We start from the raw sequence: 55,298 nt of genomic DNA on the forward strand, positions 1-55,298 counted from the left end.
GATGCAGCAATGAATGCAGCTTATAAAATGCTCGATATGTCAGTAACCAAACAGGCAACGGTTTTATCTTATATGGATGTATTTCTTTATCTCGGAATCGTATTCCTGATATGTATTCCGTTTATCTTACTCGTAAAAGAAAGAAAGAGCAAAGAAAAAATAGATTTGAGTGAAGCCATGCACTAAATTTTAATATAAAACCTTCGAAATTCTCGAAGGTTTTTTTTGTTATTTCTGTCATAAAATAATAGAAGACAATACCTTTCAGTTTTTATTTTGTTAAATAAAAAATAATATCACTTATTGGAGAGTTTATTTATTTTTTCTAGCTTTACAATACCAAATGAAAAAATATGAATAGATTCCCTCATCTTTCCAAAGCCTTTTCAAACAGGTTTTACCAGAATATTGAACAAAATTCTTATGTGAGATTCGGTCATTAAGATCAATTTACATGACTGTCTTTTAGTTTGTTTTTCTAAAGGTAATTTTTCAATTTATGAACGCTTTAGAGCATTGTCTTTAGCTTCATTACTAAACTAAATCATGATTTCAACACACTAATAACTTATTACATATGAATCAAATTCAACTGCCGGAAACCTACGTGGCATTATCAGATTTCAGGAAAAATGATGTCTATCTTCCAGAAATGAATCAGACTCAGATTATTGCAGATTTCTTTCCCGGAACTTTTACAGAGCTTACCCAGCGCCTCTCTGACATTACAGGAGCTTTCTATGGAGGAATGCTCAAACAGATCGGAAAACTTTACGGAGCAGAAGCTATTGAACAGCTTTCCAGTACTTTTATGTACGATCTTGGATCAAGAATGGCATTGAGGAACCTTGAAGCAAAACCTAGTCTCCAGCCAGGTATTCCGGCTGTGGCAAAAATATTGATAGGAGCAGTTTTTACATCCAGTCCCGAATATAACTTTGACTTTAAAGAATTAAATGACTATAAATGCGAATTGCTGATTAAAGGAGTAGACCGTTACCACAAAATTACCCAGAGCCTACAGATTGCAGGTCTGCTGAAATGGCCAGTCATCAAACCTTTCATACAAGGCGTTTGCGACACTATGGGGCTGGATGTTTTACTTGAAATAAAAGTACTCAAACTTGATCCGGACAGCTCTTGCAGTTATCATGTCATTGTCTCAGAAAAGTAACATCAAATATGAATAAAAGCGGACTTTAGTCCGCTTTTCTGTGAATAAATACCCAATGGCTTTAGCCAAAACCTCGAATCTCAATCTCCTATTCAATCTTCTCTATCCACTCAATGCCACTTACATCAATCAGTTTTAGCGAGTAAATTTCATTTTTCATAAGTATATCATCAATATCCAACGTCACATCAGCTTTTGCTCCTAAAGGAATTACTAAACTGTGTTTTCCAGGTTTTATTTTAGCAACATAATGATTTTGTATACTTTCTTTTGGAATTCCAGCGAGTTCTTGATGATCAAATTCCTTTAAAATCTTTCCGTCTTTGTCCAAAATATGGATGCCTATAAGAAAAGAACCGTATACATCAGCACCTTCCGTCCGGTACACTTGAAATTTTAATTTTGAATTATAATGAGAAATATTTGAAATTTCCAGTTTGGGTTTTACTGATTTATTATGGAGTGTTCCCCATACTCCTCCATGGAAGTATTGATTGGTAAAAAGGGTTAGCCCAAATAGGATTAATGAGCCTGTAAGTACAAAAGTTTTCGGCTTTGATATAGGAAAATTTCCTGAACCCAGCCATTGAAACCATCTTTTCTGAGTGAAATTTCTGTTATGTTTTATGAAATAATAATCCATTGAATAAGGACCGCTTCCTGTAAGAAACAGTACAAATCCACCTGCGACTCCTAAGACCCCAATCTGCCATTCATCAAGGCAGGTTGTTCCCAGCCAGCCGGAACCTAGTAAAATTCCGAGAGCAAGACTGAAAATTCCTATGCTCATCAAACGGGTAAATAATCCAAGAATAATGAATAACCCGACAACCGCTTCAATAATGGTAAAGATCATCATAGATTGATGTAAAGCATCAGGATGGGTAACCAGATATTCAATAATAGGTTTTATTCCTAGGGCATTGGGTAAAAAATGATTGAATTTCTCTCCGATATATCCATTTTCTTCCGGAATAAATTTGTTTTCGAGGATAAGTCTTCGCCAGAAGGCTGAAAAATAAGTCCATCCGATAACCATGCTGAGGGATAAAGTATATAATCCGGCCATGTCCGATGACTGGCTGTTTAGAGTATGTTTCATTGAAATTAATATTGTATTGTAAAAAACTGATTTTTAATAAGGCTTAAAATTGTTTATACCAGATTAAGCTTCAGTCTTTTAAATAGAATATATTTCGGAGGGCTGTTTCCCGTAGAGTGTCCTGAATATTTATTGAAAGAAATATTTTCTTCAACAGGGTTTCCAGTACCTGAATAAAAGCCAGGAAAAGAATCTCTATATCGGTTCTGAACTTTATTTTTTGATACCGAAATTCCTGAAGAAGCTGATGCCGCATCACAACTGAATGAAAGAGATGAGGTCGTTTTTACCTTGTTCAGACCGCTGATGTACTGAATATCAAAAATATCAAGAATATTTCTTTTTACAGAGCACGGAGACAATGAAAACACCAATATAAGCATCGTGATGATGGCTTTATAGGTTTTCATATGAGCTCTTGAATTAGGCATAATTACAAAACTACACTTTATTTCAATGAAAGCTTAATGAATTGTAAAAAATCGTTCTGCTGATCAACAAATAAATAGTGAGAACAGTTGGCAAGAATATTTGCCTTTTTGATGTTGTAAGTTGTGTAAATACTTTTTAAATTCTCAAAACTTTCTTTGAATGTCATGGTGGCATTTCCATCTTTTGAACGTCCTTCACCACGCCTGTCATAAACAATCACATAAAATCCTTTATCGGCAAGCTTTTGAGCCGTAGTTCCTTCAAATAGGGTAGCGTTTCCACTTGGTCCGCCATGAATGAAAATAACAGGAGAGTTTTTCGGATTTCCATAGGCTTTAGAATACAAATTCTGTGCTTTAAAGAATATTGAACCTATAATGAAGAGAATAGAAAACATAAATTTCATGATCCAGTTTTTGAGTTCTCTAAACTACTGAATATTCTCTGATCGTAAGAAGATAAAATGAAGGGAATTATGATTACATTTAAAAATTAAAAATCACTACTGACGGACAGTTGTCACAGCTCCGGTTTATTTTTATACCTTGAAAGTTTTAACTAAAACAGAAAATATAGTGTAATGAGTTATTGTTTAGCAATAGAAGGAATGCAGCCTGAAAGCAGAAAAGCACTGCACAAAAATTACCATGACAATTATTATGGATTTCCTATTCATGATGATAATGAATTGTTTGGAAGACTTATCCTGGAAATTAATCAGGCAGGACTGAGCTGGGAAACAGTTTTGAAAAAAGAGGACAGCTTCAGAAAAGCGTATGATGATTTTGACATTCAGAAAATAGCAACTTATACGGAAGAAGACCGTGAGAAATTGCTTAGTGATCCGGGAATTATCAGGAATAAATTAAAAGTGAATGCGGCGATAGAAAATGCGAAAACCATTATTGAACTGCAGAAAGAATTCGGATCATTTGAAAAATGGCTGGAACATCATCATCCAATGACTTTGCAGGAATGGATGAAGCTATTCAAAAAGACATTCAAATTCACGGGTGGAGAAATTGTCAACGAATTTCTAATGAGTACCGGATATTTAAAAGGAGCTCATCATGAAACCTGTCCGATACACTCAAAAGTACTGGATCAAAAACCTTTGTGGAAGGAGAAAATAGCTAAATAAACTGAGATTTCGACGGAATGACAAATAAAAGTGTTGACATTAAGCACACACTGTGTCATTCCGTAGGAATCTTTATTATTTACTTCATACTTCTCACAGAAACATCAGGTTTCTCACCTTGCGGAACAATGAAAATAGCATTATCACTGATTGTATCCCCTGGATCAAAATAATAACTTCCGGTTACAGGAATCGTACTGGTGATGAATTTTCCAGACTTATCATAAGCAGAGTAGGTAACATTAATCATTTGTGCCTTCATTTTTAATTCTATCTTCTTAGATGTCAGTCTGGCTCCTGTTGCATTAATACAGTCCAGCTCTACAAGGCCTATATTGCTTACAATTTGAGGAAAAGCAGATAATCTGATGTTGTATGTTTTATCAGAATTATTTTTTATGGATGCAGAAACTTTATATCGGTCATAGGATTTTCCGCCGGATTCTACACTTTCTTTATTGAGGATATTGAAGGTAACAGCCATTCCGTTTACATCGATAGTCTGGCCATCAGAAATTTTTTGGGCATGTATACTTATTCCTAAAAAGACAAATACAGGGAACAATAATAAAGAGGTTAGGTTTTTCATAGTATTGGTTTGTGTATTTAAAGATAATTATTTTTACACAAAATAATACAATGTAGAATTTTTTAAATTTTAAATCTTCTCTATATTGTTATTTTTCATCAGTTCTTTATGCTCATTTCCCCATTTTTCAAACTCCAGAATGATGGGTTTCAGTTTATAACCTATTTCCGTAAGTTCGTATTCTACCCGCGGTGGTACTTCTGCGTATACCGTTCTGGTAATTATTTTATCTTCTTCCAGTCTGCGAAGTTGAAGGGTAAGCATACGTTCGGTAATGTTCTGGAGCTTCTTTCTAAGTTCTCCAAATCGCATTTTTCCATTAATAAGGTAACAGCAGATCGCTAATGCCCATTGTCCTCCGATAGTATTGGAAGCATAGATTTCCGGACATTCATCAGCAAGCGCTTTTTTATTAGCAAAATTGGTTGAGGTTTCCTTTATTTTAGTCATTACTTACATTTTTTATAGTACCGTACAATAGGTTGCTAATGTACGAAATGTAAGTTACGTGTTGTAATTTTGTATTAGAAATTTAAACATAATGAAGACTTTAGTAATTGTTACACACCCGGATATTGAAAAATCCGCCATTAATAAAAAATGGATTGCCGAATTAAAAAAATCCCCCGAAAAATATACTGTTCATCAACTGTACGAGGCTTATCCGGATGGAAAAATCAATGTAGCTCAGGAGCAGAAGCTGATGGAATCTTATGATAAAATCGTATTTCAGTTTCCTTTTTACTGGTTCAGCAGTCCGCCACTTTTGAAACAATGGCTGGATGAGGTGATTTTGTATGGCTGGGCATATGGAAGTACCAGTGGATTTAAGCTTGCTGGAAAGAAAATGTCACTGGCCGTTACGGCAGGCATAGATGAAGAAGCCTATACTGCATCCGGAGTATATAAATACACGATGAACGAACTTTTCAGACCTTACGAACTGACTTTTGATTATATAAAAGCAGATTACAAGGAACCTTTCGTCTACTATGGAATTGAAAGAGATCCTTCTGATGAATGGATCAACAGAAGTGTTCCCATGTATCTTGAGTTTCTGGATAATTTATAATCATATGAAAAGTAAGTTGAACTTTCATTTTTGTGAGTTCAGCTTACTTTTTCTCAATTTACCAACTGTTCCTACTATGGTTAAAAATATTCCCATTATTAAAAAAGGAAGCCATAAAGCAAAAGAAATTTCACCTAGTTTAATAACAATTTTAGGATAATCTCCTCTTGCTGTAAATAGTCCTACAGATATAAAAAACATTATAATAGAGAGGAAAATTATTGATAACCCAATAAAAAAAATATATTTGTAAGCAGACTTCATCTATTCTTTATTTAAAACCCAATTAATTCTTTTCTCTGCTTCATCTTTTGAAATTCCATTATAAAAATCATGTACAAATGGATGTTCATAGCTTTCATGGGGATAAACGAAAGGCCGTCCGATAGAATTATTTACCACCACCGTTGTAGGAACACTTTCCTCAAACTCATAATCTGGAAGGTAAGTAGCAAGCCATCCGAAATATTCCGCTTCGAATTCTTTATTGTCATAATTTTCAACGTATTCATTGAAGTTTTTTTCACTCAATGATACCCAGATTCCATAATCCAGATCTCTGCAATCATCTGTGACTTCCTGTACAAGAACAGTACGGATAAATCTATGGGTATCTTCTTCCTCTTTTACAACGCAAAGGTCCGAACTGAGTTCAGCATTCTTTAATTCTTCTTCAGATAAGCAGGAATAAAAATAAGGATATGAATAGGCTATTGCAGGCCAGTCTTCTTTCTCTTCTCCACAGCACTGGCAGATGTATTTCATACTATTGTTTTATTTATAATGTCGACCAATTTAAAAGATAAAATCCTTACCCCACGGTAGGCGTATCTTCTTCCTTCAATATTTTTTTCTCCTTCATGGTGAGCAGCATTCTTTCATATTTGTACTTTTCCCAGTTGAATGTGTTGAGAAAATCAAGTGCAGCCTGAAAACCTCTGTTGAAAAGTTCTTCTTTTTCTTCATTTTTCATAAAGAAATTCAGCCAGCTGCTGTTACCACAGTTCACAGTCTGTATACTATACAGTTTATAGAAAGTATGTTTGGTGAGAAATGTTTTATCATTAAAACCTTTCAAAGTACTGATGATATTTCCGGCATAGCTGAAAGGAGTTTTGAGGATTTCTTCACTGGTTTTTCCTCTTTCAGAAAGGATTGCCGAATCACTCGTCAGCTGTACCCCAAAAAGGGGCATTCTCGGATAAAAAACTTCATCTGCGTGGAACAAATCAATAGGGAAGTTGGAAATACTCCCTCCATCAATGAAAACTCCTGCAGGATTAATATCTTCCGGCTTCGTATTCATCCAGTATCTCCAGGCATATTTTACAGAAGTATCATCTTTATTGATTTGTTTCTGAAAAGGTTCGAAGAAGAAAGGAACCGCCATAGATGCTCTTACAAACTCGGCGGGGCTGATGTGTTTCAGCTCTTCCTCAGACCAATAAAGATTAGCCATTGTAGGAAGTTCTACCTTAATCTTAGCATTGATATCAGTCGTTATGACTACATATTCAGATTTAAGAAGGTAAAACGGATTGTTTTTATAATAATCGTTATTGACAGCACTTTCATAGAAAATTCTATAGCGGGTCTGGTCAATATGTTCCTGGTTTTTAATTTTAATCTTTTCGATGCTTTGCAAAGCCATCATATAATATTCCTGTCCGTTTCCATACCGATAGTTGAGGTTGAGGTCCTTTTCCTTTTGAATGAATTTTTCATTGAGATTAGCAACTGTGCTTATTCCAAAACGTTCTAGTGCATTTTGCATGGTTTTCTGAAAAACGTTCCCGGGATTCAGTCCGCTGTTTTCTTTTCTAAAATTATTGTACAGCTTTTGAATACAGAAAAAGAGAATGACAGCTGGAACCAGAGGAATTAAAAACATCAACTTGGCATTCAGTATCGTAGATGAGGGTGTGGCAAAAGGAATGCTGATCAGGATAATAAACAGAATTGCAGCAATAACAGCATTGATTTTAAAGAAATCTTTATTGTTAAGCATCGCATGAAGCGTAGTTTTTACATATGTCTTTCCATCTATAAAGTCTGCAAAATCCCAGCTGAAAAGAATATTCTTGATAAGTTCACTTTTAGCTTCTTCTTTAGTTTTACACGCCGCAATAAGCATGGTATTAATCGCACCGGCACTTGTCCCGGCAACTTTCAGAAAACGGATTCCAAATATTTCAAGCCCATAAAGATAGCCTACCAATGCACTTCCCCAAACGCCGCCACCTTCCTGTACAAATTCTACATATTGATTTCCATTGTGGTCCAGAAGATCAGAGAACTCTTTGGCAGATATATTCTCGTGAAAGGCAACCAGCTTATCTTTGGATGCCTGTGAAAGAGAAGAATCTTCCAGAATTGTGTTGAGGTTCTCAGTGGTCATGGTATTGTATTTTGATGATGTATTGTCATTGCGAACCGCGGTGAAGCAATCTATGATCTAAATTAATCAACCGGTTTATATTGTATCGAAGATAAAATCTCAGATCATTTTGTATTCTTATGTGCCTTTGCGTTCAGGAAAGAATTACCACTGTCTGCGTCTCACATAAATAAATGTGCTGATCACAACGGTAGCCATTGCTCCCAACGTTATAAAATATCCATACTTGTGATGAAGCTCCGGCATATTATCGAAATTCATCCCGTAAACTCCTGCAATAAAAGTAATTGGTAAGAAATAAACCGAGTAGATCGCTAAAACTTTCATTACCTGATTTGCCTTCTGATCCGAAAGAGCCAGAAACATAGAAATAAGATTGGTGATCTGAATATTTAAATGATCAAAATCGGCAACAACATCCTTATGCTTATCTTTTAAATCCACAATTTCTGAATCCTGAAGATTGAGTAATTTAAACTTATCAATAGCATCTGTAGAAATGACAAGCACTCTTGAATTCAATCCCGATTTTCGCTTCAGCTTGTAAAGACGTCGGATTTGGCTGGTATGATTGGTGTTTTTAAGGAAAATTTCATTTTCAATATTGTCCATTGTTTCAAATAGACTCAAAGATTCGTCATCAAAACTTTTCATGATCAATATCGCAATTTTCAGCATGATCTGTTGTGGCGTAAGATCTTCCTGAATCAATGAAATCTGCTTCTTAGTCTCAGAAATACTTCTTGTTTTCATCCTGTGGATGGTGATAATTGTATTTTCTACCAGAAAAATCCCGATTTTGGTACTAATATCACTAATGGTATTGAGATTTTTTCTCTCCAGTTCCGTACTTTCACGAAGAAGAAAGAATTTTATGCTTCCATCTTCTTCATACTTTGGAAGGTGATTGGGATCCATGGTATCTTCCAGAAGGAGATTGTTGATTTCATATCTTTCATGAAGAAATTTCAGGTCTTCTGCAGTAGGAGCCTCTACATCTACCCATTCACACTGGGAGGTTCTGTATATCGTATCAATTGGCATAAAGTAAAAATACTAATATTTTGAAAAAGTATGTGTTAAATAAGTTTTATCTTTGCCAAAATTAAAAAACTATATGATTAAAAGTACCATAAAAGGGGTAGGATTTTATGTTCCAGATAACGTTGTTACAAATGATGATTTATCAAAACTAATGACTACCAATGACGAATGGATTACGGAAAGAACGGGGATCAAGGAAAGAAGGCATAGAAAGGATAGAAACGATTCTCAGGAAACTACTGCTTATTTAGGCTTTAAAGCTGCAGAAAAAGCGATTCAGAATGCTGGTCTTACATCAAAAGATATCGATTATATTGTTTTCGCAACTTTATCACCGGATTATTATTTTCCTGGTTGTGGTGTACTTCTTCAGGATATGCTGGGCTGCGATACAATCGGAGCATTAGATGTGAGAAATCAATGTTCAGGATTTGTATATTCTATGAGCGTGGCTAATGCGTTTATTAAATCAGGAACCTATAAAAATATTCTTGTCGTAGGAGCGGAAATTCATTCTTTTGGACTGGATTTTTCCGATGAAGGAAGAGGAGTTTCTGTTATTTTCGGTGATGGAGCAGGAGCGGTTGTGCTTTCTGCATCAGAAGATGAAAATGCAGGAGATATTTTAGCGATGAATATGCATTCTGAAGGAAAATATGCAGATGAGCTTTGTACTCAGTTTCCGGGTTCAAAATTCGGATGGAGTGACAGAATGAGAAAAGAACCTGAAAATGTGACCAACAAGGAAGTATACCCAATCATGAACGGAAACTTCGTATTCAAACATGCGGTAACAAGATTCCCGGAAACGATGATGGAAGCATTGAATACAGCAGGAAAAACAATTGAAGATCTTGATATGTTTATTCCACATCAGGCAAATCTTAGAATTGCTCAGTTCGTACAGGAAAAATTCGGGTTACCAAACGAAAAAGTCTTCAATAATATTCAGAAATACGGAAATACAACAGCTGCTTCTATTCCCATTGCTTTAAGCGAAGCAATAGAACAGGGAAAAATCAAAAGAGGAGACCTTGTGCTTCTTTCTGCTTTTGGAAGTGGATTTACATGGGGAAGTGTATTGTTTGAGTATTAATAAGACAATATAATAAGTGAAAAAGCTGAATGATGATCATTTTTGATCTTATAATCTTTTAAACAAACAATGAACCGCAGAACTAAAGTTCTGCGGTTTTTTTATTCATCATCCGAACCTCAAAAGTCAAATAATTTGGTTTTTATAATTGACTACGTTGAATCTTCGATTTCTGACGAAGGAAGATCTCATTGATAACCAAATATATTAGATTCTTAACTCCGTTCGCAGATCTCTATCTTTCTTTAGAAGAAATTAAAAAATTTATAAACACAAAACATTAAAAATAATTTATTATTCGGGATTTTTTTAATTCTCTCGTTTTTTTATCAGGGCTCTGTAATTGATGTGCCATGAATTACCTATTTGCGGGTTTTGTGCATTATATGTTACATATTTTTCAGTAATATACTTGATATAGAAAAAACTCTATACTTTATTGTTTTTTTTTAATATAAATTTGCAGTACACAAATGATGAGAAAAAATATATTAATTCCAGAGACTTTCCTGTAGCTTATTTTATGTACAAGTATGGATTAAGTTAGGTGCTATTGGAAATGATATGACTTTATATTCTTTATTCTTCGGTTTTGAAGGGATAATTTGTTAATTATAGAATTTGTAAAATAATTAACTTTTTTTTGATTGAAAATATTGATTTTAAAGTAAATTTTTTTAGTGTAATTTTATTATGTTAAAAATTCTAAAAACAAAGAAATGAAAAACTATTTATTAATTGGTGCTTTTTTAGCTCCTGTTTTTTTATTTGCCCAAGTAGGGGTAGCGACATCAACTCCTCAAAAAACATTACATGTCAACGGTTCATTACAGGTAGTAAATGAAGTGAATGTGGGCGGGAATGCTACAACAGCAGGTTCAGCTGGAACATCCGGGCAGATTCTGACTTCTCAAGGAGCAGGAGCTGCACCAGTTTGGCAGACATTGAATACAGTAAGTGGAAGTGTAAACAGTGCTGTTTACGTACAGGGAACTACTGAAGCTACCGCTAACGCATGCTCACCACAGCCCTGTACCCCAGTACCAGTAGATGTACCAGGAGTTACCTATACGATAACTGTTCCGGCTGGAAGAACACAAACTCTTTTATTTACTATTTTAGGATATGCATTAGATATTACGACTGGAACAACTTCTCAAGGTGTTTTTACCCTCCTGCAAAACGGAGCTAAAATTTCTTCAGCATATGTATCTAAAGCAGGTATATTTCCCAATGGTGGTGCTCAAGGGGGAGGATCTACATCTGTTACGGTTAATATTCCTGCACTTAATAATAATTATAGCTTTCCTATAACAATTCCTACTCACACATTAGGAGGATTAGTAAATATGCCTGTTCCTGTGACATTTTTAAAATCTGTCACCCTTACTGCCGGAACATATACTTTTAAGGTTCAGTATGTTTCATGGGTTGGGACAGCTAAAGTTAATGTAGTTCCTTCCACCTTTGGTGGATATAATGGTGATACAGAGGCAATGCTTACCAAAATGCAGATTTTGGTATATAATAACTAAGTATTTTTAAACATTATAAAAAATCCGCAGAACTGAAGTTCTGCGGATTTTTGTTTTTATTAAAGCATCTATTAAAGACTTTTCAACAATTTTTCTGTATCAGAAGAATCTTGTCCTGTACTTTTTGCAAGTTCAATAGACTTTTCAGCCCACATTTTTGCATTTTTCTTATCACCTATTTTATTGTAAAGATTAGCTAAAGTATCTGTATTGGCAAAATTCTGATCTTTCTTTACAGATTCCTGTGCCCATGAAATAGCTTTTTCCAGGGAAGTCTTACTGTTTACATTTTCAAAGAAGTTCCATGCAAGAGAATTCAACTCTTCAGAACCTGCTGCAGAATAATCTTTGTAAAGATCAAGAATTAATTTCTCATACTCAGGAATATCTTTATTCTTTAAAGCTCTGTTGGCTTTCATTCTTTTTAAGATCTTATCAGCCTCTTCTTTGCTCAAAAATTTCTGAGTTTCAGCCATGAAATAACTGTCATCCCATTTTTTTGTATCAGGATTATAAGCTTTTTTAGAAACCGTGTTCAGCTTTATATTCTTATCGAATTTTTCATACTTATCTTCAGGGAAGAATTTAACGATATCTGCTTTTTTATCCTGGAAAATCTTATACAAAGGGCTATCCGTAGTTTGCACCCCAGAAAGAAGCATCTGAATATCCTCCTGGTCTAAACTTGATTTCTGCTGAAAATAACGGTCCATTACTTTACCGGCAAACTCAGCATCATTATACATAGTAAGCCCGGCAAGATTCTTTAAAAACTCAGGATCTTTTTCTCCTTTTTCGAACTGTTGTTTCAAAGAAGTAAGTCTTTTGTTGGGATCTTCAGCATCTTTTGCAAACTGGATAAAGTCTTTTTCTTCAACATATCCTAATGTTCTGTGTACGGCTTCACCATTTCCATCAATAAAAAGGTAAGTAGGGAATGCTTTTACATTATATTTTTTTGCAAGCTCAATTCCTTCTCCTTTTTCCATATCAATTTTAGCATTGATAAAGTGAGAATTGTAGTAGTCTCCTACAGACTGTAGCGGGAAAATATTTTTCACCATCAGTTTGCAAGGTCCACACCATGAAGCATATGCATCAATAAAGACCAGTTTTTTTTCTTTTTTTGCTTTCGCAAGGATAGACGCAAAGTTGCTGTCTTCAAATTTAATTCCCTGTGCCCATGTAAGGACTCCTATAAAGATTGAGGAAAGTATGGCTATTTTTTTCATAAAAACTTTTTATTCCCTGCAAATGTAATAAATATGATGACACTTAAGTCGTTCATATTGAAAATAATTATAGGGTAACTTTAGTTTTAAAACAGAGATAGGTTGGTATGAAAGATAATCATCTATTGTTTTGGTGTAATTATTAAAATTAATGTAAATGGCTATTTTTGGTTAAATAGTTAAATTTCAATATAATATTTTAATAAAAAATAAAATATCACTAGTTTTGTAAAAAACAAAAAGACACTCAGCGAAAATAATGATGAATTATTATAAAATAAAAATAATAATTTGTTTTTCTATGCCTAATAATCTATTGAAATTTTTGTTTTTGCTGCTAACAGCAGTCTCTATATCCGCACAGGAAAAAAGTAATTTTGATCTTATCTGTGAAAAGACATCCTCCGTTACTGCTTATAAAGACTTACCCAAAGCGATCAAAACAGCAGATTCCCTTTATATGAAGGCGCAAAGACCCTCAGAAAAAATAAAATGCCTTGTTCTTTCTTCGGAGCTTTATCATCATGCCGGTGAACTTAAAAAAGCAATTTGTTATAGCGAAAATGCCCATTCAGTTATTGATCAGAGTAATGACCCGGAGTGGATGGCTGTGGTGACGAGATTGCTTGCCAGGCAATATAGACAGGTAGGGTTGTACGAAAGATCCAAAAAATACATTGTGAAAGGGCTGGAAGCTTCCGGCAGGATTTCCGATTTTCAAAAAAGTAATGAGGCGGCTGGGCTGTTGAATCAGGAAATGGCTTTCTATGAAATGGAGCTGGGCAATTACTCTAATGCAATCCGATATATTGAATCTTCACTCAGATATTTTGAAAAAATAAACACTAAAAGTGAGGATAGAACTGCTGCTGCGTCCTATCAGTTATTGGGAGATATTTATTTTAAGCTTAATGATTATACCGTTTCTGAAAATTATTACAAAAAAGCAGAAGAATTATTGAAACAAGGAAGCTGTACGCTGGGATTGGTCTACAATGGTTTGGGAGGAATCCGTCTGAAACAGAAAAACTGGCAGGATGCCGAATTATACCTTAAGAAAGCAGAAAAAATAGCTGATACTTCCAGAAGCCTTAAGCTTAAAAAAGCAGTATATTCCAATATTAATGATTACTATGAAGGAATAGGGGATAATTATAAAGCCTCTTTATATGCCGTGAAATATGTACGTACTTATGACAGCATTGCATCTCGTAATCAAAGTTTTTCCGGAAAAGGTTTAGAAAGTTTGAGAGGTAAGACTATTAAGAAAGAAGGCCAGATGAACCGGGTGAAAAATGCCACTATTATAGTGCTGCTTACCTTGTTGGTTGGCTTACTTGTATTCTTTAGAACAAAGCAGAAAAAACAACGTTCAAAGTTTAGAAATATAATAAGAGCTCAGTTAAATTTGATCAGTAAGAGAAGTCATTATCCTTTAAAAGAATTTGAAGGCACTGAATTCTCTAATATATCTGTGGAAGAAATTGATGAGAAGGATTCTGAGGCAGACCGCAGGCGAAATGATTCTCTGATGACAGCGGAAACAGAATCCAAATTGCTGGAACTTCTTGAAGATTTTGAAAAAGGTAACCTTTATAACAATAAAGGAATGTCTCTGTCTTTTCTTGCAGGTGAGCTGAATACCAATACGAAATATCTGTCATATGTAATCAATCAGCATAAAAGTGCTGACTTTAAAACATATGTTAATCGTTTGAGAATCAATTATATTGTTGATAAGCTCATTAATAATGAGAAGTATAGACAGTATAAGATAAGTATCCTTGCTGATGAGTGCGGCTTCTCTTCGCACAGTAAATTTGCTGCAGTTTTCAAGGCTGTTACAGATTATTCCCCATCAGCGTATATTAAATATATTGATGCTGAAAACCAAGCAGATAAAAATGTTCATTTTACGGAAAATGATTAAAAAGAGTTGGGTTTTGAGATTCTGTCTTGCTATTTTCACGAAAATGAACAACCTATTATTTTAGAGGAAGCCTTTGCTATCCTATATTTGCGCCAGTTTTAGGGAAATGAACACCATCGTGCTACAGCTTATCTTTTTTATTTCTGAAGAATTATCCTTTCTTCTGAACTAAAGTCTAAAGTAAGAGTATTCAATTCCTAAGCTGAAAAACCAAGCCATGAAAATTAATATATGGAACACATGCTATATTTCATCTTTGAGATAAGCAGTGTTCTCCCTTTCATCTTTAAAGGATATTCTGTTCAGAATATAAACCATATCCCATAATCGGGGTTGATTGCCCGGTTTTTTTTCAGTCAAGTTTTTTTAAGTGCAAATCCACAGTAGTCTGTGGATTTGTGATTTTATTTAACTTTTGTAGTGTCTGTTTTTACTTTTGAAGTATCAGAGGTTGCGGGAGAAGGTATTGAGTTGGCTACAGCAGAATCTCCCATTCTGTTTCTTAATGAATCTTTGTCATGGGCATCTTTATATTCTTCTCTTTTTTCTTTGTTTTGAGCACAACTTCCAAGAAAAAGAAGTCCAAGAATAGCTCCTATCCAGAATTTTTTCATAATAATCAATTTTAATGTTTGGATTTAATCAAATATAAGAATTTAATTAAAAGATAAAAGATAAAAGATAAAAGATAAAAGATAAAAGATAAAAGATAAAAGATAAAAGATAAAAGATAAAAGATAAAAGATAAAAGATATTGTCTTAAATATCTGGATTCAATAATTCAATAGGGGTGGGCTTTAGCCCGCCTAACGATAAATAACCCATCCAATGGCTTCAGCCAAAACCTAGAAATAATACATTCTTTTTGGTCCCTAACTGAATTGTATTTTCCAGATTATTTAAGCACCCTTTTTCATCTTAATACTGTCAGAATTCGTTATTTTGTAGTCATTATATCAAAAGTTTTAGATAATGCTCCTTTCGATGTATTTGTGCAGTAAAGGATTAGAAATTAGAAATTGGAAGCAAAATTTCACCCTAACTCTCACACTCTCTTACCCTCAAACTCTCCTCCTCGAATCCCGGAACCTCAAAACCCATTCTACAAAAAAAGCCCCGAAACCGAAATTCCGAGGCTGTTAAATCATTTATCAATGATCATTTATCGTTTATTATCCCAAATAAGGATATTTGTAGTTCTTTGGAGAAACAAATGTTTCTTTTACGCTTCTTACAGACGTCCATCTTAGAAGATTCATTTTAGAACCTGCTTTATCGTTGGTTCCTGAAGCTCTACCACCACCAAAAGGCTGTTGACCTACTACGGCACCTGTTGGTTTATCATTGATATAAAAGTTACCAGATGCATTTTCTAAAGCTTTGTAAGCTTCATTGATTGCGTAACGGTCTTGTGAGAATACAGAACCTGTTAATGAATAAGGAGAAGAAGAATCTACTAATTTAAGAGTCTCTTTCCAATCTTGGTCTTCATACACAAATACAGAAAGAATTGGGCCGAAGATCTCTTCTACCATACTTTCGTATTGAGGATTTGTAGTTTCAATTACTGTTGGGTGTACAAACCATCCTTTAGAATCATCCACTTTTCCTCCGATTGCTACAGTAGCTTCACCGGATGCATTTGCTCTGTCGATATATCCTTTACATTTTTCGAAAGAATTTTTGTCGATTACAGCGTTTACGAAGTTAGAAGTATCTTCAGGAGAACCCACTTTGATGGTACTCATCTGAGCTTCCATTACTTTTTTCACATCAGCCCAAAGAGATTTAGGTACATAAGCTCTTGAAGCAGCAGAACATTTCTGTCCCTGGTATTCGAAAGCACCTCTTACCAATGCAGTAGCTACAGCTTCTACGTTAGCAGAAGGGTGAGCGATTACAAAGTCTTTACCACCTGTTTCTCCAACAATTCTTGGATATGTTCTGTAGTTATGGATATTGTCACCAATCATTTTCCACATTCCCTGGAATACTTTTGTAGACCCTGTAAAGTGAAGACCTGCGAAATCACGGTGAGCCAATACTTTTTCAGCAGTTTCTTTTCCATCTGTAAAGATCATGTTGATAACCCCTGCAGGAAGACCTGCTTCTGTCAATACATCCATGATTACTTTTGCAGAATAAACCTGCTTGTCAGACGGTTTCCAAACCACTACGTTTCCTAGCATTGCCATACAAGTTGGAAGGTTACCGGAAATAGCTGTAAAGTTGAATGGAGTTACTGCAAAACAGAATCCTTCTAATGGTCTGTACTCAACACGGTTCCAGATTCCGTTGTCAGAAACTGGCTGCTCAGAATACATTTCTGTCATAAACTCTACATTGAATCTTAAGAAGTCGATGAACTCACAAGCTGCATCAATTTCAGCCTGGTGTACATTTTTAGACTGCCCGATCATGGTTGCAGCGTTGATTACATCTCTGTAAGGACCCGCCAAAAGATCAGCTGCCTTTAAGAAAATTGCTGCACGCTGTTCCCAGCCTAGTTCATTCCATTCTTGTTTAGCTGCCAATGCCGCATTGATAGCGTCATCCACATGCTGCATACCACCCTGGTAATAGAATCCGAAATCATGAGCATGATCCTGTGGAGACTGAAGCTGTACTTTTGTATCCGTTTTTACTTCTTTTCCGTTGATGATCATTGGGATTTCTACCTTTTCAGCCCACATTTTCTTATAAGTGTCGATAAGGCTTTTAACTTCCGGAGATCCCGGTTCGTATGAATTTACCGGCTCGTTTACCGCTAATGGTACTTGCGAAATTGCTTTTGACATATTACGTTTTATTATTTTATTAAATTTAAATAAGATGCGTATACAAATTTACAATAATTATAAAGAAAGAAAAAATACCGCCGTTTTTGTCAGATCAACTATAAAATAGACCAACTAATGATATATAAGCTTTTTTGACTTTAAACTTTATGAAATCTTAATATAATTGCCGTTTTTTTAATTTTGAGAAAAAAACACTCCAATTTGCTATAATTATAGGAATTGGGACAATAAAATATTTATCATACTTTAAAAATAACTATTAACCGCTGTAAATAAGGGATTTGTAGTGTAATGTTAAAATTGTATAAATTCACGTTTGTTGCGATTTTGAACATTTTAAATAATTTTTTTGATAGCGGGAGGGGTAAGATTGTTCTACTTTTACACCATTATTAATAGGTATGAAAAAAAGAGTCCTATTTTTCTCTTTTGTGATATTTTTCTCAGCATTGTGTGCAGGTCTTTTTGCACATAAAGGGAAAACTCAACCATACTCTGATATCCTTTCAAAAATTCATCTTCTTCAGCAGAAATCCGATCAGCAGACTCAGCCTGAAATGTACAGCTTTTCAGATGTACAGGACGTACAGGATTCCAATGACTGGGAGAAAGTGAAATTTGATTACTCAATTCTTGCACAGCAGTGGTTACACTATTTCTTTGCAGGCTACACTTACAATACACAGGTTGCGGCCATTCAAAACCGTACTTATATTACAGCACCAAGATACATTCTGTATCATTGCCTGCAGATAGCTGGCTGCTAATCTCTTTTTGACATTTTTAATCATTCATCATGGTTTGTATTCACGTTAATACAGATCCGTAAGAATCATTCCCATTTTACATTTTTGAACATGTCTATTTGCCTTTATGGAGAGGTGAACGGATGATGTTTGTCCAATTTTAAATAAAAATATTATGCACTTAACACCGAGAGAAACGGAAAAGCTTATGCTATTTCTGGCAGGCGAACTCGCTCTTAAAAGAAAGGCAAGAGGCCTGAAATTAAACTATCCTGAATCAATAGCACTCATCAGTCATTTCTTGCTTGAAGGAGCAAGAGACGGGAAAAAAGTAGCCGAACTGATGCAGGAAGGTGCTAATCTTCTTACTAAAGAGGATGTGATGCCTGGCGTGGCAGATATGATCCACGATGTTCAAATAGAAGCAACTTTCCCGGATGGGACGAAGTTGGTAACCGTACACAATCCAATCCGTTAATACCTACTGATCATGATACCAGGAGAAATTTTTGTAAAAGAAGGTACAATTATCTGCAATGAAGGCAGAGAAACTGTAAAAATAAAAGTAACAAATACCGGAGACCGCCCTATTCAGGTAGGTTCACACTTCCATTTTTTTGAAGTTAATAAAGCGATGAGCTTTGACCGCGAGAAAGCTTTCGGAAAGAGACTGAATATTGTAGCAAGTACTGCAGTACGTTTCGAACCGGGAGAAGAAAAAGAAGTGGAGCTGGTAGAAATAGGAGGAACTAAAAAAGCAATGGGCTTCAACAATCTTGTTGACGGACAGGTAGATTCTGAAGAACAGAAAAAAGTAAGCCTTGCAAAAGTTGAAGAGTTAAACTTTAAAAATCACTAAGATGAGCTTAAACGTAGACAGAAAACAATATGCCAATATATTAGGTCCAACAGCTGGAGACAAAATCAGACTGGGAGATACTGAAATTATTATCGAAATTGAAAAAGATTTCACTCACTACGGAGACGAAGCCGTTTTCGGAGGAGGAAAAACCGTACGTGACGGAATGGGACAAAATGTGACAGCAAAAAGAGACGAAGGTGTTCTGGATCTTTGTATCACAGGAGCCGTAATCATTGATCACTGGGGAATTGTAAAAGGAGATATCGGAATCAAAGACGGGAAAATCGTAGGAATCGGAAAAGCAGGAAATCCTGATACGATGGATGGTGTGTCTCCTAATATGATCATCGGAGCATCAACAGAAGTTCATGGTGGAAAAGGATACATTGTAACAGCCGGAGGTATTGATACCCATATTCACTATATATGCCCTCAACAAATCGAAACATCGCTTTACAGCGGAATTACAACAATGATTGGTGGAGGTACAGGCCCGAATGACGGAACCAATGCCACAACGGTTACTCCGGGGAGATTCAACATGCAGAAAATGCTTGAAGCAGCAGAAGAATATCCTATGAACCTTGGTTTCTTCGGAAAAGGAAACTGCTCGGCAGAAGAACCTATCGAAGAACAGGTGGAAGCAGGCGCTTTGGGAGTAAAAATCCATGAAGACTGGGGAGCAACTCCTGCAACGATTGATGCTGCGCTGAAAGTAGCCGATAAATATGATGTTCAGGTGGCCATCCACACCGATACTCTTAATGAAGGAGGATTTCTGGAAGATACCATGAGAGCGATCAACGGAAGAGTAATCCACACTTTCCACACAGAAGGAGCAGGTGGAGGTCACGCACCGGACATCATTAAAGCTGCAATGTATCCAAACGTATTGCCGGCTTCTACAAATCCTACGCGTCCTTACACAGTCAATACAATTGATGAGCATTTAGATATGCTGATGGTATGTCACCATTTGAGTAAAAATATTCCTGAAGATGTAGCGTTTGCAGATTCTCGTATCCGTCCTGAAACCATTGCAGCAGAAGATATCCTTCATGATATGGGAGTTTTCAGCATCATGAGTTCAGACTCTCAGGCGATGGGAAGACCAGGTGAAGTGATCACCAGAACATGGCAGACTGCAAGCAAAATGAAGGAGCAGAGAGGTGATCTTACTGAAGATAAAGATACCGGAAATGATAACTATCGTGCGAAAAGATATGTGGCTAAATATACCATCAACCCAGCTATTGCACACGGTATTTCAGAATATGTAGGATCTATTGAAGAAGGAAAACTGGCAGATTTAGTGATCTGGAAACCTGCATTATTCGGAGTAAAACCGGAAATGATTGTAAAAGGAGGATTTGTAATTGCTGCAAAAATGGGAGATCCTAATGCATCTATTCCAACGCCTCAGCCGGTTATTTACAGAAATATGTTTGGTGCACACGGAAAAGCTAAGTTTGGTACTTGTGCGAACTTTGTTTCTCAGGTTTCTATCGACAACGGAACAATTGCTTCTTACAAACTGGAAAAAATGATTCTTCCGGTAAAAAACTGTAGAAATATTGGTAAAAAAGACCTTATCCATAATGATAAGACTCCTTTAATTGAAGTGAATCCTGAAAACTATAAAGTAACGGTAGATGGTGAATACATCACTTGTGAACCGGCAGAAACACTTCCTTTAACACAGCTGTATTACTTGTTCTAATCTTGAGTTTTTTAAGGCTCGGTGTACTCCGGGCCTTTTACAGAAAAATGAATATATAATTAATTTGAACAGGCTAACAATGAAATATTTAAATAAAACAGTTTTTTCTCTTGCCGTAGCCGGAATGTCTGTGCTTTCGGGGAACTTAAGCGCTCAGTTTCTGGGTGGACATAGGCTTAAAAGTGATGAAGATGGTCCTAAAGGTCAGTTTATGGTGTATGGCTCATTAGATTATTCTAAAATTACAACTCCATCAAGCAGCAACAGTACAGTTTCCAGCGCACCGCTTGGAGTAGGGTACTTTATCAATAATAATGACCTTGTCGGAGTCAATTATGCTTATTCGCAGAATACGGTTGATCATAATGTAGTCTATAAACAGAATGAAGCAGGGATCTGGTATAGTCCGTCGGTAATGCTTGGAAAATACTTCGTATTGATCGGCCAGGTGGATGCTCACTATGTTTGGGGGCAACAGCTTTCAACGGCAGCAGACGCAATGCAGAACTTTAACGGATTCCGTCTTCGTGCCTATCCTTTGATCGGTATATTATTAGGTGGTGGATGGGCTCTGAAATTCAAATTTGCAGAACTTTCCATGCTTCAGACCAAAACGAAAGAAGAAGGCTGGACAAAAAGTTACGTGGCAGGGCTAAGCGGTTCAACATTCGGAGTGGGTATTTCCAAAAACTTAGACTTCAGAAAAAAATCCAAAAATGATAATTAATCAAATCATAGGCAATCTCTCAGAAAATCCTACAGGGAAAACCATAGATTATCTTGATCTGGAATGGTTCGAAACCACTAAAAGAATTCAGCGTAAAAAAACCAGACACGGAATTGATATAGCGATCAAGTTTCTAAGAGAAGGGCAGCGTTTGCGTGAAGGAGATATTCTTTTTGAGGATGCAGAAAAAATAATTGCGGTAAATGTTCTTGAAACAGAAGCTATCGTGATGTCACCCGCTTCACTGTTGGAAATGGGTACCGTATGTTATGAGATCGGAAACAAACATATTCCGCTTTTCATTCAGAATGATAAAGTTTTGCTCCCTTTCGAAATGCCGATGTTCAGATGGCTGGAAGCAAGCGGTTTCAAACCGGAAAAACAATCTGTGAAACTTCTGAATCTTCTTAAATCTAATGTAGAGCCTCACGGACACGGAAGTCTGGGATCAACAATCTTTACAAAAATCTTAAAAATGGCGGCCCCAAAAGATGAATAATATGAACATAAACTTCCTGTCAGGGCTGCTTCATCTTGCAGATCCTACACTTCCCATCGGGGGATATACCCATTCCAACGGACTTGAAACGTATGTTCAGGAAAGAATTGTACATAATCTGGCAACTGCAAAAGAGTTTGTGCAGAATATGCTTCAGTACAACCTTAAATTCAATGACGGAGCTTTTGTAAAACTGGCTTATAAAGCAGCAGAAAAAGGAGATTTAGAGGCATTGATACTTCTTGATAATGAATGTAATGCGATAAAATGCCCGAAAGAGATCCGTCAGGCCAGCCAGAAATTGGGACTCAGACTGATTAAAATTTTCAAGAGAAGAGACCATTTTCCTTTTATGGAGGCTTTTGAAAAAGCAGTTCAGAATAAAGAAGCCAATTCTCACTATTGTATTGTCTTTGGAGTATATGCTTATTTAATGAAAATTCCTCTGTACGAAGCACTTTTAGGATTCTATTATACATCGGTTGCCGGAATGATCACCAATGCTGTAAAATTGGTTCCTCTTGGACAGCTGGATGGACAAGATATTCTATTCTCGCTATATCCCGTAATGGAAAAAACAGTCTGGGAAACAATGGAGCTGGATAGGGATATGGTGGGACTTTGTAATACTGCTTTTGATATCAGATGTATGCAGCATGAGAGGCTTTATTCAAGACTTTATATGTCGTAAAAAATAAAAATAAAAGACAAAAAGGGAGGAAAGGCAAAAGATAAAAGAAGATTGGGAAAGCTAAGAAAATGAAGAAACGCAAGACTCAATGAATATGCTTCTTAGCCGAATGAAATGCCTTTGCATCCCTTACAATATTCTCAATTAAAAAAAATATATACGTGAAACAAGGTGCTCTTTGCTTAGTAAAACGCCCTTGCGATCGAAAAATACTCACAATCAAAAAAACTTAGCGCCCATAGCGTTAAAAAAATAAAATAAAATTTAAAGAAAATGGAAAATAGAAAATACATAAAAGTAGGAGTAGCAGGACCTGTAGGTTCAGGAAAAACGGCATTACTGGAACGTTTAAGCAGAAAATTATTCGGAACCTATGATCTTGGCGTAATTACTAATGATATTTATACTAAAGAAGACGCTGAATTTATGGCTAAAAACAGTCTTCTTCCCCACGACAGAATTATCGGAGTAGAAACAGGAGGATGTCCTCACACAGCAATCCGTGAAGATGCAAGTATGAACCTTGAAGCAGTGGATGAGCTGGCAGCACGTTTCCCTGAAATTGAATTGGTTCTTATCGAAAGTGGAGGGGATAATCTTTCCGCGACATTCAGTCCCGATCTTGCAGACGTTACCATTTTCATTATCGATGTGGCAGAAGGAGAAAAAATTCCTAGAAAAGGAGGTCCTGGTATTACAAGATCAGACTTACTGATCATCAATAAAATTGACCTTGCTCCTTACGTTGGAGCCAGCCTTGAAGTGATGGAAAATGATGCCAGAAGAATGAGAAAAGGAAACCCTTTTGTATTCACAAACCTTAAAACAGATGAAGGACTGGATAAAGTAATAGGTTGGATTAAAAAATATGCTCTTTTAGAGGAAGTTGAAGAACCGAACTTAGTAAGATAAATGGATAGTCGTTTAAAAATTATTGCAGGATTCAAAGGAGGAGAATCCTATGTGAAAGACCTTTATGTCTCGCTTCCTTTCAGGGTAGTTTCTGTAGGACAACGGAAAAGTGACAAAAAGCTCTATCAGATGGTGATGAGCTCCTCTCCGGGAATTCTGGATGGAGACCATTACCATTTGGATGTTGCTCTTGAAAAAGGAGCGGCTCTTCAGTTGCAGTCACAATCTTATCAGAGACTTTTCAATATGAAGGATAAGGCACTTCAGGAGCTCAATGTCTCTATGGAAGATGAAACTTCTTTCGCCTATGTTCCTCATCCCATAGTTCCCCACGAAGATTCCAACTTTAAGAGTAAAGCAAATATTCATATCGGGAAAAACAGCCAGATCACCATCAGTGAGATCATTACCTGTGGGCGAAAACATTATGGAGAAGTCTTTAAGCTAAAACGTTTTCAGAACGTAATGGAAATTTATCATAGCAACAAACTTGTAGTGAAGGATAATGTTTTGATTCAGCCTGACATGATCCCGATCAGCAGTATCGGAAACCTGGAACAATATACCCATCAGGGAACCCTGATTTTCTACAGTACAAAGGAAAATGTAGATAAAAATGGATTGATAGAAGAAATTGTTGAGGCTGCAACTAAACATCATGAAGAAATGGAAGTAGGAGTTTCTGCCATGGAAGACAATGGTTTCGTAGTAAGAGCTTTGGGGCATGGAGGAGAAATGATGTATAACTTCTTCCTGCATATTCAGGAAATCCTTTGGTCTTTAGAATAAAAATTAAAACGATTCTTTATTTAAGCTACACAGAGAAAATATTCAATAGAGGCGGGCTTTAGCCCACAATACTAAAAGATAGGTTTCAATTGGCTTTAGCCAAAACTTAATAGAGAACAACAATAGATAAATAGAAAATGGATAGTACAGTTTGGGCGCTTCTTTTGAGTGCCGTTTCAATAAGTTTCATACATACAGCATCAGGGCCGGATCATTATCTGCCATTTATTGTGATTTCAAAATCTAAGAAATGGAGTGGAATGAAAACAGCCATCTTAACCGTTGTTTGTGGTTTCGGACACGTATTCAGTTCTCTGATTTTAGGTTTTATCGGAGTTTTCCTTGGATGGCAGTTGAATAAAATCTCTTGGTTTCAGGATATCAGAGGAAATTTTTCAGGATGGGCACTGCTGATCTTTGGAGGAGTTTACCTTGTATATGGTCTTATTCAGGCGATCAGAAACAAACCGCATAAGCATTTTGATGTAATGGGTGATGATGTCTATGTTTATGAACATAATCACAGCGAAGTGGTAATGCCTCAAAAAAGAATAAAAGTAACTCCGCTTGTACTTTTCATGATTTTCGTAATGGGACCAAGTGAACCTCTGATTCCTTTATTATTCTATTCAGGAGTGAAACATTCCATGTCTGAAATCGCTGTATTGGTAACTTCATTCACCATAACAACCGTTTTAACAATGCTTGGGATGGTTCTTTTAGGACGTTACGGGTATTCAACATTATTCAATACTGAAAAACTGGAAAGATATATGGGAGTGGTAAGCGGAGCGGTAGTAACCGTTTGCGGAGTTGGAATGGTCTTTCTTGGATGGTAAACGAATTCCGGGGTGCGGGATTCGAGTGATAGAGTGGGAGAGTTTGAGGGTAAGAGAGTTGGAAGGTTGAAGAAAGAACTGAAGCTGAAAAATGCTGAATTTTCAATCTCGTATCTTTTTATCTTATTCTAATCCTCGTACCTCGCATTTCGAAATTTGCATCTCGAAACCTGAAACTCGCATCCAGCATCTAGCAACGAAAAACAAACAACAACCATCTAAAATCACCCTACACTATTAATAAATTAAAAAAACTATGGAAGAATTTTTCAAAAAACTCCCTTTTTTAGACAATGTTTTAAAAGGAATCGGGCAGATCATGCTTCAGGAAAACAGATGGACAGGCCTTTTGTTTCTTATAGGAATCTTTATGGGAAGCTGGCAGTGCGGAGTCGCAGTATTGCTTTCAACAGCAGCCGGAACTTTCACCGCAATGAAGCTTAATTATGACAAATCTGAAATCAATGCCGGACTTTATGGTTTCAGTGCAGCTCTTGTAGGAGTAGCATTGGCATTTTTGTTTCAGACAACTTTATTAATCTGGGTTCTTATCATATTAGGTGGAGCATTGGCAGCTGTTATTCAGCATTTCTTTATCCAGAAGAAAATTCCGGTGTTTACTTTTCCTTTTATCATTATTACATGGGTACTGGTTTTTACACTGCATCATTTTACCCATATTCCGCCTTCCGAAATGCTGAGCAGTGAAGTGGTTCCTTCAGAATACGATGACTTTCTCACCTGTACCAATGGTTTTGGAGAAGTGATATTTCAGGGAGGAATTCTTTCCGGGGTTATATTCTTCCTTGCCGTTTTCATCAGTTCTCCGGTAGCAGCTTTATACGGGTTGGCAGCATCTATCCTGGGGGCAGGATTATCACAATTGAATGGAGAACCTATCAAAGAAATCCACATGGGATTATTTGGGTTTAATGCCGTGCTTTCAGCCATTGTTTTTTCTGGAGTCAAAAAAACAGATGGATTGTGGGTACTGATCGCAGTTCTTATCACCATTGCTATTGATGATCTTTTAATAGACAATCACTGTCTGGATATTGTAGGCGGAGTATTTACATTCCCATTTGTAGTCGGAACGTGGATTACGCTTTTAATTCAGAAGGCATTTCTTAAAGCGAAAAGCTAAGAGGTTAGAGAGTCTGAGGGTGGGAGAGTTTGAGAGTGCAAGACTGTTTAAAGTTCTTTCTCAATAATTGATCATTCACTTGTGAGGCAAAATTCACTATTGACATCTCTCTAACTTCTAACCTCTAAAATACATATTAAATCAAAAACAATTCAATCAAAAAATGAAAATAACGAAAATAGCAGCCGTATTTCTGGTCATGGCTTTCAGTGGAAAAATGATGGCGCAGGAAACAGAAAAACAGTTGTTAATCAAAGATGCAGATGACAAATTTCCCATTGCAGATGCCTTGGTAAAATATGACCACGGAAACAGCCATACCCATACAGGAACAGATGGTACATTTGCAATTCCTGTAAAATCCCTTCCTGATACCCTTGTGATCAGCCGTCAGGGATACGATGAGGTAAAATGGGTGGTGACCAATGATGAAGATAAAAGTAAAGTTATTTTTTTACAGCATAAGCCTTTTCAGATTTCTGAAGTAGCCATCAATCACAGCTCGTTTTTATCAGCCATTACAAAGGTTGATCTGAATAAATTTCCGGTAAACTCAGCTCAGGATTTGTTGAGAAAAGTTCCGGGATTGTTTATTGCACAACATGCCGGAGGAGGAAAGGCAGAACAGCTTTTTCTAAGAGGATTTGATGCTGATCACGGTACCGATGTAAGCGTCAATGTAGACGGAATGCCTGTAAATATCGTTTCTCACGCTCATGGTCAGGGATATTCTGATCTGCACTTTGTGATTCCAGAAACCGTCAATAATATCGATTTTGGAAAAGGAGCCTATTACATGGATCGTGGAGACTTTAATACTGCAGGATATGTAGATTTTCAGACGTACAATGGTTTGAAAAACAGTATGATTAAACTGGAAGGAGGCTCGTTCAATTCCAAAAGAGTATTGGGAATGTTCAATATTCTGCATGATGATCTTGGACGAAAGAATGCATATATAGCAGCAGAATACAACTATACAGATGGACCTTTCGATGTAAAACAGAATTTCAACAGAGTCAATATCTTCGGGAAATACAATCAATGGCTGACTGATAAAGATTATTTCAACATCCAGTTTTCTACATTTAATTCTTCATGGAATGCTTCCGGGCAGATTCCGGAACGTGCCGTAGACGAAGGAATCATTGGAAGATGGGGAAGTATAGACCCTACAGAAGGCGGAAAAACCTCCAGAACAAACCTTCAGATGAATTTCAAGCATATTATTTCTCCTTCCGAGCAGATTGATGCCATGGCTTTCTATTCAAAGTATAATTTCAACCTGTATTCTGATTTTACCTTTAATTTAAAAGATAAGGATCATGGTGATGAAATTCAGCAGACAGACGGAAGAAATATTTATGGAGCCGAAATAAAATATACAAAGTCTTTCTCCTTTGCCAACAGTTCCTTAAACTGGACTTCAGGAATCGGATTAAGGAATGATGACATCAATACTTTGCAGCTTAATCATGTGTATCACAGAGATCTTCTGTTGGACAGATTATCTGATGTGACGGGAACGGAAACCAATCTTCATGCCTATTCAGGTCTGATATGGAAAATAGGAAAGTGGACCATCAATCCGGCTTTGAGAGTGGATCATTTTATCTTTAACATGCATAATCTGCTGGATGTGGAACAACTGCCATCCGGACAGTCAAAAGAAGCAACAAGACTAAGTCCAAAATTGAATTTCTCCTATGCTCAGAATGACAATGTGATGTGGTTCCTGAAAACAGGGATGGGCTTCCATTCCAATGACCTGAGAGTAGTAGTTCCCAATAAAAACGAAAATACCCTTCCATATTCTATAGGAGCAGATTTCGGGGTAAGACTGCACCCGTTCAAATCCTTGATTATTACTCCGGCATTATGGTATATGGATCTTCAGCAGGAATTTGTATATGTAGGAGATGATGCAGTGGTAGAACCTTCTGGAAAATCTAGACGTTTTGGAGCTGATCTTGGCGTTCGTTTCCAGCCATTGGAAAACTTTTATCTGAATGCAGATATTAATTATTCCCACGCAAGATTTACCGAAGAAGAAAAAGGACAGGATTATGTTCCTCTTGCTCCGGTAGTAACCAGCACAGGATCTGTAAACTGGGATTTCCTGAATGGTTTTTCTTTGGGACTTCAGTACCGATATCTGGGAGCAAGACCTGCTGTAGAAGATAACAGCATCAGAACGAAAGCCTATTTTGTGAATGATCTTATGCTTTCTTATAACCGTCAGAAATGGGGAGCAAATGTTCAGCTGAACAATCTTTTCAATGTAAAATGGAATGAAGCCCAGTTTGCAACAGAAACTCAATTAAAAGGAGAAGCAGAACCTATTACAGATCTTACATATACACCGGGAAGTCCTTTTGGAGTGAGAGTGGGAGTATATTATAAGTTCTAAGTAAGAGGGTAAGAGAGTGAGAGCATTTGGGAGTATAAGGGTTGGAGTATAAAGTGCAGGATTCGGGTTTCGTGGCTATTCTTTCACTCTTTTGCCTTCTTTGCTTTAAAAATATTTTGTATAACTTTAAATAATCATAACAAGGATATGGAAGTACTATCCAATTTTCAATATAAAAAGCTTTTTCTTCCGAATATTACGGATAAGATACTGGCTAATAATGCTGATATACAGCTGTATCGGATAGAAAACTATCTTAAAGGTATTCTGATGCCTGTGATTCCGTACCGTACAACGTTCAATTTTATTATTTTCGTTACCAACGGCCATATCAGACAGTATCTTGAAAATAAAGAATACCGTGCTGAAAAAGGAGGCGTGATCTTTATAAAACAAGGCACAATCACTGCAACCGTTGAGTTATCAGATGATATTGAAGGTTTCTTCCTTGCTTATGAAAATAACATTCTGTCCGAACAGGAACTGCCAAAACATAAAAGCAGTATCTTTTTCATGACTCCATTCCTGAATCTTGACAGCCTGACCTACGGAACAATTACACAGCTTCTCCCGATTATGGAACAGGAGTTGTGGTTGAATAATTTGAATATCAATGATGTAGTAGTGACGATGCTTCATCTTATTTTAATCAAAATGCTGAGCACAGATTCTGATACCCATCACAAATCTGCGACACGTCCTATGGAGCTGTCTCTTCAGTTTCGGGATCTTTTGTTCAAATATCATGTAGGGGAAAAGAGAGTGGCTTTTTATGCTGATAAATTGTCCGTAACAGAAAGCTATCTGAATAAATGTGTAAAAGGGGTTACTCAGAAATCACCCAAACAATGGATTAACGAAATTGATATTAATTACAGCAAAGCATTACTTCATTCCAGTAAAGATATTGCAGAGATTGCTTACGAGCTGAATTTTCATACCGCATCGCATTTTACCCAGCTTTTCAAAAAGATTGCAGGAATTACCCCAAAGGAGTACAGAACCCAGTTTTTGAATAACAGCAGAATCTCAATATGATAAGGCAGGAAGCGGGATATCAGATGTTGGAAGTATTTTAGTACCTAATCAAAATAAGTTGGGAATTCAAAAAGTTGTTTTAGGAATTTCAGAACTTCCATCTCCCAGCTTCCATTCTTCATTACATCCTTTCATTTTCCAGCATTTTCAGCACCAGCTTTTCTTCTTTTGTAAGATCAGCTTTTCCGTCATTTTCTTCTATGACTTCCAGCTCATCAAGGTATTTTTTGATGGTATTGTTTTCGTAGAGATTGATGACTAAAGGATGAACATAATACTTTCTGCATACAGCGGAGGTATTTCCAAGATTCTCCGCAACGATGTCAAGAGCCTCTTTTATTTTCTTTTTACTCTGGGTGTCATTTTCGGCATACCCGATTTCTTTAAAAGCAATGAGGGCACCCACAGTTCCGGACCATGTTCTGAAATCCTTTGCCGTAAAATCCTCGCCGCTTATTTCTTTAATATAATCATTCACCATCCCGGAATCTATAGAATGCCGGTTTCCCTCATCATCTAAATACTGGAAAAGTTCTTTCCCCGGGATGTCCTTACATTTCTGAACCAGTCTTGACAGTCTTTGACTTCTAAGATCAACATGATGCATAACCCCCTTTTTACCCTTAAAAGAGAACGTTATTTTTTGTCCTTTTACTTTTACATGTTTATCTTTCAAAGTCGTTAGGCCGAAAGAACCATACAGTTTTTCGTAAATAGAATTACCAATACGGATGTTGGTTCTTTGCATAAGACTTACAATTAAAGCCAGAATTTTCCGCTTTTCGAAATTTCTTAACGCAAGATCCTGTTCTATATGCAGCCGCATTTCCGGTAACGCAGACCCGAACTGAAGCATTCTGTAAAATTTTGTATGATTTCTTAAAGCAGTCCAGAGCGGATGGTAGCGGTATTGTTTTCTTTGTTTCACATCAAAGCCCGTTGCCTGAAGATGGCCGTTGTCAAGAGCACAGATCCATACATTTTCCCAGGCGGGAGGAATGACCAGTTTGTTGATTCTTGTAATTTCTTCCTTGTCCTTTACTTTTTTCCCATTATTATAATAAGAATATTTCTTTCCTGTTTTTTTACGGATAATTCCGTTGGTTTCTGCATCGGTGGTATATACGAGATGTACCGCCTTTGCAGAAGCTTCCGGATCCTTCATTATTTTAACAATTTTTGAAGGCTTAAGGTGAGAAATAATCTCCAGGTCTGTATTCTTCTCCATAAAGCATGGTTAAGAGTTTTTACCCTTCGAAAAAATCAGTAAAAGAATTCCTACGATCACACAGACTACGATAATTCCCCACCACATCCCTGCTTTAAAAATTGTTTCTACCGCTTCACAACTTGTTAGTGTCAATAAACTGAATATTGCAATACTGTAAAAGGTCCACTTTTTCATAGGTATGTATTTTGTTGGTGTTAGATTCTGAGACGGTCAGCTCTCCATTTTTTGATAGACCTTTTAATTTCGTCCCCTGAGATGTTTTCATGAAGTGCTCTGTATAAAAGCTCTTTGAATTCATCATCATAGGTAAATCTCAACGCAGCAATCTGATCGAATTTCAATTTTTCAGCAGTTTCATCTGATCTTTTATTGAAAATCTCAAAATAACGCTGTTTAAATTCCAGAACCACCATACGGTTTTGAAGTCCCAGTGCATAATGCTGCCGCGTCATAAATGCCAGATAAAAAAGCAAAAAAATCACGACAGAAAATAGGATCCAGACCAGCTGATTTTCGGGGGCGTCCCAAATTTTATAAATTCCTAAAATCTCCAATATAATGAGCAATGGAAGATAAATAAAATGATGTGGCGGATAAAATTTCCTGTGGTTATTATAGTTTTGCTGTTTCATGAAGTAGAGTGCAGCAATAATCCTTCCAAAAATTTATTATTTTGATAATGTGGTAGTTTTTTTTACTGTAAAATGGGGATTTTTATTAAATATGTTTGATGCTTTCATTTTTTTAGATCTCTTTAAAAATAACAGATTATGAAGCAAAATAGCAGGTAGATTTGCCTTTCAGACATCAAATTTTTCGTAACTTTCGGTGTTTAAAAATAAAAAGAATGACTTCAAAGGAAAAAGTGGCTGCACTTCGTGAAGAAATGCAGAAAAATAATGTTGATGCATTTATAGTATATTCTGCAGATCCGCATATGAGTGAATACCTTCCTGAAGAATGGCAGGAAAGAGCCTGGTTGTCAGGTTTCCTAGGTTCTGCTGGTTTTGTGGTAGTTACGAAAGACAAAGCCGGGCTTTGGACAGATGGTAGATACTTTACCCAAGCCGCTATTGAACTGGATGGTTCCGGAATTGATCTTTTCAAAGATGGAATGGAAGGAACTCCTCATTATATCGACTGGATTATTTCAGAAATTCCTGCAGGCGGTAAAGTGGCAGTAAGTGCTGTTGCAGCTTCCAATGCTAACTGGGAATTGCTTTCTCAAAGATTTAATGCTAAAAATATTACCCTGGTAGATCTTCCGCTTTTAAAAGAAGTCTGGAAAGACAGAGGTACACCGTCTGCCAATCCTATTTTTGTACATCCGGTAGAAAGAGCAGGTAAATCTGTATCTGATAAAATTGCTGCAATCCGTCAGAAAATGGAAGAACAGGAAGCTACTGTACACATTATATCAAGTCTGGATGATGTTGCATGGACACTCAACCTGAGAGGTAGCGATGTAGAAAGTAACCCTGTATTTTTAGGATATATTGTAATTACTAAAAACGATGCTGTTGTATTTACAGGATTAGAAAAAATGGAAGTGGCAGCAAGAAAGCAAATGGATGATTCCTTTGTAAAAATGATGCCTTACGAAGAATTCTACAATTACCTGAAGACCTTCAAAAGCGAAAAAGTGCTTGTTTCTCCAAACAGCAACCAACAGATTTTTGAAACATTAAAAACCGATAATCAGTTTATCAAAGCTCCGGTTCCGGGCAATCTGATGAAAGCACAGAAAAATGAAGCTGAGCTGGAAGGTTTCAGAACTGTCATGGTAAGAGACGGGGTTGCGATGGTGAAATTCCTTTATTGGCTAACGCACAATGCAGGAAAAGAAGCCATGAATGAATATTCTATCGGACAAAAATTAAGAGGATTCCGTGCAGAAGGTGAAAACTTTGTAGGGGAAAGTTTCGGGTCTATCGTAGGATATAAAGATAACGGTGCTATTATGCACTATTCTGCCAAAAAAGAAGGAAGCAAAGAAGTAACCAACGAGGAAACAATCCTTGTAGATTCAGGAGGCCAGTACCTTGAAGGAACTACAGATATTACAAGAACTTTTGCCTTAGGAACCCCTTCGGAGGAGTTTAAAAGAAATTCAACATTGGTATTACAGGGATTAATCCGTTTATCAATGGTGAAATTCCCGAAAGGAACAAAAGGAGTACACCTTGATGCTATTGCAAGGCTTCCGCTTTGGATGGAAGGGAAAGATTTCAACCACGGAACAGGACACGGTGTAGGAAGTTTCATGAATGTACATGAAGGACCACAAAACATCAGAAAAGACCTAAACCCTCAGGAACTTCTTCCTGGAATGGTTTGTTCTAATGAACCTGGATATTATCTTGAAGGACATTATGGAATTCGTCACGAAAACCTGATTGCCGTAAAAGAAGCAGAAAAAACAATCCACGGAACGTTCTATGAATTTGAGACATTAACATTCTGCCCATTCTTCAAAGATACAGTGGTAAAAGAAATCCTTTCAGAAAGCGAAATCGCATGGTTGAATGGCTACCACAAAACTTGCGAAGAAAAACTTGCTCCTTATTTGGAAGGAGAAGTGAAAGAATGGTTCCTGCAATTGGTGAGTCCTCTTTAATAAAGATTCAAAGGTGAAAGCAGATGACAATCATAACTTTAAACCTTGAAGTTTAAACATTAAACCGAATATTGTTAGATAAACCAAAAGCCCTGTAAGGTATTTCCTGCAGGGCTTTTCTTTTTATACAACCGTATTTTTACGGATATAATTCTAGGGATTCCACTGATGCATAAAAAACATCATTGATCTATCTTTGTTACAACAAAACATCATTCATATCTTCATAAATAACTCAAGTAAATTCAAAACGGTAGATCATCTCGTCCTGAGATGATTTTTTTTTGTTTTTAATTGAAATGAAATTCTGTAAAAATTAAAATTTTGCGTTTATAAAGCATATTGCCTTCATCTTTTTCTCTATTTTCGTGGTTCATTACAATGTACTTAATTTTAAGAATGATGATACGCGATTATTTTCAAAGCTTTAATCTGTTTTCAGACCAGGAAATTGAAGAGTTTTTACAGCTTTTCGAGATCCGGAAGCTGAATAAAAACGATTATTTCGTACAGGAAGGTGAGCGTTGCAGAGAAGTAGCCTTTATCAGCTCCGGAATTTTCAGGTCTTTCTATACTTCCGATGACGGAAAGGATATGACTTATTGTTTTAAATTTCCGAATACGATGATTGCGGCCTACTCATCATTTATTTCAGGATGCCTGAGCAAAGAAAGTATTCAGGCGATTACCGATGTAGAGCTGCTGATTCTGAAAAAAGAAAAAATGGATCTTCTGGTAAAGGACGCCCTGAACTGGACTCAGTTTTTGAAAATCATTGCCGAGCAGGAGTATCTCGAGTTGGAAAATAGGTTTTTTCAGCTTCAGAGAGATACGGCTGCTCAACGATATGCTGCACTTCTTAAAAACTATCCGGATTATATTCAGAAAATTCCGCTGCAGTATTTATCTTCATATCTTGGAATTACCCAAAGACATTTAAGCCGTATCAGAAAGGAAGTTTCTTTTTAGACATTTGTCCTGCTCATTGAAATAGGAGCGCTCTACTTTTGTCAAAAAAAGTTATGGAGCAAAATATTTTAATTATCGGAGGAAACGGATTGGTAGGAAAAACAATTTCTCGTATTCTGAAGTCAAGAAATCCTCATCTGAATGTTTTTATTGGTGGAAGAAAAGGAGGGAAAACGGATAAAGACCTAAAGATTAATGTTACAGATCCTTCCTCTTTTAAAGTAATTTCTGAAAAAAAAATACATCTCATCATTCTTTCTGTGAATGATAAAGACGATCATGTCCTTCGCTTTGCGATTGATCATCATATAGATTATCTGGATATTACCAAACCTACTCCTGCTTTGGTAAAAGCTTACAATATTGCTGCGAAATCAGAAGTGAACAGCAGAATTGTATTCAGTTCAGGCTGGATGGGAGGGATTGTTCCCGGATTGGTCAATACGCTTTCGGATTCTGGGGATATTAATGAAGTAAAACTCTTTGTTTACTATTCTGTGAAAGATCTGGCAGGGGAGAGCTCTGCTCATTTTATGGCAGAAAATGTAGCGGTTCCTTTCGTACATTATAAGAATGATAAACCGGTTTCTATAAGACATTTCTTAGATACGGAAGCCTTTGATTTTTCTTATGGAATCGGGAAAAGAAGTGCTTATAATTTTGATGTCCCGGATTTGTATATTCTCAATAAAGTAGAAAGAATTTCTGATGTGCATGTGAAGATGACTTATAATTCAAAATTTATTACCTGGCTGCTGGGATCATTTCAATACCTCAGAATCTACAATATTTTGTCTTTAAAAGAAAGAAAAATGATTTTCGGATCAAGTGGAAACGGTGATCAGGCGGTCTTTGAAATTGTAGTCGATGATCAATCCGGACAAAAGAAATTGAGTCTTCAAAGTTTGAAAGGACAGGCAGAACTCACTGCTTTATCTGCAGTTTTGCATACTGAAGAACTGTTGAGGAACCCTCATGAAAATCAGGTCTATTTTAGTCATCAGCTGCATGAGCCTTTATCCTTAATGGCGCAGCTTAATTCTTATGAGTCTATCAATATCAATGTCACAGCATGAAAAAAATAGCCATTATCAACGGACATCCCAATAAAAACTCATTCAACTTTGGTGTTGCAGAAGCGTACAGGTTGGGAGCAGCAGAAACAGGAGCTGAGGTACGGGAAATAATCATAAGAGACTTGAACTTTAATCCTAATTTACAGTTTGGGTACCAGAAAAGAATGGAACTTGAGCCGGATTTGATGAAAGCCTGGGAAATTATTCAGTGGGCAGATCATTTGGTTTGGATACATCCAGTCTGGTGGGGTGGATTTCCAGCGCTGATGAAAGGATTTATAGATAGGCTTTTTTTACCGGGAATGGCTTATAAATACCGTGAAAATTCTGTCTGGTGGGACAAACTTTTAAAAGGTAAAACAGCCCATATGATTACAACATTAGATCAGCCGGGTTGGTATTACAGGTTGTTTTTTGGTAGGCCTAGTGTTAATCAGCTTAGAAAATCCATTCTGGAGTACTGTGGTGTAAAACCTGTGAAGGTAACTTATATTGGAATTATCAGGAATTCTAAAGATGAACAGCGGGCTCAATGGTTGAGAAAAGTGAAAGAATTGGGAAAGAAACAGAAATAATTTAGATAAATTTTAGGTTACAGAACCATGATAGCTTTATCCGTTAATAAAAACTTTTATTAACGGATAAAGTTTCATTAATAAAGTAAAAATACTTTGGTTCTCTTTTTACAGTCCTTTTTTACCCTCAATCCAATAGGCTTGTGATTTTATACATTTGGGAGAAACTCCTCTTGCTTTAAGAAATTTTCGGATTAATGACATCCTTTCTCCGTTTCCGGTGAGGTAAAAAACAACTTCATCATCATAGATCGTCTCTTTTTCCTCTCTCAGAAAGTCATTCAATGCTTCAATCATTCTCATGGTATTGTTTTTAGGACTGTGATAGCCATATAAATTAAGCTTTTCAAGAGCAGAGCATTCTTCTAATTCATGAAGACAGATGAACGAAGAGCCAGATTCCTCTACCGCTTCTTTGATAGAAAGTGAGCTTCCCAAAGAAGTTTCATCTCCCACAGAAAAATGAATTTTGGCTTCAGAAGCAAAGAACTGTTTTCCTCTGGGCATTAAAAGTTTTATAGAATCTCCCTTAGTCAGATGAGTTACAAAATGGCTGCCAGCAGCAGATGAGTCATGCAGATGAAATAAAACATCAAAAGTCCCTGTTTCCCTGTTAAAATTGAAAGGAGAATAATTTCTGAAATCTCTGTCGTTGATCCTGATTCCTATAGCGTAGGCAGGTTCATAGGGAACATCCTGTAAATCGGTTTCAAAGCGTATGAGGCAAAGGTCATCCGTGATTTTTTCTATATGGCTAACGGTGCATTCTTTAAATTTTGAGGACCAAACATTTTCTACGGTGTCATTGATCCATTTTGGTAGGCTTGGCATAAATTATTTTTTATTGCAAAGGACGTTGCAAAATCAGAAAATAACGATAGCGGTTTCGGGGAATTAATTGGACTATTCGTGGTTGAGTGTCTATTGGTGTTGATTCCTGAATTCAGAAGGAGATTGGTCTTCCAGTTTGGAAAATAAACGGCTGAAATAGGTATGATCACTGTATCCCAGTTCATAAGCTACCTCTTTTACACTCAGATTGGTGAAGACCAGTAATCTTTTGGCTTCAATTAAGATTTCCTGATGAATCCAATGCTGTGCAGGTTTTCCTGTAACTTCACGAACGGTTTCCGTTAAATATCCTCTCGTGATATTTAAAGCCTCTGCGTATTCAGATGGACTTTTCAATGTTTTAAAATCTTTTCGAACCAAAATTCTGAATGCTCTTGACAGTTGTAAAGCACGGCTTTCGCTCAAAGCTGGAGAAATATTCTTCTGAGAATATATCAGAGCAAACATTCCAAGAAAAGCATTGAGAAGTGACTGAACGACCAAAAAACCTTCTTTAGTGGAAAGCATTTCGTTGGTATAGGCAGCATGAAGTAAACTGGCTGTTGTATTGATCTTTTTAACAAGACTTTTATCCATAGACAACGGTTGTATTTCACCCAGAGACTCATCGAAAAAAGAACGTACCGAATCAGGAACAAGTTCTGCTTTTACTGCTACAAACCATCCGCAAACTTCTTTCATTAAAAGCCCCTGATGTACCTGCCCCGGCAGTACACAGAAAATAGTGGAATCTTTTGCTTCAATTGTTTTAAAGTCAACCATCATTTTTACATGGCCGCTTTCCATGCAGGTGAAAATATAATGACTGTCCCTGTGTATTCCTTTATCCAGCAGAATATCCTCAGCTTCCTGAGTACTTTTGTCCATCTTCTTTACATGAAACTGATGATGGGTAATACCGTTTAAATTATAAGTGGGAATGGTCTGTTTCATCTTTTAACCTGTTGTGATGAGGATAATACGCAATGGTAAAATTACGTATTTTCACGGTTTTACATCCGGAATATTAATCTCAAATTCGCGGAGCATAACCATGATGCTTTCCACAAGTCAGATTTTATATGAATATACACCGGAATTCGGAACAGAAAGAAACCTGTTCCGGATTTTATTTTGCTTTTGAAAATGCCATTTTTATTGCTAAGTAAGTTAATACGCTGGCCATAAACCATTTTTGAACCTTTATCCAAACTGGATTATTGGAAAAGAATAGCGCAACTCTTGAAGCTGTTAATACAATGATAAAGTTGATGCTGAAGCTGATCAGAACCTGAATAACTCCCAATTCCAGGCTTTGTGTAAAGACAGAACCATACTCAGGTTTGATGAACTGAGGAAAGAATGACAAATAAAAGACGGCCACTTTGGGATTTAATACATTCGTTAAAAAACCAATGGTGAAAAGCTTTTTGGGACTATCATGAGCAGCATTCTTATCAACATCAAAAATATTCCTGCTCTTAGGTTTTATAGCCTGATAAGCAAGGTATAAAAGATAGATGGTGCCCAGTGCTTTAAGAACAGCGTAAGCTAAAGGTACAGCCAGCAAAACAGCTGTCAGACCAAAAGAAACCATGATGATATGGAATAAAAATCCACATACTACTCCAGCCAATGATATAAACCCGGACTTTTTTCCCTGGGTTATAGATTTTGAAATCAGATAAATCATATTAGGACCGGGGCTAATGACCAAAATGAGTGCGGCCAGAATGAAAAAAATAAGTTCGTGAAATGGAATCATAAGAGTACTTATTTAATGGGAGAATTTTCCATACAAAGATACACACTGTTCATGATCTGATGCTATGAAAAGCAGAAGAAAGATAATTTTTTTTACTTCATTTTATATTTTATTTTCCACCTGAATGTGATTTAAAAAAAATATCAGTCTGTTTTTTTTGTAAATTTCAACACATAAATAATTATCATTCACAAATAAATATTATCATGACTACTGAAAACATCTTTGAAGCCATCAGAAAATGGAAAAATCTTATTGATTCTTACAAAAACGGAATTGATATGAATGGAGCAGAAATTTTGAATTATTTGAATCAGGGGACTCACTTCAGCGTTTCAGGTGAAGAAATTGAGCAATGGGAAAAAAATCTGGAAACAGCAGAACCAAAAATGATTCATGCTTATGTAGGTATTCATGAAGATCAGCTGAAATTTTTCCTGATTGATTCTAAAAGTGATAAAGATGCTAATTTCAATACAATTCTTACCAAAGATTTTTTAAAAGATTTCAGTGAATCCAAAATAGAAAGCAGTAATGATGTTGTAATAGACGTTCCTCCCATCACTGCTGAATCTGCTATTAATCGAAACTTCAGATGGAATATGTTTGGAACTTCCTGGCTGCAGGCTCAAAAGACAGAAGATGTTTTTCAGTTGATTTCCATACCGTTTTCAGATTATGAGAAAATGGGAATTACAGGATCACAGACGTGTACCAGTTTTTTTGGACTTACTGATGATTTGGAAAAAAAAGATCCGGATTTTCCTTATCATATAGAAATTATTACCGTGAAAAGCCTTGCCATTAATCATATGAGTGAGATCGCAGAAAATTATTCTACACCAAGACCCCCTTTTACCATTATTGATACTCTGAATGATTATCAACTTTTGAAACAAAGCACCAGTGTTTTCGTATAACAGTTTATCCCTGTGTTTACAAATAATAATTAATCTTGTCTTGTGTGGCGGGTTGATTATGCTGATCAAAGAAGGGGTAAAAGCGAAATTCCCTGTGATGGTACTTCTTTCAGGAGAATTCATGCTGGAACTGTCGGATTTAGCAGGCCGGCTGATGAAATTAAATACACTCAATACCTATAATTATACATTGAGCCAGTTTTTTGGCTTGATGATTCTTACGGTGATCTATAGCAATTATTATATCCAGCTTTCCCGTGAGGTGAAAGGAATGATTTATTGTTATGCAGTATTAACGCTGATTACCAATATAATGTATGTGCAGGATGATATGCAGGTAACTTTTTATTCTAATATTATCACCAGTATTATTATTTGTAGTTATGCGGCCTCTTATTTTATGAAAATCATTAGGGAAGGCAGAACAGATAGGAGTATGTTTGTAGTGAACATCATTGTTTTTCTGTTTTTTTCTATAGAATGTCTCATATCCACTACCTATAATTTTTTAATCAGCAACCACCTGAACTGGGTAGCCCCTATCTGGCTTTTCAGAGGTATCCTGCTATTGTCTTTTTATATTTCTTTTATTAATCTGGGATGTGGCGTTGGGAAAATCAGGATCAGATAGTTATATGGATATGGATTGGTATCGGGCTGTTTTCTTTAACAACATTATTAATTACATTATTGATTATTAATTATTTAAAAAGTATAAAGAAAAACAAGCAGAAAGTCTCCAGAATAGTTCGGAACACAAGAAATGAACATTGGGAGAATATGCTGCTTTTACAGGAGCAGGACAGGGAGCGGCTGGCAGAAGAACTTCATGATAATATTATATCACAGTTGAATCTTATCCGTTTGAATCTTAATGATAAAAATCCCGAAGAGCTTAATCGTGATTTAAAAAGATCAATGCAGCTGATCCGGGAGTTATCTCACAATCTTACACCACCGGATCTTGATGAAATTGAACTGGTGGATTTACTGGCAGATTATCTCGAACAGGTTAATAAAAATGTAGAAATAATTTTTCGGCATATCACCGTACAAAGCCAAATCAGCAGTCCTGTAAAACTCAATCTTTTCAGAATCGTACAGGAACTGATGACCAATATATTGAAACATGCTGAGGCAAACAGAGTAGAAATATCTTTAAGAATATCCCTCAACTATCTGATGTTGATCATAGAAGATAACGGCCGGGGATTTATTGCAGAAAACCAATCAGGGGGAATTGGTCTGAGGAATATTCAGTCAAGAGCACAAAAAATTAAAGTAATTTATAAATTTAAAACACAGCCCGAAAAAGGCACCAAATTTATTGCCTGTATGGCAATACAGTAAAAAATAAACATGGAATACTCAAAAATTAAAATCGGAATTGTAGATGACGATCTGCTCTTTGTACAGCTTTTGAAAAACTATATTGAAAATAATGGAGTCTATCAGGTTGTTTTGACCTCTACGGGCGGGAATCAATTTCTTACAGAGAAGGATTCAATAACCTTAGATATTTTGATTCTGGATCTGAGGATGACCAATGGTGACGGGCTTGAAGTAATGGCGGAATTGTCAAAAAGCGAAACCGAAACAAAAATCATTGTTCTTTCCAGTTTCTACCGCCGCTCATTCATGGGACAAATGCTGAAGATGGGTGCTCACGCTTTTTTACCCAAAGAAATTGAACTGGAAGAACTGTTGGCTGTTATCAAAACTGTTCATCATACAGGACATTATTTTTCAAATGATCAGATTGATGTCATGAGAACCCAGCTTTCCAATAAGCTTCCGGAATTTCATGCTTTTTCCAGAAATGAGCTCACCGAAAGAGAAATAGATGTTTTAAGACTGGTCTGCCAGCAGTTGAATACTAAGGAAATTGCAGATTCTCTTTTTATTTCGCCCAAAACGGTAGAAACGCATAAAACCAATCTGATGATTAAAACAGGGGTGAAAAACATGGCAGGACTTGTTATTTACGCCGTACAAAACAAGGTAATAGACCCCGATGAAATTGTATTATTTGATAAATAATTTCTACCCAAAAAGAATCAGGGAGCACATGATTGTACTCCCTGATAACAAGAAATCTAAAAATACACTATAATTTAGGATTCAATACTTTAGCAATAGAAACTGCATCTGCTACAGTGTCCAGGCTATAGATCTGCAGAATACCCTGAGTAGTTGCTGCCTGACCTAAAATGTTTTGTTGGTTTTGTGCATTCACTGCATTTTCAAACATGATTCCTGTAGAGTGTGCAGCAGATTGATATACGTTACTTAAAGCCATTGCAGGAGATTCTGCTACTACTTTTACGTTTGACTGTGTTACTGCGTCTGTGATTTGTTCGTTTACTGGCATAATGATTATTGTTTATTTTGGTTAAAGGTTAACCGGATTTTCCGGCTGTTTGGATAATAGTTTTAAAGAGGTCCGCAAATGGATTATGGATTAAGGATTTTAGCCATAGAAACAGCATCTGCTATTGTATCAAGGCTGTAGATCTGTGCGATCCCCTGCGTGGTAGCTGCCTGAGTGACAACGTTCTGTTGGTTTTGAGCGCTCACTGCATTTTCAAACATGATTCCTGTAGAATGGGCTGCTGTCTGATATACGTTGGCTATAGCCATTGCAGGAGATTCTGCTACTACCTTTACGTTCGACTGTGTTACTGCGTCTGTGATTTGTTCGTTTACTGGCATAATGATTATTGTTTATTTGGGGTTAAAAAACAACCGGAAGATCCGGTTGTTCGGATAAGGAATTTAAGCTGTTCGCAAAAATGAATTACGGATTAAGGATTTTCGCCATAGAAACAGCATCAGCAATGGTATCCAGACTGTAGATCTGAGTGATACCCTGTGTAGTAGCTGCCTGAGAGACAATGTTTTGTTGGTTTTGTGTATTCACTGCATTTTCAAACATGATTCCTGTAGAATGTGCAGCAGATTGATACACGTTAGCTAAAGCCATTGCAGGAGATTCTGCTACTACTTTTACGTTAGATTGTGTTACTGCGTCTGTGATTTTTTCGTTTACTGGCATAATGATTATTGTTTATTGGGGTTAAAATAACCGGATCTTCCGGCTTTAAAAATAGTTGTATTCTGCGGTGTGCAAAATGGATTAAGGTTTAAGAATTTTAGCAATTGAGATGGCATCTGCTATGGTATCTTTACTGTAAATTTGAGTGATACCCTGCGTAGTAGCTGCTTGTGTCACAATATTGTGCTGATTCTGGTTGTTCATCGCATTTTCAAACATGATTCCCGTAGAATGAGCAGCAGATTGGTAAACGTTAGCTATCGCCATTGCAGGAGATTCTGCTACTACCTTTACGTTCGATTGTGTTACTGCATCTGTGATTTGTTCGTTAACTGGCATAATGATTATTGTTTATTAAGGTTAAAAAACGACCGGATTATCCGGCTGAGAATGACTTTTTCTCAAAAAAGTTTAAAAAATTACGGCTTAAGAATCTTAGCGATAGAAACCGCATCTGCTACCGTATCCAGGCTGTAGATCTGCAGAATTCCCTGAGTAGTCGCTGCCTGACCTAAAATGTTTTGTTGATTTTGTGCATTCACTGCATTTTCAAACATAATTCCTGTAGAATGTGCAGCAGACTGATACACGTTGGCAAGAGCCATTGCAGGAGATTCTCCTACTACTTTCACGTTAGATTGCGTTACTGCGTCTGTGATTTGTTCATTAACTGGCATAATTGTAATTGTTTTTTTGAGATCTGATCTCGGTTAATAATTATTTAAGGTAAACTAGTTTTATGTTGTATTTTTTAAACTCACCACAGATCCTCCAGATGAAAAGATTTCAAAAGCATTGGTATTGACAGGTTATGAATAAATTAGACTTGAAGGGTGGCTCTGAATACAATGGTTGAGACCCTATCTGTAAAATCTGCGCGAGTTTAAAGCATATTTTCTGGTAAAAGGATGCGGTTTTATTTTTAATATCTGTCTTAAAAATAAATTCCTGCAGGTATGCCGGCAATGTAGAATTCCTTTGGGCTAAATATGGATTCTGAATAATTGCTTTTGTACATTGACAGCATCTGAAAGGCGGCGCAAAATAAATGTTGACCTGATTGTATTATGTTGAGGGCACCAGCTTTCATCTTTGCAGGGAAATAAACCGCATCCGTAGTTTTTTTGGAAACTGAATCAGAAACGTCCTTTTCTTAAGGTATCCAGTTCTCTGATTTTAATATTTTTCGGACTCATCTTTTTTAAGCCCATGACATAATTGCTGATCCCGGTCATCGCGTTTCGCTGTTGATTTAATGCGGAATTAATCTGCATCTGTCCGGTAGAATGAGCACTTACCTGTGTGGAAATAGCCTGAGGTACAGCCGTAGACATTCCTGTAATCATTGCATCAATTTCGTTCATATTAATTTAGTTTTGATGGTTTTTAAGGTCGGATATTACCGAATCTGGCATTCAGCTTATTCATTCGGTCCATTATTTTGAGCTCTTTCTCTTTTACCTTTGCTGATGAGGCTTCCTGAAGCTTTTTCAGCTGTTCTTCATAGTTCATCACAGGAGTTTCAGGGGGAGCTGGTGCAGCAACCTGAATCTGTGCAGATTCCTGCTGTTTTACGGCTTCTTCCAGTTTTTCCAGGAGAGGAGCAAGCGACTTCATAGTCTCTTTAATGGCTTTGTCTTTGATATAATTCACAATTTCATCTTCATGTCTTAAAACAAAAGGCATGATTTCTTTTTCTACCATTTCTGGTTCCGTTATAGGTACCGGAGTTTTGGGGACAGGAGCTTTTTTGCGGATTCTTCTGCGCATACATCTTATTTTAGAGTATTATACAACTGATTACAGCAGATAATTGATAAATGCAGACGCAGATTTCCAGTCGCGGTTGAGATCTTTAACCACGTTGTATCCCGTAATTTCCAAAGCAATACATGCGGAAATAGCACTAGCAGACAACATTTCCTTTAGCTGGTTCGGAGGAAGAGTCAGGATATAATCATCCGGAATGATAAGAGACTTGGTACCGGATGGTGGAGTTTCATTCACCACAATACTCAGAATTTCCTGAAAATAATGGGCAATCAGCTTGGAGGCCTGAAACTCCAGTTCCCTTTTTAATGCAACCACTTCATCCTGGGTCACCAGTTCTGAAATAGCACTTACATCCACATCATGTACAGAATACTGCGCTTCACCGGTGTCTGACGGAGTGATGGTAATATCGGTTTTCAGCGTCCACTTTGATTTTTCAAGATTGATTGTAAGAAGCTTTGAATCATAATCCGGAACGGCAATTTCGTTTAGGGTGGTAAGAGGCAGGATTCTTACATTACAGTAAAATACCTTTGGATCATCCAGCTTGACCATGATTACGGCAATTCCTGTCGATTTATCTTTAGGTTCCACTACAAAAGACTGAAAATGATTGTATCTTTTGCCTCCTCTGTTGAGACAGTTGACCAGTCTTATGGAAGGCTGAATATTAATATCAGAGGTTTGAAGATTAAATACAAAACGCTCTGAATTGTGTTCTGTCTTTTTAGGTTCTGCACTTTTGGTGTCCAGATAATTGATTTCGCTGTTTTTGATCAGATAAAGTCGTTCATTTAAATCATTTAAACTTTCCAGATTTAAAATTTTGGCGGGTTTGGTTACTGAGGAATAATTCATCTCTTATTTATTTTAATTTTTTCAATGAGTTGGGCGATTATTGTTTTTTTCTTTGGGTGTACTTCAGACTCTTCTGAAGGAATTACTGCCTCCTGAATCTCTGGTTTTACGAGTGGCTGTGTCAGTTTTACTGATTTTAATACTAATTTTCCCCCATGATCAGCCGTGATAAAGCTTTTTCTCATGCCTTCGTTTTCTGATGAGACTTCTTCCGGAACCGGATCTACTCGTTTTTTTTTTCAAAATCTTCAGTCTCAGGGGAAACTTCCGTATAGGATGGGGGAGATGGAAGAGCTTCTGAGACAGGAAGCGTGTTGACATTATAAATAGTATTGGAAATTTTAGCTTTTACTTCAGCATATTCACTTACCATTTTGAATAGGTCTTTCATCATTTCATTGCCTTTTCCTGCATCCTGGTTCTGAAGGTTTTCAGACATCTGAACAGAAGTTTCCTTACTTCCCGGTGCCGGGCCGAAAGTAGTTCCGTAGGTCAGTAGATTATTGGCCAGCCTGCTTAATGCAATAAGACCTACCTGCTCGAATCCTTTTAAAAAAGACTGTAAATCCTGAACCATCATTCCTGTAGACTGTTCTATCATTACTTTCGTTACTCCGGTCATTGGGGAAGCCTTAGGGGGAGCCAGTACCTCACTGTTCACAAATACTACAGCTTTCTCCGCCGGAGTGGTAGCATTGGCTGCCTGGGATTGTTGGCTTTCACTGTTGTGTTCACTCATGATGGTAAGATTTTAGGTTATCCTTTTAAAATTTTAATGGCATCTGCAACAATTGCAGGGTTGAGCTGGTTCAAGTTCTGCTGGTTTGTCACAGAATTCTGGATGGAAATTCCACTGGCATGCGTGGCCATCTGGTAAAGCATACTCATAGCCTGTGCTGGAGACTCACCAAGTACGGTAACGTTGGTTTGCGTTACTGCATCTGTAGTCTGGGTGTTTACTGTATCTGCCATATTCTGGTTTTAATGGGTTACTATTGTTTTTTATTTTCAAAGACTTTTCTTTCAACTCAACCTTTATATTATTTTTTGATTAAGTCTTCAATGTGAGATTGTTGATCTCTTTTGTCTGATACAAATTTCATCAATCAGAATAAATCTTTATTAAGGGAAAAAACTGAATTTTAAAAAATAAGGGAATTCTCTCATGAGTGAAATTTTGAATAGAATGAATTGAATTTTAAAAATTATAGAAGCAGAAAACAGATCTATGATTTTATATAATTAAATACATGAATACACCAATATCTTATCTGTGAATACGGGTAAACCCCTAGTTTCTGAAAATGGGTAAATCCCCTCTATACCGGCCACCACTTTACCTTGAAATTTGTCTGATAACCTATTCTAACATTTAAAATCATAATATGAATAATCAGAACAACACAAATCCGGAACCGGTAATTCCTTTTATAATAGTGCAGCCGGGATATGCCACAGGAGATATGTTTGCTATTGCTGCAACATTGATCAACAATCAACAATACCATGTATTAATATCTACAACGATGGATGAGCATGAAAATGTGAAAGATCCGTATGACAACAGTAAATCAATTATAGAATTCTACAAGAACTCAGGGATAGAAGAACAAAGAATACTTACTTATAATGTGAATGAAGTGAGAGCTCAAGGGCTGGCTAGTCAATTGAAAAAAAGAGTTTTCAACCTTTTAAAACCCTATGGCATATCGAGAAAAGTAATACTCGACAATTATTATAAACCCGTAGGAGAAGGAACTCAGTACATCGCCAAAAATTTTTCTAAGGAAATGAGAGATCAATTAAAAGTTGCATGGGAAATCAACGGAAGCCAGGATGATGCAATCAAAATATGGCTGGAAACACAGGGAATACCGACAAGTGGAAATAATTTACTCATTTTATGGTCCCGTTTCAGCGGAAAAGGCGGAGATATTCATATAGAACATGATACCAGTTATTGGGGAATCAAACAGATTGTACACAGAGTGGCGGATATGTATGATGCCGTCATCATTACCGGAGATAAAGGATATGTGAAAGAAAGAGCAAAGAAATATGATGAAACAGCCGATGAGATTAATGTACACTATCAATCCAGAAAGGTATTCAATATTACAGAATTCTGGAAAGGAAACTCTCCGGAACTGAAAGCATGGGGAGGAAACACCCGTATGGGACAGTTTAAGCTGTATGAATATTTTGAGACACACTTTAAGAATGTAAAACATCTTGGCTTCAGAAGCGGTAATCTGGAAGTGATGGCCATGCTGGGATACCAGGTTCGGTATATGGAAGAAGAAGGAAGTGAAAGTGGAGAGAGAATGACAAGCTGGTTTGATAGAGGAGATGGTCTTACAGAGGGGAATGGTAAAGCAACGGGCTATGAAAGGCTTGTATTATCAGAACCGCCTACAAGATCCGGTAAATTTATTCAATATCAAATTCAGAAAATAAACACAGAGATCAGGGAAAGGAAACAACCATTTGAAGATGATATTAAAAGATTAAAAGAAAGAGGGGAAAATCCGCAAAGCCAAACTATCAAAAACCTTGAAGAAAAGATAAAGGAAATAGACGATGAAGGCGAGGCCAGAAAGAAAAGATTTGCAGGTCCCGAAATGGCTCCCTTTCGTAAAGATCAAATTCCACCAACCCCGATACTTAAAAAAGACAAAGAAAGGTTTTCAGAAGGTTTCAGCGAACTTGATATGAAGATTATTCTCAGTTATTTACAACCCTCAGACTGGGTAGACAGAGAAACAGGATATCAACGTATTATCGAGCAACGAAATAAAAGCTATAAAAGACTATTGGAGAGCTCGGAAATAGGTTAGAAATTCAAAAGAACAGCATTCTGAATCATATCAGAATGCTGTTTTTGTTTCATTAAAATATAAAAAACTTTTAAATCTTACTTTCGTCTTCCGGCAGTTCTTTTCTCTTTCTCCAGAAGAAATAGGCAACAATTGCAGTCGCAATAGGCAGAGCAATACCAAACTCATCAATATAATAATTAGTATTTCCCGTATCTACGGTAAGCGGCGTAAAAATAGACTGTATAAAGAGATTGTGGCTGGCATGTAAAATAACACCTGTCCATAAACTTCCGGATTTTAGTCTTAACCAGGTGAAGATAAAACAGGAAGCAAATATCATTATCGTAAAACATAGAAGAGCCAGCCATTTTGGCCCTCCTGTATTATAATTGGAAAAAAGCAGGAGCGGATAATGATAAATAGACCATATAAGCCCCATCCAAAGAGAAGTAGCAGTATAAGAATTCATCTTAGCCAATTGTGGAGTAAGAAGACCGCGCCAGCCTATTTCCTCACCCAACGCAGATCCTACCGAACGCACCATTCCAAAGCTGCTCATCAGAATAATATACAGGATGATGGTCATACCATCAGGAAGATTCCAGCCCATTCCTTTGCCAACTTCTGCTACAAATTCATGATTATAAAAACCTCCCGCTCCACTGATCCAGATGATAAGATATGGAATAAAGCTGTAAAGAAGAGGAATACAATAAGCCATGATTTGGTATTTAGTCAATCCCCATTTCCAGCCGAGAGAAGAAATAGGAATTTTCCGGATCCGGCAGGTAAGAAGTGCGGCAATAGCAGGACACCACATGACAATAGTGGCATAAGAGATGATTCCGCCACCGAGTTTTCCGGTACGGATACACATATAGTAAACCGGGAGACAGAAAAGAAGAGTAAGAATCAGATAAGTAGCAATATTCTTTCTTATTTCTGATTTTGATAGTGTATTTTCCATAAACTGATCTGGCGTTGGGTTTTGTAAGTGATTGAAAAGTAGGAAGTTATTTTTAAATAAAAATACATTTAATTTTTATAACAATACCAATTTTTTAGCATCATTATATCTAAAGAAAACTGCTTCTGTTTTTTAATAATGGAAAACTGTAAATTAGCCAAAACAATTTTTTCGAATACCCTAAACGATGTCCAAGCTAAAAACCATAAGAGAACAAAAAAATCTGACTCAGGAAGAACTATCAGAGAAATCAAAAATCTCTGTGAGAACTATTCAACGGATAGAGTCCGGAACAGAACCTAAGGGGCATACTCTAAGAACACTGGCGCAGACATTGGAAATCGAAGAATTTGAATTACTGCAAACCCCGCTACCAATCATTAATGAACCGGATGAAGTTGAAACAAAAGTAGAAGAACCAATTCCAATTCCGGTTAATTATGCTTACATTAAGATCATTAACCTTTCATCACTCATTTTTATCCTTCTACCTCCATTGAATATTCTCGTTCCATTGTTGCTGATGTTTATAATGAAGCAGAGAAACGCTTTGGTAAAACAGATTATTTCAGTTCAGATGATCTGGACAGTAATGGCACCTATTATCTTCATAATGGGGATCTTTTTAAAGCTCGGGAGACCGTTTACGCTGATCCTTATGATCCTTATTGTTCTCTCTAATGTGTTTATTATTATCCGTAATGCTGCTGAAATAGATCGGAATAAGAAATTGTATTTCTATCTGAAATTCAGTATGATATAAAACCTGTCAGAACTTTGTCGGGTTTTTGTCGGGTTCATTTTTAATCAAAAAACAATTGAAAAGATAATCTTTGTCAAAAAAATAACAATGACAAAGATCTTACAACGTATCCTTCCTTTTTTCATGCTGCTCATGAATATGCTACATGCACAGACAGAAAAAACAGATACTCTTTATAAAACAATTATGTCCAGAGACAGTCTGTTTTTTTCCAAAGGTTACAATACCTGCAACGTCAATCAGATGGAAAGTATGTTAAGCGACAGTTTTGAATTTTATCATGATAAAGGTGGATTTGAGAATAAAGAAAAATTCATTATTGATTTTAAAAACGGATTGTGCAAGTCTCCGGAAACCTATCAGCTCAAAAGAGTTCTGGTTAAAAAAAGTACTGAAATTTATCCCATGTATAAAGATGGGAAAATTTATGCTGCCATTCAGAATGGAGATCATCTGTTTTATGAAAAAGTAGGGAATCAGGCTGAGAAATTAGTGGGGGAAGCAAAATTCACTCACCTTTGGATGTTGGAAAATACGGAATGGAAGCTTAAGAATTCATTGAGTTTTGATCATCACCCAAAGCAGACTACTGATAGTGAAACCATGTTCGATAACGATCAGTCGATGGAAAGCTGGCTGAAAGAAAATAACATTCCCACCCTTGGATTAGGAATTATTGAAGGAGGAAAGCTGAAGCAGGTAAAAGTTTTTGGTGATAACAAAAAAGGAATTTCAGCTCCTCAGAATGCCTTATTTAATGTAGCATCTCTCACCAAACCTGTTACAGCAATGGTAGCCTTACGTCTGATAAGTTTAGGAAAATGGAAATTGGATGAACCTTTAGATGCTTACTGGATAGATCCTGACATTATTGGTGATTCAAGACATCAAAAACTGACGACGAGGATTATCCTTAGTCACCAGAGCGGTTTTCCCAACTGGAGATGGATGAATACGGATAAAAAACTGAACTTTCAGTTTGATCCCGGTACAAAATATCAATATTCCGGAGAAGGCTTTGAATATCTTCGAAAAGCGCTCGAAAAGAAGTTTGGGAAGTCGTTGGATCAGCTTGCACAAGAACTCATTTTTAAGCCTCTCAAAATGAATAATACAAACTACATTTGGGACCAAGCCACTGATGAGGCAAAATTTGTAACAGGATATAATGAAAAAGGAGAGGATTATCCCATAGAAAAGATCAAAATAGCTAATGCTGCCGATGATCTGCATACAACAGTAGAAGATTACGGAAATTTTATGGTCAGCATTATGAAAGGAAAAAATCTGAAGCCTGAAATTTTTCAGGAAATGATCAAAAAGCAGGTAAAGGTTAAAGAAAATAAATATTTCGGATTAGGTTTTGAGGTATATGATCTTGGAAATGGTGAATATGCATTATCTCATGGCGGAGCAGATCAGGGAACAAGATGTATCGCCATTGTATTGCCCGATTCGGGAAAAGGAATTGTAATTTTTACCAATGTGGATGATGGTTATAAGGTGTATGAAAAACTTGTGCTTTATTACTTAGGAGAGCAGGGACGAAAAATTATTAAGATAGAAACTAAATGATTATATCAGTAAAAAAGATATTATCACAATGATCATTGTGTATCTTTGAAAGATTAGAAATACTGGATGTATAAATAATTTCTATTGTATGCTTTTAGAAAAATTACTTGAAGAGTTTGATGTTGACCCCAATACCTTTAGTTTGGAAGAATCTGAGGTATTTGATCAGTATTTTGAACAGATCTCAGTCCGGAAAAATACATTCCTTATTAAAGAAGGGGAAACAGAAAAGTACAGTTATTTCGTTTTTGAAGGCTTATTGCGTTGCTGGATAATTAATCACAAAGGAGATGAACAAACGTTTTGGTTTTGTAAGAAAGGGACTTTTTCATTATCAAATATATCATTTACATTACAGGAAAAATCTGCTTTTAATGTGCAGACCATTGTAGACAGCATTATCTACAGGATAGACAAGAAGAAGGCCGCCGAATTATATTCTGCTATTCCAAGATTAAAGACAGTTTTTGATGACTTAACAGCTATATTACTTAATAAAATACTGAATAGAAATATTGACCTGATTAAGTATTCCCCCGAGCAGTATTATCTCCAGATGATTGATGAATATGGTGTCACTTTAAATTATATACCCCTAAAAGACATAGCCTCTTATCTGGGGATAACACCACAAGCTCTGAGCAGAATACGTAAACGCATTTTTTAACCTGGGTTCAGTGTTTTAGATGAATAAGTTCTGACCTTTGTGATTCTAAATTTACAATTATGATCAGAGAAATTACGGTAACAGATTATCCACGTTTGATTGAGATCTGGGAGAGTGCAGTGATGAATACCCATGATTTTCTTAAAGAAGAAGACTTTGCATACTATAAAAAACAGCTTCCTTTTTACTTCCAGCATGTCACCCTTTCAGGGTTTGAGCAAGAAGGTGTTTTAGTTGGGTTTGCAGGCGTTGCGGAAGGAAACCTGGAAATGTTGTTTGTAGACAACAGCTATCGGAGTACTGGAATAGGAAAAAAATTAATTGAATATGCAATATCTCATTTACAGGTAACCAAAGTGGATGTAAATGAGCAAAATAGCCAGGCTGTTGGTTTTTACAGACATATGGGGTTCAATATACTGAAGAGATCCGAATTGGATGGAGAGGGTAAAGAATATCCTGTCCTGCACATGCAATTGTAGCCGCTAAATAAACAACAAATCCCTGCTTTCAAAAGAGCAGGGATTATTTTTATATAAATCTGAATTTATTTTACTTTTTCAAGAAGATATAATTTAGCCCCCGAAAACGCCAGCTTAGGCATCAGGTTTCCTTCAAGAACCATTGTTTTATTAGTGACATCAATCACAGAAATATAATTGTTGGAATTGTACTCAATATAATTCTCCTTTTCTTTTGTTGAAGGATTTTTCCCAAATTCCATAGAATATTTCACCCAATCTTCATCCTGTGTACTGCAGTGTACCGGCTTGAATTTAGACTTTTTAGCCTTGAAAACAATCTGATCAAAACCTTCTGTACATTCTGAAGTAAAAGAGCCGTCCGGATTCTGATCTTTAGAAAAATCTTCAAAAGAACCACGATAAACACCTACTACTTTCCAGGTGCCATCCACACGGTCTTCATCTATTTTTCCTTTCGCTTTGCTTACTGCCCAGCTAATTCCGTTTACCGTTCCTTTTACTGCTTTATAGCTTAAGCTTACTGCTCCTGATACAACTTTAGTAGCCGTTCTTACTACACATGAATTGAGAACAAGCAGAGCCGAGGCCAGAAATAGCATTTTCTTCATTTTGTCAAATTTTTAAGGTACGAAGATACTGTTTTTGAAAAAACTGATTGTTTTCAAAAGACTATTTGTGAAAATAATGGGTAAGATCAGAAATACTTTTAATATGAAGCTCTTCAGCCTGCTTTTTCCGCATCATCAGGGCATAAGCATTATTAAATCCTAGCGGTTTCAGCCATTGAATTCCATAGTGTTTTTCAAACTCTGCATTCACATACTGATAGGTTGTAGCAGGACTTTTGGAAACATTTCTGATGGTCTCTTCAGTTGGCTTTAAAAGAACCAGAAGCCCGGTTCCCGTATATTCAGGATAAAAGTCTATGGCATCATTCATTAAAGCATCAAAACATATTTTTGTTCCTCCTAAACCCGTTTTCGTTTCCACTTTATAATCTGTATATCCTTCAATAAGCATGGTATACATTTCTGCGAGAATATACTGTTCACCAAAGATTTTTGAGCCAATTCTGACTGTTCCGGAATTTCCTTTTCCGGGATTTTTATACAGGTTATTTTTAATGAGAAAATCCTTTGCAATCTTTTCAGGAGTTTGATGAAGATGATCAGATCTGTAATTCAGGTCTGTCATGATGGAATCTGTGAACTTTCCGGCCAATAGATTTAAGGTTCTCTCCAGTTCCGGAAATTTTTTCAGCGTTTTGGTTTTGATAATGGGAGCCGCGTAATATGGAGGAAATATTTTTTTATCATCCTCCAGTACATACAGATCATACGCTTTGATTCTGCCATCTGTAGAATATCCGCTGATCAGATCCAGCTCCTTCTCATAAGCAGCCTTATACATAATCGCATCACTTACGACAAGAGGATTTACGTTGAGTCCATATACCGAACGAAGCCCGATATCACCATCCTGTCTTCCCATAAATTCCGGTGTAAAACCCGCTTTAATCTTCTGATGTGACACAAAAGTCAGAAGATATCCAATTCCCAAAATAATAAGGATAACGGGAAGAATATATTTTAATTTTTGAAAGAACTGATACCCTGATTTCTGAATCATAGCAATAACCTGATCAAGAAAAACAGCCAAAAATGCTGCAGGAATAGCTCCAGCCAGAATCATATTTGTATTGTTAAGCGAGATTCCTCCGAAGATAAACTCTCCCAAACCTCCCGCTGCCACAAAAGAGGCCAGAGTAGCCACTCCTACATTAATAACAGCAGCAGTTCTGATACCGGCAATGATCACCGGCATGGCCAAAGGAAGTTTCACCTTAAAAAGAAGCTGGCTTCGGTTCATTCCCATGGCCTTGGCTGCCTCAATCACTGCCGGATCTACACCTGTAATTCCGGTATAGGTATTCCGGATAATGGGAAGAAGAGCATAGATCAATAAAGCCGCAATGGCTGGTTTCGGACCAATGCCGAAAACAGGAATCATAAATCCCAGCAATGCAATACTCGGAATGGTCTGTAAAATACCGGCGATGCCCAGCACTGGACTGGAAAGCTTCTTCTTTCTGGAAATTAGTATTCCTAAAGGTACTCCAACAATGATAGCCAGAAGCAGGGACAAAAAGGTAAGCCCAAGATGCTGAATGATCTGGGTGGTCAGCTTTTCGTGCTGTTCAACAATAAATTGCCAAAGACTTTGTTGCTGTGTCATACCATCTGTGATTTTCTGTAATGATTAAATGCTCTCACCACTTCCTCATAAACTTCAGCGTTTTGATGATCAGAACTCAATTGTTGTAAAATATTCCAGACACTTATATGAGCTGTACTGTCTGATACTGAATAGGTGTTTCCCGGAGTGAGAAACGGACTGATATGATGTAAATCCGTTATTTTATATTCCAG

66 protein-coding genes (2 of these 66 cut by a window edge) are annotated in these 55,298 nt (G+C 36.6%); 33 read left to right on the forward strand and 33 right to left on the reverse strand.

What is annotated here, in order from left to right; translation table 11 throughout:
• Together ACM6F9_RS05755 and ACM6F9_RS05760 are read left to right on the forward strand one after the other, a co-directional pair.
• Positions 1-186 carry the end of a DHA2 family efflux MFS transporter permease subunit gene (locus tag ACM6F9_RS05755; protein ID WP_414844803.1) on the forward strand. The gene continues 1,392 nt to the left of window position 1, outside the view, so only the last 186 of its 1,578 coding nucleotides appear in the window; its start codon lies off the left edge, out of view; the stop codon is at positions 184-186.
• 391 nt (positions 187-577) lie between these two features.
• Entirely contained in the window at positions 578-1,174 is a 597-nt protein-coding gene (locus ACM6F9_RS05760) for a hypothetical protein (protein ID WP_414844804.1), read from the forward strand.
• Positions 1,175-1,262: 88 nt separating this feature from the next.
• Here the strand turns inward: ACM6F9_RS05760 and ACM6F9_RS05765 are convergent, their stop codons facing one another.
• The 3 genes from ACM6F9_RS05765 to ACM6F9_RS05775 are packed head-to-tail and all read right to left on the reverse strand — an operon-like array spanning position 1,263 to position 3,114.
• Positions 1,263-2,276: a TQO small subunit DoxD gene (locus tag ACM6F9_RS05765; protein WP_414844805.1), complete on the reverse strand. Its 1,014-nt coding sequence runs from the start codon at positions 2,274-2,276 to the stop codon at positions 1,263-1,265.
• A gap of 53 nt (positions 2,277-2,329) precedes the next feature.
• Positions 2,330-2,686 (reverse strand): hypothetical protein, encoded by a 357-nt coding sequence (locus tag ACM6F9_RS05770; RefSeq protein WP_414844806.1) that lies wholly within the window; start codon positions 2,684-2,686, stop codon positions 2,330-2,332.
• A 38-nt stretch (positions 2,687-2,724) separates the two neighbouring features.
• The gene (locus ACM6F9_RS05775) at positions 2,725-3,114 is read right to left on the reverse strand and encodes an alpha/beta fold hydrolase (RefSeq protein WP_414844807.1); all 390 of its coding nucleotides are present in this window, start codon (positions 3,112-3,114) and stop codon (positions 2,725-2,727) included.
• 174 nt (positions 3,115-3,288) lie between these two features.
• On the opposite strand from ACM6F9_RS05775, the gene ACM6F9_RS05780 reads away from it, so the two are divergent.
• Positions 3,289-3,849, forward strand: a complete 561-nt coding sequence (locus ACM6F9_RS05780) for a DNA-3-methyladenine glycosylase I (RefSeq protein WP_414844808.1) — start codon at positions 3,289-3,291, stop codon at positions 3,847-3,849.
• Positions 3,850-3,928: 79 nt separating this feature from the next.
• On the opposite strand, the gene ACM6F9_RS05785 is transcribed toward ACM6F9_RS05780, so the two are convergent.
• A complete protein-coding gene (locus ACM6F9_RS05785) occupies positions 3,929-4,438 on the reverse strand; it encodes a hypothetical protein (RefSeq protein WP_414844809.1) in 510 nt (169 codons plus the stop codon).
• A 69-nt stretch (positions 4,439-4,507) separates the two neighbouring features.
• The gene (locus ACM6F9_RS05790; protein WP_414844810.1) at positions 4,508-4,888 is read right to left on the reverse strand and encodes a winged helix-turn-helix transcriptional regulator; all 381 of its coding nucleotides are present in this window, start codon (positions 4,886-4,888) and stop codon (positions 4,508-4,510) included.
• A gap of 91 nt (positions 4,889-4,979) precedes the next feature.
• Here ACM6F9_RS05790 and ACM6F9_RS05795 point away from each other — a divergent pair, with 91 nt between their 5' ends.
• A complete protein-coding gene (locus tag ACM6F9_RS05795) occupies positions 4,980-5,510 on the forward strand; it encodes an NAD(P)H-dependent oxidoreductase (RefSeq protein WP_414844811.1) in 531 nt (176 codons plus the stop codon).
• A gap of 24 nt (positions 5,511-5,534) precedes the next feature.
• Here the strand turns inward: ACM6F9_RS05795 and ACM6F9_RS05800 are convergent, their stop codons facing one another.
• The 4 genes from ACM6F9_RS05800 to ACM6F9_RS05815 all read right to left on the reverse strand — a co-directional run bounded on the left by ACM6F9_RS05800 (position 5,535) and on the right by ACM6F9_RS05815 (position 8,952).
• Positions 5,535-5,774, reverse strand: a complete 240-nt coding sequence (locus ACM6F9_RS05800; protein ID WP_414844812.1) for a hypothetical protein — start codon at positions 5,772-5,774, stop codon at positions 5,535-5,537.
• Entirely contained in the window at positions 5,775-6,275 is a 501-nt protein-coding gene (locus ACM6F9_RS05805; protein WP_414844813.1) for a DUF2199 domain-containing protein, read from the reverse strand.
• Positions 6,276-6,321: 46 nt separating this feature from the next.
• Entirely contained in the window at positions 6,322-7,908 is a 1,587-nt protein-coding gene (locus ACM6F9_RS05810; protein ID WP_414844814.1) for a patatin-like phospholipase family protein, read from the reverse strand.
• 144 nt (positions 7,909-8,052) lie between these two features.
• Positions 8,053-8,952, reverse strand: a complete 900-nt coding sequence (locus ACM6F9_RS05815; protein WP_414844815.1) for a CorA family divalent cation transporter — start codon at positions 8,950-8,952, stop codon at positions 8,053-8,055.
• A 73-nt stretch (positions 8,953-9,025) separates the two neighbouring features.
• On the opposite strand from ACM6F9_RS05815, the gene ACM6F9_RS05820 reads away from it, so the two are divergent.
• Together ACM6F9_RS05820 and ACM6F9_RS05825 are read left to right on the forward strand one after the other, a co-directional pair.
• Positions 9,026-10,048: a 3-oxoacyl-ACP synthase III family protein gene (locus ACM6F9_RS05820; protein ID WP_414844816.1), complete on the forward strand. Its 1,023-nt coding sequence runs from the start codon at positions 9,026-9,028 to the stop codon at positions 10,046-10,048.
• Positions 10,049-10,767: 719 nt separating this feature from the next.
• Positions 10,768-11,583: a hypothetical protein gene (locus ACM6F9_RS05825; RefSeq protein WP_414844817.1), complete on the forward strand. Its 816-nt coding sequence runs from the start codon at positions 10,768-10,770 to the stop codon at positions 11,581-11,583.
• Between the two features lie 71 nt (positions 11,584-11,654).
• Here the strand turns inward: ACM6F9_RS05825 and ACM6F9_RS05830 are convergent, their stop codons facing one another.
• Complete coding sequence (locus tag ACM6F9_RS05830; protein WP_414844818.1) at positions 11,655-12,815, reverse strand: thioredoxin family protein; 1,161 nt, start codon at positions 12,813-12,815, stop codon at positions 11,655-11,657.
• A 301-nt stretch (positions 12,816-13,116) separates the two neighbouring features.
• On the opposite strand from ACM6F9_RS05830, the gene ACM6F9_RS05835 reads away from it, so the two are divergent.
• Positions 13,117-14,745 (forward strand): tetratricopeptide repeat protein, encoded by a 1,629-nt coding sequence (locus ACM6F9_RS05835; RefSeq protein ID WP_414844819.1) that lies wholly within the window; start codon positions 13,117-13,119, stop codon positions 14,743-14,745.
• Positions 14,746-15,149: 404 nt separating this feature from the next.
• Here ACM6F9_RS05835 and ACM6F9_RS05840 read toward each other — a convergent pair whose 3' ends face one another.
• On the reverse strand, positions 15,150-15,359 hold the full coding sequence (locus tag ACM6F9_RS05840) for a hypothetical protein (RefSeq protein WP_414844820.1): 210 nt from the start codon (positions 15,357-15,359) through the stop codon (positions 15,150-15,152).
• A 558-nt stretch (positions 15,360-15,917) separates the two neighbouring features.
• Positions 15,918-17,543 (reverse strand): L-glutamate gamma-semialdehyde dehydrogenase, encoded by a 1,626-nt coding sequence (gene pruA, locus ACM6F9_RS05845; protein WP_414844821.1) that lies wholly within the window; start codon positions 17,541-17,543, stop codon positions 15,918-15,920.
• Between the two features lie 404 nt (positions 17,544-17,947).
• Here pruA and ACM6F9_RS05850 point away from each other — a divergent pair, with 404 nt between their 5' ends.
• The 13 genes from ACM6F9_RS05850 to ACM6F9_RS05910 all read left to right on the forward strand — a co-directional run bounded on the left by ACM6F9_RS05850 (position 17,948) and on the right by ACM6F9_RS05910 (position 29,923).
• Positions 17,948-18,313: a hypothetical protein gene (locus ACM6F9_RS05850; RefSeq protein WP_414844822.1), complete on the forward strand. Its 366-nt coding sequence runs from the start codon at positions 17,948-17,950 to the stop codon at positions 18,311-18,313.
• Between the two features lie 154 nt (positions 18,314-18,467).
• On the forward strand, positions 18,468-18,770 hold the full coding sequence (gene ureA, locus ACM6F9_RS05855; RefSeq protein ID WP_065398656.1) for an urease subunit gamma: 303 nt from the start codon (positions 18,468-18,470) through the stop codon (positions 18,768-18,770).
• Between the two features lie 12 nt (positions 18,771-18,782).
• Positions 18,783-19,151 carry an urease subunit beta gene (gene ureB, locus ACM6F9_RS05860; protein WP_034697259.1) on the forward strand — a complete coding sequence of 123 codons (369 nt, stop codon included), beginning with the start codon at positions 18,783-18,785 and terminating at the stop codon, positions 19,149-19,151.
• Position 19,152: 1 nt separating this feature from the next.
• The gene (gene ureC, locus ACM6F9_RS05865) at positions 19,153-20,874 is read left to right on the forward strand and encodes an urease subunit alpha (protein ID WP_414844823.1); all 1,722 of its coding nucleotides are present in this window, start codon (positions 19,153-19,155) and stop codon (positions 20,872-20,874) included.
• Positions 20,875-20,953: 79 nt separating this feature from the next.
• Positions 20,954-21,601, forward strand: coding sequence for a hypothetical protein (locus ACM6F9_RS05870; RefSeq protein ID WP_414844824.1), 648 nt, complete (start codon positions 20,954-20,956; stop codon positions 21,599-21,601).
• Positions 21,591-22,100 carry an urease accessory protein UreE gene (gene ureE / locus ACM6F9_RS05875; protein WP_414844825.1) on the forward strand — a complete coding sequence of 170 codons (510 nt, stop codon included), beginning with the start codon at positions 21,591-21,593 and terminating at the stop codon, positions 22,098-22,100. Before ACM6F9_RS05870 ends, ureE begins: the two co-directional genes overlap by 11 nt.
• 1 nt (position 22,101) lies before the next feature.
• A complete protein-coding gene (locus ACM6F9_RS05880; RefSeq protein ID WP_414844826.1) occupies positions 22,102-22,791 on the forward strand; it encodes an urease accessory protein UreF in 690 nt (229 codons plus the stop codon).
• 273 nt (positions 22,792-23,064) lie between these two features.
• The gene (ureG, locus tag ACM6F9_RS05885) at positions 23,065-23,703 is read left to right on the forward strand and encodes an urease accessory protein UreG (RefSeq protein WP_002977658.1); all 639 of its coding nucleotides are present in this window, start codon (positions 23,065-23,067) and stop codon (positions 23,701-23,703) included.
• Complete coding sequence (locus tag ACM6F9_RS05890; RefSeq protein ID WP_414844827.1) at positions 23,704-24,492, forward strand: urease accessory protein UreD; 789 nt, start codon at positions 23,704-23,706, stop codon at positions 24,490-24,492.
• A 137-nt stretch (positions 24,493-24,629) separates the two neighbouring features.
• Positions 24,630-25,331: a hypothetical protein gene (locus ACM6F9_RS05895; RefSeq protein ID WP_105703727.1), complete on the forward strand. Its 702-nt coding sequence runs from the start codon at positions 24,630-24,632 to the stop codon at positions 25,329-25,331.
• Positions 25,332-25,587: 256 nt separating this feature from the next.
• Positions 25,588-26,475 carry an urea transporter gene (locus ACM6F9_RS05900; RefSeq protein WP_414844828.1) on the forward strand — a complete coding sequence of 296 codons (888 nt, stop codon included), beginning with the start codon at positions 25,588-25,590 and terminating at the stop codon, positions 26,473-26,475.
• Between the two features lie 163 nt (positions 26,476-26,638).
• Complete coding sequence (locus tag ACM6F9_RS05905) at positions 26,639-28,885, forward strand: TonB-dependent receptor (protein ID WP_414844829.1); 2,247 nt, start codon at positions 26,639-26,641, stop codon at positions 28,883-28,885.
• A 147-nt stretch (positions 28,886-29,032) separates the two neighbouring features.
• Positions 29,033-29,923, forward strand: a complete 891-nt coding sequence (locus ACM6F9_RS05910) for a helix-turn-helix domain-containing protein (protein WP_414844830.1) — start codon at positions 29,033-29,035, stop codon at positions 29,921-29,923.
• A 121-nt stretch (positions 29,924-30,044) separates the two neighbouring features.
• On the opposite strand, the gene ACM6F9_RS05915 is transcribed toward ACM6F9_RS05910, so the two are convergent.
• Genes ACM6F9_RS05915 through ACM6F9_RS05925 form a run of 3 tightly spaced genes read right to left on the reverse strand, consistent with a single transcriptional unit; the run spans position 30,045 to position 31,786 of the window.
• On the reverse strand, positions 30,045-31,151 hold the full coding sequence (locus ACM6F9_RS05915) for a DNA topoisomerase IB (protein WP_414844831.1): 1,107 nt from the start codon (positions 31,149-31,151) through the stop codon (positions 30,045-30,047).
• Positions 31,152-31,160: 9 nt separating this feature from the next.
• Entirely contained in the window at positions 31,161-31,328 is a 168-nt protein-coding gene (locus ACM6F9_RS05920; RefSeq protein WP_414844832.1) for a phosphatidate cytidylyltransferase, read from the reverse strand.
• A gap of 20 nt (positions 31,329-31,348) precedes the next feature.
• A complete protein-coding gene (locus tag ACM6F9_RS05925) occupies positions 31,349-31,786 on the reverse strand; it encodes a DUF6526 family protein (RefSeq protein ID WP_414844833.1) in 438 nt (145 codons plus the stop codon).
• A gap of 215 nt (positions 31,787-32,001) precedes the next feature.
• On the opposite strand from ACM6F9_RS05925, the gene ACM6F9_RS05930 reads away from it, so the two are divergent.
• From ACM6F9_RS05930 to ACM6F9_RS05945, 4 genes are all read left to right on the forward strand, one after another.
• Entirely contained in the window at positions 32,002-33,771 is a 1,770-nt protein-coding gene (locus ACM6F9_RS05930; RefSeq protein ID WP_414844834.1) for an aminopeptidase P family N-terminal domain-containing protein, read from the forward strand.
• Between the two features lie 402 nt (positions 33,772-34,173).
• The gene (locus ACM6F9_RS05935; RefSeq protein WP_414845105.1) at positions 34,174-34,740 is read left to right on the forward strand and encodes a Crp/Fnr family transcriptional regulator; all 567 of its coding nucleotides are present in this window, start codon (positions 34,174-34,176) and stop codon (positions 34,738-34,740) included.
• A 53-nt stretch (positions 34,741-34,793) separates the two neighbouring features.
• On the forward strand, positions 34,794-35,816 hold the full coding sequence (locus ACM6F9_RS05940; protein ID WP_414844835.1) for a saccharopine dehydrogenase: 1,023 nt from the start codon (positions 34,794-34,796) through the stop codon (positions 35,814-35,816).
• Positions 35,813-36,391 carry an NAD(P)H-dependent oxidoreductase gene (locus ACM6F9_RS05945; protein WP_414844836.1) on the forward strand — a complete coding sequence of 193 codons (579 nt, stop codon included), beginning with the start codon at positions 35,813-35,815 and terminating at the stop codon, positions 36,389-36,391. The genes ACM6F9_RS05940 and ACM6F9_RS05945 overlap by 4 nt, the downstream gene beginning before the upstream one ends.
• 108 nt (positions 36,392-36,499) lie before the next feature.
• On the opposite strand, the gene ACM6F9_RS05950 is transcribed toward ACM6F9_RS05945, so the two are convergent.
• From ACM6F9_RS05950 to ACM6F9_RS05960, 3 genes are all read right to left on the reverse strand, one after another.
• A complete protein-coding gene (locus ACM6F9_RS05950) occupies positions 36,500-37,222 on the reverse strand; it encodes a siderophore-interacting protein (protein ID WP_414844837.1) in 723 nt (240 codons plus the stop codon).
• Between the two features lie 90 nt (positions 37,223-37,312).
• Positions 37,313-38,176, reverse strand: coding sequence for a helix-turn-helix domain-containing protein (locus ACM6F9_RS05955; RefSeq protein ID WP_414844838.1), 864 nt, complete (start codon positions 38,174-38,176; stop codon positions 37,313-37,315).
• Between the two features lie 175 nt (positions 38,177-38,351).
• Positions 38,352-38,987, reverse strand: coding sequence for a LysE family translocator (locus ACM6F9_RS05960; RefSeq protein WP_414844839.1), 636 nt, complete (start codon positions 38,985-38,987; stop codon positions 38,352-38,354).
• Between the two features lie 206 nt (positions 38,988-39,193).
• Here ACM6F9_RS05960 and ACM6F9_RS05965 point away from each other — a divergent pair, with 206 nt between their 5' ends.
• Genes ACM6F9_RS05965 through ACM6F9_RS05980 form a run of 4 tightly spaced genes read left to right on the forward strand, consistent with a single transcriptional unit; the run spans position 39,194 to position 41,947 of the window.
• Positions 39,194-39,907: a hypothetical protein gene (locus ACM6F9_RS05965; protein ID WP_414844840.1), complete on the forward strand. Its 714-nt coding sequence runs from the start codon at positions 39,194-39,196 to the stop codon at positions 39,905-39,907.
• A gap of 58 nt (positions 39,908-39,965) precedes the next feature.
• The gene (locus tag ACM6F9_RS05970; protein ID WP_414844841.1) at positions 39,966-40,538 is read left to right on the forward strand and encodes a hypothetical protein; all 573 of its coding nucleotides are present in this window, start codon (positions 39,966-39,968) and stop codon (positions 40,536-40,538) included.
• A complete protein-coding gene (locus ACM6F9_RS05975) occupies positions 40,508-41,257 on the forward strand; it encodes a sensor histidine kinase (RefSeq protein WP_414844842.1) in 750 nt (249 codons plus the stop codon). The genes ACM6F9_RS05970 and ACM6F9_RS05975 overlap by 31 nt, the downstream gene beginning before the upstream one ends.
• A gap of 9 nt (positions 41,258-41,266) precedes the next feature.
• A complete protein-coding gene (locus tag ACM6F9_RS05980; RefSeq protein ID WP_414844843.1) occupies positions 41,267-41,947 on the forward strand; it encodes a response regulator in 681 nt (226 codons plus the stop codon).
• Between the two features lie 67 nt (positions 41,948-42,014).
• Here the strand turns inward: ACM6F9_RS05980 and ACM6F9_RS05985 are convergent, their stop codons facing one another.
• The 11 genes from ACM6F9_RS05985 to ACM6F9_RS06035 form a co-directional block, all read right to left on the reverse strand.
• Complete coding sequence (locus tag ACM6F9_RS05985; protein ID WP_047378387.1) at positions 42,015-42,278, reverse strand: RebB family R body protein; 264 nt, start codon at positions 42,276-42,278, stop codon at positions 42,015-42,017.
• An 83-nt stretch (positions 42,279-42,361) separates the two neighbouring features.
• Complete coding sequence (locus ACM6F9_RS05990) at positions 42,362-42,619, reverse strand: RebB family R body protein (RefSeq protein WP_105703711.1); 258 nt, start codon at positions 42,617-42,619, stop codon at positions 42,362-42,364.
• An 85-nt stretch (positions 42,620-42,704) separates the two neighbouring features.
• Positions 42,705-42,962, reverse strand: coding sequence for a RebB family R body protein (locus ACM6F9_RS05995; RefSeq protein WP_047378385.1), 258 nt, complete (start codon positions 42,960-42,962; stop codon positions 42,705-42,707).
• Positions 42,963-43,043: 81 nt separating this feature from the next.
• Positions 43,044-43,301, reverse strand: a complete 258-nt coding sequence (locus ACM6F9_RS06000) for a RebB family R body protein (RefSeq protein ID WP_164976728.1) — start codon at positions 43,299-43,301, stop codon at positions 43,044-43,046.
• Positions 43,302-43,381: 80 nt separating this feature from the next.
• Positions 43,382-43,639, reverse strand: a complete 258-nt coding sequence (locus tag ACM6F9_RS06005; RefSeq protein WP_047378383.1) for a RebB family R body protein — start codon at positions 43,637-43,639, stop codon at positions 43,382-43,384.
• A 459-nt stretch (positions 43,640-44,098) separates the two neighbouring features.
• Positions 44,099-44,326 (reverse strand): hypothetical protein, encoded by a 228-nt coding sequence (locus ACM6F9_RS06010; protein ID WP_414844844.1) that lies wholly within the window; start codon positions 44,324-44,326, stop codon positions 44,099-44,101.
• Between the two features lie 22 nt (positions 44,327-44,348).
• Positions 44,349-44,732, reverse strand: coding sequence for a hypothetical protein (locus ACM6F9_RS06015; RefSeq protein WP_414844845.1), 384 nt, complete (start codon positions 44,730-44,732; stop codon positions 44,349-44,351).
• A gap of 30 nt (positions 44,733-44,762) precedes the next feature.
• Positions 44,763-45,593 (reverse strand): hypothetical protein, encoded by an 831-nt coding sequence (locus tag ACM6F9_RS06020; RefSeq protein WP_414844846.1) that lies wholly within the window; start codon positions 45,591-45,593, stop codon positions 44,763-44,765.
• Entirely contained in the window at positions 45,590-45,778 is a 189-nt protein-coding gene (locus tag ACM6F9_RS06025; protein WP_414844847.1) for a hypothetical protein, read from the reverse strand. The genes ACM6F9_RS06020 and ACM6F9_RS06025 overlap by 4 nt, the downstream gene beginning before the upstream one ends.
• A gap of 38 nt (positions 45,779-45,816) precedes the next feature.
• Positions 45,817-46,332, reverse strand: coding sequence for a hypothetical protein (locus ACM6F9_RS06030; RefSeq protein ID WP_414844848.1), 516 nt, complete (start codon positions 46,330-46,332; stop codon positions 45,817-45,819).
• A gap of 17 nt (positions 46,333-46,349) precedes the next feature.
• Positions 46,350-46,565: a RebB family R body protein gene (locus ACM6F9_RS06035; RefSeq protein ID WP_047433885.1), complete on the reverse strand. Its 216-nt coding sequence runs from the start codon at positions 46,563-46,565 to the stop codon at positions 46,350-46,352.
• Positions 46,566-46,978: 413 nt separating this feature from the next.
• Here ACM6F9_RS06035 and ACM6F9_RS06040 point away from each other — a divergent pair, with 413 nt between their 5' ends.
• A complete protein-coding gene (locus ACM6F9_RS06040) occupies positions 46,979-48,430 on the forward strand; it encodes a hypothetical protein (RefSeq protein WP_414844849.1) in 1,452 nt (483 codons plus the stop codon).
• Between the two features lie 70 nt (positions 48,431-48,500).
• Here ACM6F9_RS06040 and ACM6F9_RS06045 read toward each other — a convergent pair whose 3' ends face one another.
• Positions 48,501-49,379: a CPBP family intramembrane glutamic endopeptidase gene (locus ACM6F9_RS06045; RefSeq protein WP_414844850.1), complete on the reverse strand. Its 879-nt coding sequence runs from the start codon at positions 49,377-49,379 to the stop codon at positions 48,501-48,503.
• Positions 49,380-49,566: 187 nt separating this feature from the next.
• Here ACM6F9_RS06045 and ACM6F9_RS06050 point away from each other — a divergent pair, with 187 nt between their 5' ends.
• From ACM6F9_RS06050 to ACM6F9_RS06065, 4 genes are all read left to right on the forward strand, one after another.
• Entirely contained in the window at positions 49,567-50,142 is a 576-nt protein-coding gene (locus ACM6F9_RS06050) for a helix-turn-helix domain-containing protein (RefSeq protein WP_414844851.1), read from the forward strand.
• A gap of 87 nt (positions 50,143-50,229) precedes the next feature.
• Positions 50,230-51,717 (forward strand): serine hydrolase, encoded by a 1,488-nt coding sequence (locus ACM6F9_RS06055; RefSeq protein WP_414844852.1) that lies wholly within the window; start codon positions 50,230-50,232, stop codon positions 51,715-51,717.
• An 88-nt stretch (positions 51,718-51,805) separates the two neighbouring features.
• Entirely contained in the window at positions 51,806-52,384 is a 579-nt protein-coding gene (locus tag ACM6F9_RS06060) for a Crp/Fnr family transcriptional regulator (protein WP_414844853.1), read from the forward strand.
• A gap of 59 nt (positions 52,385-52,443) precedes the next feature.
• Positions 52,444-52,866, forward strand: coding sequence for a GNAT family N-acetyltransferase (locus tag ACM6F9_RS06065; protein WP_414844854.1), 423 nt, complete (start codon positions 52,444-52,446; stop codon positions 52,864-52,866).
• A gap of 65 nt (positions 52,867-52,931) precedes the next feature.
• On the opposite strand, the gene ACM6F9_RS06070 is transcribed toward ACM6F9_RS06065, so the two are convergent.
• From ACM6F9_RS06070 to ACM6F9_RS06080, 3 genes are all read right to left on the reverse strand, one after another.
• Positions 52,932-53,477 (reverse strand): hypothetical protein, encoded by a 546-nt coding sequence (locus ACM6F9_RS06070; protein ID WP_414844855.1) that lies wholly within the window; start codon positions 53,475-53,477, stop codon positions 52,932-52,934.
• Between the two features lie 61 nt (positions 53,478-53,538).
• Positions 53,539-55,104, reverse strand: coding sequence for an ABC transporter permease/substrate-binding protein (locus tag ACM6F9_RS06075; RefSeq protein WP_414844856.1), 1,566 nt, complete (start codon positions 55,102-55,104; stop codon positions 53,539-53,541).
• Positions 55,101-55,298: the final stretch of an ABC transporter ATP-binding protein gene (locus tag ACM6F9_RS06080; protein WP_414844857.1), read on the reverse strand. It continues 723 nt past the right edge of the window; 198 of the gene's 921 nt are visible here — the last part of the coding sequence; the start codon falls outside the window, past its right edge; it ends in the stop codon at positions 55,101-55,103. The genes ACM6F9_RS06075 and ACM6F9_RS06080 overlap by 4 nt, the downstream gene beginning before the upstream one ends.

This window comes from Chryseobacterium sp. IT-36CA2 (assembly GCF_949767875.1).
Classification (GTDB): domain Bacteria; phylum Bacteroidota; class Bacteroidia; order Flavobacteriales; family Weeksellaceae; genus Chryseobacterium.

Coding starts and splice junctions, on each gene's coding strand:
- ACM6F9_RS05955 (WP_414844838.1), bottom strand. CDS start 38,176: ATGAAACAGACCATTCCCACTTATAATTTAAACGGTATTACCCATCAT.
- ACM6F9_RS05835 (WP_414844819.1), top strand. CDS start 13,117: ATGCCTAATAATCTATTGAAATTTTTGTTTTTGCTGCTAACAGCAGTC.
- ACM6F9_RS05980 (WP_414844843.1), top strand. CDS start 41,267: ATGGAATACTCAAAAATTAAAATCGGAATTGTAGATGACGATCTGCTC.
- pruA (WP_414844821.1), bottom strand. CDS start 17,543: ATGTCAAAAGCAATTTCGCAAGTACCATTAGCGGTAAACGAGCCGGTA.
- ACM6F9_RS06045 (WP_414844850.1), bottom strand. CDS start 49,379: ATGGAAAATACACTATCAAAATCAGAAATAAGAAAGAATATTGCTACT.
- ACM6F9_RS05900 (WP_414844828.1), top strand. CDS start 25,588: ATGGAAGAATTTTTCAAAAAACTCCCTTTTTTAGACAATGTTTTAAAA.
- ureA (WP_065398656.1), top strand. CDS start 18,468: ATGCACTTAACACCGAGAGAAACGGAAAAGCTTATGCTATTTCTGGCA.
- ACM6F9_RS05840 (WP_414844820.1), bottom strand. CDS start 15,359: ATGAAAAAATTCTGGATAGGAGCTATTCTTGGACTTCTTTTTCTTGGA.
- ACM6F9_RS05805 (WP_414844813.1), bottom strand. CDS start 6,275: ATGAAATACATCTGCCAGTGCTGTGGAGAAGAGAAAGAAGACTGGCCT.
- ACM6F9_RS06000 (WP_164976728.1), bottom strand. CDS start 43,301: ATGCCAGTTAACGAACAAATCACAGATGCAGTAACACAATCGAACGTA.
- ACM6F9_RS06065 (WP_414844854.1), top strand. CDS start 52,444: ATGATCAGAGAAATTACGGTAACAGATTATCCACGTTTGATTGAGATC.
- ACM6F9_RS05775 (WP_414844807.1), bottom strand. CDS start 3,114: ATGAAATTTATGTTTTCTATTCTCTTCATTATAGGTTCAATATTCTTT.
- ACM6F9_RS05990 (WP_105703711.1), bottom strand. CDS start 42,619: ATGCCAGTAAACGAACAAATCACAGACGCAGTAACACAGTCGAACGTA.
- ACM6F9_RS05915 (WP_414844831.1), bottom strand. CDS start 31,151: ATGGAGAAGAATACAGACCTGGAGATTATTTCTCACCTTAAGCCTTCA.
- ACM6F9_RS05925 (WP_414844833.1), bottom strand. CDS start 31,786: ATGAAACAGCAAAACTATAATAACCACAGGAAATTTTATCCGCCACAT.
- ACM6F9_RS05890 (WP_414844827.1), top strand. CDS start 23,704: ATGGATAGTCGTTTAAAAATTATTGCAGGATTCAAAGGAGGAGAATCC.
- ureG (WP_002977658.1), top strand. CDS start 23,065: ATGGAAAATAGAAAATACATAAAAGTAGGAGTAGCAGGACCTGTAGGT.
- ACM6F9_RS05985 (WP_047378387.1), bottom strand. CDS start 42,278: ATGCCAGTAAACGAACAAATCACAGACGCAGTAACACAGTCAAACGTA.
- ACM6F9_RS05765 (WP_414844805.1), bottom strand. CDS start 2,276: ATGAAACATACTCTAAACAGCCAGTCATCGGACATGGCCGGATTATAT.
- ACM6F9_RS06070 (WP_414844855.1), bottom strand. CDS start 53,477: ATGAAGAAAATGCTATTTCTGGCCTCGGCTCTGCTTGTTCTCAATTCA.
- ACM6F9_RS06050 (WP_414844851.1), top strand. CDS start 49,567: ATGTCCAAGCTAAAAACCATAAGAGAACAAAAAAATCTGACTCAGGAA.
- ACM6F9_RS05995 (WP_047378385.1), bottom strand. CDS start 42,962: ATGCCAGTAAACGAAAAAATCACAGACGCAGTAACACAATCTAACGTA.
- ACM6F9_RS05800 (WP_414844812.1), bottom strand. CDS start 5,774: ATGAAGTCTGCTTACAAATATATTTTTTTTATTGGGTTATCAATAATT.
- ACM6F9_RS05790 (WP_414844810.1), bottom strand. CDS start 4,888: ATGACTAAAATAAAGGAAACCTCAACCAATTTTGCTAATAAAAAAGCG.
- ACM6F9_RS06025 (WP_414844847.1), bottom strand. CDS start 45,778: ATGAGAAAAAGCTTTATCACGGCTGATCATGGGGGAAAATTAGTATTA.
- ACM6F9_RS06030 (WP_414844848.1), bottom strand. CDS start 46,332: ATGAGTGAACACAACAGTGAAAGCCAACAATCCCAGGCAGCCAATGCT.
- ACM6F9_RS06005 (WP_047378383.1), bottom strand. CDS start 43,639: ATGCCAGTTAATGAACAAATCACAGACGCAGTAACGCAATCTAACGTG.
- ACM6F9_RS05940 (WP_414844835.1), top strand. CDS start 34,794: ATGGAGCAAAATATTTTAATTATCGGAGGAAACGGATTGGTAGGAAAA.
- ACM6F9_RS06020 (WP_414844846.1), bottom strand. CDS start 45,593: ATGAATTATTCCTCAGTAACCAAACCCGCCAAAATTTTAAATCTGGAA.
- ACM6F9_RS05920 (WP_414844832.1), bottom strand. CDS start 31,328: ATGAAAAAGTGGACCTTTTACAGTATTGCAATATTCAGTTTATTGACA.
- ACM6F9_RS06035 (WP_047433885.1), bottom strand. CDS start 46,565: ATGGCAGATACAGTAAACACCCAGACTACAGATGCAGTAACGCAAACC.
- ACM6F9_RS05870 (WP_414844824.1), top strand. CDS start 20,954: ATGAAATATTTAAATAAAACAGTTTTTTCTCTTGCCGTAGCCGGAATG.
- ACM6F9_RS05785 (WP_414844809.1), bottom strand. CDS start 4,438: ATGAAAAACCTAACCTCTTTATTATTGTTCCCTGTATTTGTCTTTTTA.
- ureC (WP_414844823.1), top strand. CDS start 19,153: ATGAGCTTAAACGTAGACAGAAAACAATATGCCAATATATTAGGTCCA.
- ACM6F9_RS05910 (WP_414844830.1), top strand. CDS start 29,033: ATGGAAGTACTATCCAATTTTCAATATAAAAAGCTTTTTCTTCCGAAT.
- ACM6F9_RS05905 (WP_414844829.1), top strand. CDS start 26,639: ATGAAAATAACGAAAATAGCAGCCGTATTTCTGGTCATGGCTTTCAGT.
- ACM6F9_RS06055 (WP_414844852.1), top strand. CDS start 50,230: ATGACAAAGATCTTACAACGTATCCTTCCTTTTTTCATGCTGCTCATG.
- ACM6F9_RS05935 (WP_414845105.1), top strand. CDS start 34,174: ATGATACGCGATTATTTTCAAAGCTTTAATCTGTTTTCAGACCAGGAA.
- ACM6F9_RS05945 (WP_414844836.1), top strand. CDS start 35,813: ATGAAAAAAATAGCCATTATCAACGGACATCCCAATAAAAACTCATTC.
- ACM6F9_RS06010 (WP_414844844.1), bottom strand. CDS start 44,326: ATGAACGAAATTGATGCAATGATTACAGGAATGTCTACGGCTGTACCT.
- ACM6F9_RS05810 (WP_414844814.1), bottom strand. CDS start 7,908: ATGACCACTGAGAACCTCAACACAATTCTGGAAGATTCTTCTCTTTCA.
- ACM6F9_RS05820 (WP_414844816.1), top strand. CDS start 9,026: ATGATTAAAAGTACCATAAAAGGGGTAGGATTTTATGTTCCAGATAAC.
- ACM6F9_RS05780 (WP_414844808.1), top strand. CDS start 3,289: ATGAGTTATTGTTTAGCAATAGAAGGAATGCAGCCTGAAAGCAGAAAA.
- ureB (WP_034697259.1), top strand. CDS start 18,783: ATGATACCAGGAGAAATTTTTGTAAAAGAAGGTACAATTATCTGCAAT.
- ACM6F9_RS05950 (WP_414844837.1), bottom strand. CDS start 37,222: ATGCCAAGCCTACCAAAATGGATCAATGACACCGTAGAAAATGTTTGG.
- ACM6F9_RS05965 (WP_414844840.1), top strand. CDS start 39,194: ATGACTACTGAAAACATCTTTGAAGCCATCAGAAAATGGAAAAATCTT.
- ACM6F9_RS05975 (WP_414844842.1), top strand. CDS start 40,508: ATGTGGCGTTGGGAAAATCAGGATCAGATAGTTATATGGATATGGATT.
- ACM6F9_RS06075 (WP_414844856.1), bottom strand. CDS start 55,104: ATGACACAGCAACAAAGTCTTTGGCAATTTATTGTTGAACAGCACGAA.
- ACM6F9_RS06015 (WP_414844845.1), bottom strand. CDS start 44,732: ATGCGCAGAAGAATCCGCAAAAAAGCTCCTGTCCCCAAAACTCCGGTA.
- ACM6F9_RS05815 (WP_414844815.1), bottom strand. CDS start 8,952: ATGCCAATTGATACGATATACAGAACCTCCCAGTGTGAATGGGTAGAT.
- ACM6F9_RS06040 (WP_414844849.1), top strand. CDS start 46,979: ATGAATAATCAGAACAACACAAATCCGGAACCGGTAATTCCTTTTATA.
- ACM6F9_RS05895 (WP_105703727.1), top strand. CDS start 24,630: ATGGATAGTACAGTTTGGGCGCTTCTTTTGAGTGCCGTTTCAATAAGT.
- ACM6F9_RS05930 (WP_414844834.1), top strand. CDS start 32,002: ATGACTTCAAAGGAAAAAGTGGCTGCACTTCGTGAAGAAATGCAGAAA.
- ACM6F9_RS05825 (WP_414844817.1), top strand. CDS start 10,768: ATGAAAAACTATTTATTAATTGGTGCTTTTTTAGCTCCTGTTTTTTTA.
- ACM6F9_RS05760 (WP_414844804.1), top strand. CDS start 578: ATGAATCAAATTCAACTGCCGGAAACCTACGTGGCATTATCAGATTTC.
- ACM6F9_RS05795 (WP_414844811.1), top strand. CDS start 4,980: ATGAAGACTTTAGTAATTGTTACACACCCGGATATTGAAAAATCCGCC.
- ACM6F9_RS06060 (WP_414844853.1), top strand. CDS start 51,806: ATGCTTTTAGAAAAATTACTTGAAGAGTTTGATGTTGACCCCAATACC.
- ureE (WP_414844825.1), top strand. CDS start 21,591: ATGATAATTAATCAAATCATAGGCAATCTCTCAGAAAATCCTACAGGG.
- ACM6F9_RS05850 (WP_414844822.1), top strand. CDS start 17,948: ATGAAAAAAAGAGTCCTATTTTTCTCTTTTGTGATATTTTTCTCAGCA.
- ACM6F9_RS05770 (WP_414844806.1), bottom strand. CDS start 2,686: ATGAAAACCTATAAAGCCATCATCACGATGCTTATATTGGTGTTTTCA.
- ACM6F9_RS05960 (WP_414844839.1), bottom strand. CDS start 38,987: ATGATTCCATTTCACGAACTTATTTTTTTCATTCTGGCCGCACTCATT.
- ACM6F9_RS05880 (WP_414844826.1), top strand. CDS start 22,102: ATGAACATAAACTTCCTGTCAGGGCTGCTTCATCTTGCAGATCCTACA.
- ACM6F9_RS05830 (WP_414844818.1), bottom strand. CDS start 12,815: ATGAAAAAAATAGCCATACTTTCCTCAATCTTTATAGGAGTCCTTACA.
- ACM6F9_RS05970 (WP_414844841.1), top strand. CDS start 39,966: ATGCTGATCAAAGAAGGGGTAAAAGCGAAATTCCCTGTGATGGTACTT.